The 57,671-nt window shown below is 40.6% G+C and carries 54 protein-coding genes (1 of these 54 only partly in view); 48 read left to right on the forward strand and 6 right to left on the reverse strand.

The genetic code is table 11. The features are described 5' to 3' along the window. On the forward strand, positions 1–381 hold the 3' portion of the coding sequence (pyrE, locus tag ACW0TQ_RS16320; RefSeq protein ID WP_455725836.1) for an orotate phosphoribosyltransferase. It extends 228 nt beyond the left edge of the window; the window shows 381 of its 609 coding nt (coding positions 229–609); its start codon lies beyond the left edge, outside the window; its stop codon occupies positions 379–381. A 52-nt stretch (positions 382–433) separates the two neighbouring features. Here pyrE and ACW0TQ_RS16325 read toward each other — a convergent pair whose 3' ends face one another. Continuing rightward, positions 434–1,195, reverse strand: coding sequence for a class I SAM-dependent methyltransferase (locus tag ACW0TQ_RS16325; protein WP_341173088.1), 762 nt, complete (start codon positions 1,193–1,195; stop codon positions 434–436). Positions 1,196–1,354: 159 nt separating this feature from the next. Here ACW0TQ_RS16325 and ACW0TQ_RS16330 point away from each other — a divergent pair, with 159 nt between their 5' ends. Further along, positions 1,355–2,221, forward strand: coding sequence for a LysR family transcriptional regulator (locus ACW0TQ_RS16330; RefSeq protein ID WP_455725837.1), 867 nt, complete (start codon positions 1,355–1,357; stop codon positions 2,219–2,221). 273 nt (positions 2,222–2,494) lie between these two features. Continuing rightward, on the forward strand, positions 2,495–2,917 hold the full coding sequence (locus tag ACW0TQ_RS16335; RefSeq protein WP_042535135.1) for an organic hydroperoxide resistance protein: 423 nt from the start codon (positions 2,495–2,497) through the stop codon (positions 2,915–2,917). A 56-nt stretch (positions 2,918–2,973) separates the two neighbouring features. Here the strand turns inward: ACW0TQ_RS16335 and ACW0TQ_RS16340 are convergent, their stop codons facing one another. After that, entirely contained in the window at positions 2,974–3,516 is a 543-nt protein-coding gene (locus ACW0TQ_RS16340; RefSeq protein WP_193063344.1) for an NADPH-dependent FMN reductase, read from the reverse strand. A 167-nt stretch (positions 3,517–3,683) separates the two neighbouring features. After that, positions 3,684–5,387: an Rqc2 family fibronectin-binding protein gene (locus tag ACW0TQ_RS16345; RefSeq protein ID WP_256704857.1), complete on the reverse strand. Its 1,704-nt coding sequence runs from the start codon at positions 5,385–5,387 to the stop codon at positions 3,684–3,686. 100 nt (positions 5,388–5,487) lie between these two features. On the opposite strand from ACW0TQ_RS16345, the gene ACW0TQ_RS16350 reads away from it, so the two are divergent. From ACW0TQ_RS16350 to spoVM, 14 genes are all read left to right on the forward strand, one after another. Continuing rightward, positions 5,488–8,142 carry a calcium-translocating P-type ATPase, SERCA-type gene (locus tag ACW0TQ_RS16350; RefSeq protein WP_455725838.1) on the forward strand — a complete coding sequence of 885 codons (2,655 nt, stop codon included), beginning with the start codon at positions 5,488–5,490 and terminating at the stop codon, positions 8,140–8,142. A 253-nt stretch (positions 8,143–8,395) separates the two neighbouring features. Continuing rightward, positions 8,396–8,656, forward strand: a complete 261-nt coding sequence (gene remA / locus ACW0TQ_RS16355) for an extracellular matrix/biofilm regulator RemA (RefSeq protein ID WP_042535126.1) — start codon at positions 8,396–8,398, stop codon at positions 8,654–8,656. Between the two features lie 27 nt (positions 8,657–8,683). Next, complete coding sequence (gmk, locus tag ACW0TQ_RS16360; protein ID WP_042535124.1) at positions 8,684–9,304, forward strand: guanylate kinase; 621 nt, start codon at positions 8,684–8,686, stop codon at positions 9,302–9,304. Then, positions 9,301–9,495, forward strand: a complete 195-nt coding sequence (gene rpoZ, locus ACW0TQ_RS16365) for a DNA-directed RNA polymerase subunit omega (protein ID WP_084613001.1) — start codon at positions 9,301–9,303, stop codon at positions 9,493–9,495. Before gmk ends, rpoZ begins: the two co-directional genes overlap by 4 nt. Before the next feature lie 268 nt (positions 9,496–9,763). Continuing rightward, entirely contained in the window at positions 9,764–10,972 is a 1,209-nt protein-coding gene (gene coaBC / locus ACW0TQ_RS16370) for a bifunctional phosphopantothenoylcysteine decarboxylase/phosphopantothenate--cysteine ligase CoaBC (protein ID WP_042535122.1), read from the forward strand. Continuing rightward, the gene (gene priA, locus ACW0TQ_RS16375; RefSeq protein WP_193063351.1) at positions 10,969–13,377 is read left to right on the forward strand and encodes a primosomal protein N'; all 2,409 of its coding nucleotides are present in this window, start codon (positions 10,969–10,971) and stop codon (positions 13,375–13,377) included. Before coaBC ends, priA begins: the two co-directional genes overlap by 4 nt. 509 nt (positions 13,378–13,886) lie before the next feature. Then, positions 13,887–14,828, forward strand: a complete 942-nt coding sequence (gene fmt, locus ACW0TQ_RS16380; protein ID WP_455725839.1) for a methionyl-tRNA formyltransferase — start codon at positions 13,887–13,889, stop codon at positions 14,826–14,828. Positions 14,829–14,835: 7 nt separating this feature from the next. Continuing rightward, positions 14,836–16,182 carry a 16S rRNA (cytosine(967)-C(5))-methyltransferase RsmB gene (rsmB, locus tag ACW0TQ_RS16385; protein WP_455725840.1) on the forward strand — a complete coding sequence of 449 codons (1,347 nt, stop codon included), beginning with the start codon at positions 14,836–14,838 and terminating at the stop codon, positions 16,180–16,182. A gap of 400 nt (positions 16,183–16,582) precedes the next feature. Then, the gene (locus ACW0TQ_RS16390) at positions 16,583–17,344 is read left to right on the forward strand and encodes a Stp1/IreP family PP2C-type Ser/Thr phosphatase (RefSeq protein ID WP_042535116.1); all 762 of its coding nucleotides are present in this window, start codon (positions 16,583–16,585) and stop codon (positions 17,342–17,344) included. Further along, complete coding sequence (gene pknB / locus ACW0TQ_RS16395) at positions 17,341–19,554, forward strand: Stk1 family PASTA domain-containing Ser/Thr kinase (RefSeq protein WP_455725841.1); 2,214 nt, start codon at positions 17,341–17,343, stop codon at positions 19,552–19,554. Before ACW0TQ_RS16390 ends, pknB begins: the two co-directional genes overlap by 4 nt. Then, on the forward strand, positions 19,555–20,436 hold the full coding sequence (rsgA, locus tag ACW0TQ_RS16400) for a ribosome small subunit-dependent GTPase A (protein WP_042535112.1): 882 nt from the start codon (positions 19,555–19,557) through the stop codon (positions 20,434–20,436). Positions 20,437–20,438: 2 nt separating this feature from the next. Continuing rightward, positions 20,439–21,095 carry a ribulose-phosphate 3-epimerase gene (gene rpe, locus ACW0TQ_RS16405; protein WP_193063355.1) on the forward strand — a complete coding sequence of 219 codons (657 nt, stop codon included), beginning with the start codon at positions 20,439–20,441 and terminating at the stop codon, positions 21,093–21,095. Continuing rightward, the gene (locus ACW0TQ_RS16410) at positions 21,092–21,739 is read left to right on the forward strand and encodes a thiamine diphosphokinase (protein WP_042535108.1); all 648 of its coding nucleotides are present in this window, start codon (positions 21,092–21,094) and stop codon (positions 21,737–21,739) included. Before rpe ends, ACW0TQ_RS16410 begins: the two co-directional genes overlap by 4 nt. A gap of 123 nt (positions 21,740–21,862) precedes the next feature. After that, on the forward strand, positions 21,863–21,946 hold the full coding sequence (gene spoVM / locus ACW0TQ_RS16415) for a stage V sporulation protein SpoVM (RefSeq protein ID WP_042535106.1): 84 nt from the start codon (positions 21,863–21,865) through the stop codon (positions 21,944–21,946). A gap of 252 nt (positions 21,947–22,198) precedes the next feature. Here spoVM and rpmB read toward each other — a convergent pair whose 3' ends face one another. After that, positions 22,199–22,387 (reverse strand): 50S ribosomal protein L28, encoded by a 189-nt coding sequence (gene rpmB / locus ACW0TQ_RS16420; protein WP_010649390.1) that lies wholly within the window; start codon positions 22,385–22,387, stop codon positions 22,199–22,201. A 388-nt stretch (positions 22,388–22,775) separates the two neighbouring features. Between rpmB and ACW0TQ_RS16425 the strand changes: the two genes are divergently transcribed. Both ACW0TQ_RS16425 and ACW0TQ_RS16430 read left to right on the forward strand, forming a co-directional pair. Continuing rightward, positions 22,776–23,138, forward strand: a complete 363-nt coding sequence (locus ACW0TQ_RS16425; protein ID WP_042535103.1) for an Asp23/Gls24 family envelope stress response protein — start codon at positions 22,776–22,778, stop codon at positions 23,136–23,138. Positions 23,139–23,157: 19 nt separating this feature from the next. Further along, complete coding sequence (locus ACW0TQ_RS16430) at positions 23,158–24,816, forward strand: DAK2 domain-containing protein (protein WP_042535101.1); 1,659 nt, start codon at positions 23,158–23,160, stop codon at positions 24,814–24,816. Positions 24,817–24,872: 56 nt separating this feature from the next. Here ACW0TQ_RS16430 and ACW0TQ_RS16435 read toward each other — a convergent pair whose 3' ends face one another. After that, on the reverse strand, positions 24,873–26,129 hold the full coding sequence (locus ACW0TQ_RS16435) for an NCS2 family permease (RefSeq protein ID WP_042535099.1): 1,257 nt from the start codon (positions 26,127–26,129) through the stop codon (positions 24,873–24,875). A 236-nt stretch (positions 26,130–26,365) separates the two neighbouring features. Between ACW0TQ_RS16435 and sdaAB the strand changes: the two genes are divergently transcribed. The 9 genes from sdaAB to rnc all read left to right on the forward strand — a co-directional run bounded on the left by sdaAB (position 26,366) and on the right by rnc (position 35,240). Beyond that, the gene (sdaAB, locus tag ACW0TQ_RS16440) at positions 26,366–27,028 is read left to right on the forward strand and encodes an L-serine ammonia-lyase, iron-sulfur-dependent subunit beta (RefSeq protein WP_042535097.1); all 663 of its coding nucleotides are present in this window, start codon (positions 26,366–26,368) and stop codon (positions 27,026–27,028) included. A gap of 15 nt (positions 27,029–27,043) precedes the next feature. Then, complete coding sequence (gene sdaAA, locus ACW0TQ_RS16445; protein ID WP_042535096.1) at positions 27,044–27,919, forward strand: L-serine ammonia-lyase, iron-sulfur-dependent, subunit alpha; 876 nt, start codon at positions 27,044–27,046, stop codon at positions 27,917–27,919. 427 nt (positions 27,920–28,346) lie between these two features. Further along, complete coding sequence (recG, locus tag ACW0TQ_RS16450) at positions 28,347–30,374, forward strand: ATP-dependent DNA helicase RecG (RefSeq protein WP_256704852.1); 2,028 nt, start codon at positions 28,347–28,349, stop codon at positions 30,372–30,374. 237 nt (positions 30,375–30,611) lie between these two features. Next, complete coding sequence (gene fapR, locus ACW0TQ_RS16455; protein WP_193063358.1) at positions 30,612–31,184, forward strand: transcription factor FapR; 573 nt, start codon at positions 30,612–30,614, stop codon at positions 31,182–31,184. A 4-nt stretch (positions 31,185–31,188) separates the two neighbouring features. After that, positions 31,189–32,190, forward strand: a complete 1,002-nt coding sequence (gene plsX, locus ACW0TQ_RS16460; protein ID WP_193063360.1) for a phosphate acyltransferase PlsX — start codon at positions 31,189–31,191, stop codon at positions 32,188–32,190. Continuing rightward, positions 32,191–33,129: an ACP S-malonyltransferase gene (fabD, locus tag ACW0TQ_RS16465; RefSeq protein ID WP_042535088.1), complete on the forward strand. Its 939-nt coding sequence runs from the start codon at positions 32,191–32,193 to the stop codon at positions 33,127–33,129. It abuts the gene before it with no gap. Continuing rightward, positions 33,129–33,869: a 3-oxoacyl-[acyl-carrier-protein] reductase gene (gene fabG, locus ACW0TQ_RS16470; protein WP_042535087.1), complete on the forward strand. Its 741-nt coding sequence runs from the start codon at positions 33,129–33,131 to the stop codon at positions 33,867–33,869. Before fabD ends, fabG begins: the two co-directional genes overlap by 1 nt. A gap of 195 nt (positions 33,870–34,064) precedes the next feature. Then, positions 34,065–34,298: an acyl carrier protein gene (gene acpP, locus ACW0TQ_RS16475; protein WP_042535086.1), complete on the forward strand. Its 234-nt coding sequence runs from the start codon at positions 34,065–34,067 to the stop codon at positions 34,296–34,298. A 234-nt stretch (positions 34,299–34,532) separates the two neighbouring features. Next, on the forward strand, positions 34,533–35,240 hold the full coding sequence (rnc, locus tag ACW0TQ_RS16480; RefSeq protein ID WP_374705731.1) for a ribonuclease III: 708 nt from the start codon (positions 34,533–34,535) through the stop codon (positions 35,238–35,240). Positions 35,241–35,390: 150 nt separating this feature from the next. Here the strand turns inward: rnc and ACW0TQ_RS16485 are convergent, their stop codons facing one another. Continuing rightward, positions 35,391–35,612: a DUF1128 domain-containing protein gene (locus ACW0TQ_RS16485; RefSeq protein ID WP_042535084.1), complete on the reverse strand. Its 222-nt coding sequence runs from the start codon at positions 35,610–35,612 to the stop codon at positions 35,391–35,393. A gap of 916 nt (positions 35,613–36,528) precedes the next feature. Between ACW0TQ_RS16485 and smc the strand changes: the two genes are divergently transcribed. From smc to xerC, 20 genes are all read left to right on the forward strand, one after another. Continuing rightward, a complete protein-coding gene (smc, locus tag ACW0TQ_RS16490) occupies positions 36,529–40,098 on the forward strand; it encodes a chromosome segregation protein SMC (protein ID WP_042535082.1) in 3,570 nt (1,189 codons plus the stop codon). Positions 40,099–40,110: 12 nt separating this feature from the next. After that, on the forward strand, positions 40,111–41,121 hold the full coding sequence (gene ftsY, locus ACW0TQ_RS16495; RefSeq protein ID WP_042535080.1) for a signal recognition particle-docking protein FtsY: 1,011 nt from the start codon (positions 40,111–40,113) through the stop codon (positions 41,119–41,121). Positions 41,122–41,208: 87 nt separating this feature from the next. After that, positions 41,209–41,526 carry a putative DNA-binding protein gene (locus ACW0TQ_RS16500; RefSeq protein WP_042535078.1) on the forward strand — a complete coding sequence of 106 codons (318 nt, stop codon included), beginning with the start codon at positions 41,209–41,211 and terminating at the stop codon, positions 41,524–41,526. 13 nt (positions 41,527–41,539) lie between these two features. Further along, positions 41,540–42,889 carry a signal recognition particle protein gene (gene ffh, locus ACW0TQ_RS16505; RefSeq protein ID WP_042535076.1) on the forward strand — a complete coding sequence of 450 codons (1,350 nt, stop codon included), beginning with the start codon at positions 41,540–41,542 and terminating at the stop codon, positions 42,887–42,889. A gap of 119 nt (positions 42,890–43,008) precedes the next feature. Further along, entirely contained in the window at positions 43,009–43,281 is a 273-nt protein-coding gene (rpsP, locus tag ACW0TQ_RS16510; protein WP_042535073.1) for a 30S ribosomal protein S16, read from the forward strand. A 13-nt stretch (positions 43,282–43,294) separates the two neighbouring features. Continuing rightward, positions 43,295–43,522 (forward strand): KH domain-containing protein, encoded by a 228-nt coding sequence (locus ACW0TQ_RS16515; RefSeq protein WP_042535071.1) that lies wholly within the window; start codon positions 43,295–43,297, stop codon positions 43,520–43,522. 130 nt (positions 43,523–43,652) lie between these two features. Next, complete coding sequence (locus ACW0TQ_RS16520; RefSeq protein ID WP_042535069.1) at positions 43,653–44,042, forward strand: YlqD family protein; 390 nt, start codon at positions 43,653–43,655, stop codon at positions 44,040–44,042. Positions 44,043–44,057: 15 nt separating this feature from the next. Further along, positions 44,058–44,570 (forward strand): ribosome maturation factor RimM, encoded by a 513-nt coding sequence (rimM, locus tag ACW0TQ_RS16525; protein ID WP_042535068.1) that lies wholly within the window; start codon positions 44,058–44,060, stop codon positions 44,568–44,570. Beyond that, positions 44,571–45,308 carry a tRNA (guanosine(37)-N1)-methyltransferase TrmD gene (trmD, locus tag ACW0TQ_RS16530; RefSeq protein ID WP_042535066.1) on the forward strand — a complete coding sequence of 246 codons (738 nt, stop codon included), beginning with the start codon at positions 44,571–44,573 and terminating at the stop codon, positions 45,306–45,308. Positions 45,309–45,430: 122 nt separating this feature from the next. Next, entirely contained in the window at positions 45,431–45,775 is a 345-nt protein-coding gene (rplS, locus tag ACW0TQ_RS16535; RefSeq protein WP_042535064.1) for a 50S ribosomal protein L19, read from the forward strand. 298 nt (positions 45,776–46,073) lie between these two features. Beyond that, positions 46,074–46,622, forward strand: coding sequence for a signal peptidase I (lepB, locus tag ACW0TQ_RS16540; protein WP_042535062.1), 549 nt, complete (start codon positions 46,074–46,076; stop codon positions 46,620–46,622). A gap of 15 nt (positions 46,623–46,637) precedes the next feature. Continuing rightward, the gene (ylqF, locus tag ACW0TQ_RS16545) at positions 46,638–47,477 is read left to right on the forward strand and encodes a ribosome biogenesis GTPase YlqF (protein WP_042535061.1); all 840 of its coding nucleotides are present in this window, start codon (positions 46,638–46,640) and stop codon (positions 47,475–47,477) included. A gap of 123 nt (positions 47,478–47,600) precedes the next feature. Next, the gene (locus ACW0TQ_RS16550; protein WP_042535059.1) at positions 47,601–48,371 is read left to right on the forward strand and encodes a ribonuclease HII; all 771 of its coding nucleotides are present in this window, start codon (positions 47,601–47,603) and stop codon (positions 48,369–48,371) included. Positions 48,372–48,392: 21 nt separating this feature from the next. Then, positions 48,393–50,570, forward strand: a complete 2,178-nt coding sequence (locus ACW0TQ_RS16555; protein ID WP_455725842.1) for a hypothetical protein — start codon at positions 48,393–48,395, stop codon at positions 50,568–50,570. Next, positions 50,567–50,845 carry an EscU/YscU/HrcU family type III secretion system export apparatus switch protein gene (locus ACW0TQ_RS16560; protein WP_042535056.1) on the forward strand — a complete coding sequence of 93 codons (279 nt, stop codon included), beginning with the start codon at positions 50,567–50,569 and terminating at the stop codon, positions 50,843–50,845. Before ACW0TQ_RS16555 ends, ACW0TQ_RS16560 begins: the two co-directional genes overlap by 4 nt. Before the next feature lie 161 nt (positions 50,846–51,006). Beyond that, positions 51,007–52,167 carry an ADP-forming succinate--CoA ligase subunit beta gene (gene sucC, locus ACW0TQ_RS16565; RefSeq protein ID WP_042535054.1) on the forward strand — a complete coding sequence of 387 codons (1,161 nt, stop codon included), beginning with the start codon at positions 51,007–51,009 and terminating at the stop codon, positions 52,165–52,167. A 62-nt stretch (positions 52,168–52,229) separates the two neighbouring features. Continuing rightward, on the forward strand, positions 52,230–53,132 hold the full coding sequence (gene sucD / locus ACW0TQ_RS16570) for a succinate--CoA ligase subunit alpha (protein WP_042535052.1): 903 nt from the start codon (positions 52,230–52,232) through the stop codon (positions 53,130–53,132). A gap of 121 nt (positions 53,133–53,253) precedes the next feature. Beyond that, positions 53,254–54,153: a DNA-processing protein DprA gene (gene dprA / locus ACW0TQ_RS16575; RefSeq protein WP_042535050.1), complete on the forward strand. Its 900-nt coding sequence runs from the start codon at positions 53,254–53,256 to the stop codon at positions 54,151–54,153. An 84-nt stretch (positions 54,154–54,237) separates the two neighbouring features. Beyond that, positions 54,238–56,316, forward strand: coding sequence for a type I DNA topoisomerase (topA, locus tag ACW0TQ_RS16580; protein WP_193064960.1), 2,079 nt, complete (start codon positions 54,238–54,240; stop codon positions 56,314–56,316). 449 nt (positions 56,317–56,765) lie between these two features. Further along, a complete protein-coding gene (gene xerC, locus ACW0TQ_RS16585) occupies positions 56,766–57,659 on the forward strand; it encodes a tyrosine recombinase XerC (RefSeq protein ID WP_193064983.1) in 894 nt (297 codons plus the stop codon). The last annotated feature ends 12 nt before the right edge of the window (positions 57,660–57,671 follow it).

The raw sequence follows: 57,671 nt of genomic DNA on the forward strand, positions 1-57,671 counted from the left end.
CCGCATGCAGCCTGGCTGGCAGAAGAGCTTGATTTACCAATGGTATATGTACGTTCGAAGCCAAAAGGACATGGAAAAGGCAACCAGATTGAAGGGGCATCGGTAGAAGGGAAAAAGGTACTTGTGATTGAAGACCTGATCTCCACTGGCGGGTCATCCATTCAATCTGCCGAGGCGTTAAAACAAGATGGCGCTGAAATTACAGCAGTATATTCCATTTTCACATATGGACTTCCAAGAGCGCAAAAAGCGTTTGGAGAAGCAGGCTTCTCTTATGAATCGATAACCGGTTTTGATCAGCTGTTAGAATTACTTATTGAAGAAAATAAGCTTTCAGAGAAAGAAAAAGAGACAGTACTTGCTTGGAGAAGCGAGTTATAAGAATAAGAAAGAAGGATGTGACTCGTAAAAGAGGGCACATCCTTTCTTATTTTTATTTTTCCCACATACTTATCCATTCATCAATGGAAAAGGAGAGAATGGTATTTTCATCTTTTTGTAAACGTATCGCTTCTTGCAGCTTTTCATCGGCTGTTTCGATAAAACGAGTAACCTGCTGGCGTACTTCCTCCGAATCTACAGTACGGTCAAGCCAGTCTTGGAAAGGAAGCTCTTTTATCCGTATATCCTCCTGCAGTAACGTAAATGGATGTTTAGAAAATAGTTTTTTCCATTCGGAGATTTTTTTGGCATGTTCATGACTGGGATCACGCATGGCTTCCAGCTGATTTAAAAATTGATCAGCTGCATCCTCCTCTGGAGCTACATTATCAACAAATAAACATTTTCCGCCAGGCTTCAACACACGATATACTTCTTGAATAAACTTCTCAGGTCGTGGAAAATGATGGGCCGCGATACGGCAGGTGATGATATCCATAGAGTCATCCAGAAAGGGAAGTTCCTCTGCATCAGCAATAATCAGCAGGATGTTATCGTTTTCATTTATGCTATTTCTCACACCTGTCAGCATGGATGGAGTTAAATCGGTTGCGATAACTTGTTTGGCGAAGGGAGCTAACGTTTTTGCGACCTGACCTCCTCCTGTTGCTATATCTAAAATGATTTGGTCAGTGGATGGCTTTAACCATTCCGTGATTTTTTGTAAAGCGGCGGGGTTGCTATGTGTACGGCTGTTGACATAAGCATCCTTCCTTTTTGTGAATAATTCTTTGTTCTGCAATTTTTTATCCATTTAACACCGTTCCTTTCTTAATTTTCAGTAGAAAGTAAATTTCATGAGCAATTCATGCTGGAAAGTCTTCTTAAACTGATGTTATATGATATACTTGGATAAGTAAAATACTATATTATAATCAAAAATGATAACCTGTACTTATCGGAGGTTTTTGCTATGCGGATGGATGATTATGAAATCCTTTTAAAACTCTATGAAATTGGCACGATAAGGGGAACGGCAAAAGCGATTCTCATTTCCCAGCCAGCGGTTACCCAGCGTTTGAAATACATGGAGAACTATTTTGGAGAAGAGATATTTATACGAACATCAAAACGTTTATTACCCACGCCTGCTGGAGAACAAATTATTCAGCATGCCAAAGAAACGGTGGAGAAGGAGCGGCAATTTAAAAATTGTTTAGCAGAGACGGGCGAAGCGATACAAGGTACGCTGTCGATTGCCTGTTCTTCGTTGATCAGCCAGCGTTACTTGCCGGACATTTTAGGGGAATACACTGCTGCTTACCCCAAGGTAACGATTGATTTAGTAACAGGCATTAGTGAAAATATCAAACAAAATCATAAGCAATATCATGTATGCATTATTCGCGGGGAAAAATTAAAAGAAACGACCTCGGTCCATTTGTTTGATGATCCGCTCTATATTTTTGATACAGAACCATTTCCGGAGCAAGCTTTAAAAGAAAGACCTATTATTTCCTTTAAGAGTGATGACAGCATGCATGAGCTTGTCGACAGCTGGTTGTTTGAACAGCAGAATTACATTAAACCGCAAAAAAAGATGACCGTGGATCAAATCGAAACGTGTAAACAGTTTATGAAGCAGGGAATTGGCATGGCCGTGTTGCCCGGCAGTGTCTCAAATCATCTGAAGGAGCACTATCCGTATATTCCTTTATTTTTAGAGAAAAAGGCAGTAACCCGAGATACATGGGTCTGCTTCCAGGAAGGGATCCGCCAGCTCCCGCAGGTCGATCATTTTCTTCGGCTGCTGGAAAATTATGATTTTGTCGCAGTGTAACTGGCTGGGCCTGCGATTACTCGTCCCATCGAAAGGCTTTTGTAAGACTCCCGCTTCAAGAATAGGGAGAAACCGAACATTCTAAGTAGGAGATCTAACAGCCAACGGCCCGATTGGTTCAACTAACATTCAGTGGGGTAGAAAAGGCCTCCCACTGAATGAAGTTTCACTTTATCGCAGATTAAAATAAAGTATCTTTAGAAAAAAGGTTTAAAGAAAATGAATAAAGGAAATAGTACCATTAGATTAAATGATAAAGGAGCAGTGATTTCAATGAGTAATATTATTTTCAGTTCAAAAGCAACCGCACAAAACGGCAGAGACGGACATGTGAAATCAGATGATGGGATTATCGATGTTAACTTAGTTAATCCAGCCGGAAATAAATCAGATGAAAAAGGCTCCAACCCGGAACAGCTCTTTGCTGCTGGTTACGCAGCTTGCTATGATGGGGCACTTAATTTAATGGCATCCAATCAGGGAAAAAATATTACGTCAGAAACAACAGCAGAAGTTCATTTTATGAAAGACCCTGCTGACGACGGCTTTAAAATCGGCGCAACTCTGCATATCAAAATAGAAGGCGTTGATCAGAAAGAAGCGGAAGAACTGGCAGAAGCTGCGCATCAATTTTGCCCTTATTCGAAAGCAACGAGAGGTAATATTGATGTTGAACTGAAACCGACCGCAGTTTAAAAATCTATGTATAAAAAAATTCCAGCCGATAAAGGCTGGATTTTTTTATACATAGATTACTGATTTTTCATCCCCTGCTGCAAGGAAACCATTTCCTCTCCAAGCGCTTGAAGTCTTTCCAAAACACGTTCATCAATAATTTCATCACTGTCCATATTAAAAGCACTATTATGGACAAACACATTCCCGGTTGGAACTAAGCCTTTAAAATAAGACAGAATCGATCTTAGATGATATTCCATGACAAGAAAATGCCGGTCTGACCATCCAGTAGCAACCATTCCCGTTACTTTATGTTTAAAAGTGTATTCCGGTAAGTGGTCAAACAGATTTTTTAACGCTCCAGAAATCGATGCTTGATAAATTGGAGTCCCAAACACAAGGAAATCAGCGGAAGCAATTTTTTGAACTACATCCCAGGTATCTTCATTATAGTCTGCCAAGGGAGCACCGTTAAAAAAGTCGATTTCATAATCCCTTAAGTCCACTAATTCCGTTTTTATGGATGAATCGAAACGGCGAGCGTGGACTAGAATCTGATTAACAACAATCGATGTTTTATCTCCTGCAAGTGCACCTGATATTCCAACAAGTTTCATATATTTTAACCTCTTTTCCAGATGATTTTAATTAATAATTATAGTATGAGTTTATCATTTAGAAGGAGAAGGCTCTAATTTAATGATTGGTTTAGGCGATAAATCCGGATGATATTTTATTCATAAAAATTTGGTGTATCACGTCAGAGAAATGATACACCAGATTTTTATTTTACTTTCAGTTGATCCACCATCTCTTTTTTCGGCGTCACAAACAATGTTTTTTGATTATCATACGTCACGTACCCGGGTTTCGAGCCATTCGGTTTTTTTACGTGGCGAATCAACGTGTAGTCTACCGGTACAGAAGAAGATTGCTGGGATTTACTGTAATAAGCAGCTAAAACAGCAGCCTCCTCTAATGTCTTTTCACTTGGCTCTCTGTGCCGGATGATTACGTGTGAACCGGGAATGTCCTTCGTATGGAGCCAGATATCATCGCGGTGTGCCAGCCGCATCGTGGCGTATTCATTCTGTTTGTTATTCTTCCCGACTAAAATCGTTGTGCCATCAGAAGACTGGTAGATTTCAGGTTTTGGCTTCTGCGGTTTTTTCGTCTTTTTCGAAGCACGCTGTTTTCGCAAATATCCTTCTTCCCGGAGTTCCTCGCGAATTTCTTCAATATCATCGGTACTTGCTACATCCAACTGCTGCAATAACTGATCGAAATAAACGATTTCTTCGTTCGTCCGTTTGATTTCTGTTTCCATCATCTTACGGGAATTCTTCAGCTTCTGATAGGTTTTGAAATAATTCTGTGCATTGCCGCTTGGTGATTTATTCGGGTTTAACGGAATAGTGATTTCTTTTTGATCCGGATCATAATAATCTACAACGGAGATTTCTTTTTGGTTCGGCTTGACTAAATGCATATGCGCCGTTAAAAGCTCCCCCATTTTTTGATAATGATCTGCCCGTTCAGATTTTTCTACCGTCTGCCGATGTTTTTTCAGCTTGCGGACGTTTTTATCCTGTTCATTTTTAATAAAGCGATAGAGGTCTTTTGCCTGCTGCTTGACCCGGTCCCGCTCGGCTTTGCCGGAGTAAAAGGCATCGAGCATTGTATTGACCTCTTCAAAAACCGTGTCTGCTGGTTCATCTGGAAAAGACAGTACATGAAAATCTTCTTTTGGTTCCTGATAGATAGCAGGCAGATAATCATTTTCCTGTAATTGCTTCTGAACAAGGGAAAGCATATTCTCAAAATCCTGATTCGTGCCAAGGTGGACACGCTCGATCATTTTTTTCGTCACAAATGGGGAAAAGCCTTCTAATAACCCAAGCAGCTGTTTATCCATTTTGCCAGCATTGAAATCTAATTTTTTCACAATGGAATCACTGTCGGTATCTAAAATGGAAAGCTTATGCTGGTCAGGCGGCAGCTGATACTGCTGACCCGGCAAAATCATCCGGTGCCGGTTTTGGGACAGAGAAACATGCTTCAGGCTGTCAATAATATGCCCCTTTTCCTGGTCGACTAAAATAAAGTTACTATGCTTGCCCATGAGTTCGATAATTAATTGTTTATAACTGATATCTCCTATTTCATTACGAGTCCGGATAGTAAATGTAACGATTCGCTCCATTCCTTTTTGTTCGATCTGTTCAATTACACTTCCGGTCAGATGCTTCCGCAGCACCATACAAAACATAGGAGGTTCTTTCGGATTGGTATAGGAATCGTTCGTAATATGAAAACGGGCATAGGTGGGATGGACAGAAAAAAGCAGGCTGTGGTTTACAGACTGGCTGCGGACTGTCATCACAATCTCTGTTTCCGATGGCTGATAGATTTTATTGATTTTTCCTCTTTCTAATTTCGTTCTTAATTCTTCTGTAACCGCTCTTGTTACAATACCGTCGAATGGCATAAGTAATCACCTCATCGGCAATTATAGCATCTTTTTAGATGTTGAGGCATAGAAATGGATTAAGTGCTTGTACAATTTATGTCTGCCGGAGGAATGTATAATGAAATGGTATCAGCTTACAACCGAAAAATTAGAAGAGACATTACAAGTAAAATCGAATGTCGGGTTAGGAGAGAAGCAGGTTGCGAAAAGACGTCAGCAATATGGCGAGAATGTTCTAGCAGCGAAGAAAAAAATACCTGGATGGATTTTGTTTTTAAAGCAATTTCAGGATTTTATGGTATTAGTTTTATTAGCTGCCACGTTGATAGCCGGATTATTAGGGGAGTATATTGATGCGATTGCGATCATGGTGATTGTATTAATTAATGGAATCATTGGTTATTTTCAAGAGCAGAAAGCAGAAAATTCACTAGAAAAACTGAAAGAATTATCTGCGCCGATAGCCAGTGTCAGACGAGATGGACAGTGGGTCAAGATTCCATCCAAAGACATTGTGGTAGGAGATATTGTCCGGTTTACAAGCGGGGACAGAGTTCCAGCAGATGTAAGAGTGATTAAAACAACCAGCCTGGAAACCGAGGAGTCTGCTTTGACAGGAGAATCCCTTCCTGTTGCGAAACATACCAAAGAAATTAGAATGGACGGATTAGAAGCCCAGGATCAAGTGAATATGGCTTTTATGGGGACATTAGTTACACGGGGATCAGGTGAAGGAATTGTTGTCGGTACAGGAATGAAAACAGTCATGGGACAGATTGCCACGTTGTTGGATAATACCAAGAAGACCATTACACCGCTTGAAATGAAATTGGCCGAGCTGGGGAAAATCCTGATTGTTGTCGCCTTATTCTTAACGATACTCGTGGTCGGGGCAGGGATATTCCAAGGGCACCCAATGTATGAAATGTTTTTAGCAGGAGTTTCCTTAGCGGTAGCTGCTATTCCTGAAGGACTGCCGGCGATTGTTACGGTTGCTTTATCACTTGGTGTCCAGCGGATGATTAAAAAGAAAGCCATTGTAAGAAAGCTTTCGGCGGTAGAGACATTGGGATGTGCTTCCGTCATTTGTTCGGATAAGACAGGCACCATGACAGAAAACCAAATGACGGTAAAGGAAGTATATATAAATGGAAAAACATTATATGTTACCGGGGACGGATACCAGACACAGGGAGATTTTTTATATAATCAGAAGAAGGTAGAGGATTCTCATTCTAATTTAAAATCGATGCTGCTATATGGCATGCTGTGTAATCATGCCTCCATTTCTACAAAAAAAGGAAAGAATGTAGTGGATGGCGATCCGACAGATGGTGCGTTACTTGTTGCAGCATATAAATTTGGTTTTCATGAAAATGATAAACAGCCTTTTCGGATTATCAAAGAAATACCATTCGATTCCGATCGGAAGCGGATGAGTGTCGTAATAGAAGATGATAATGGCATGCGTTTATTGATTACAAAAGGTGCACCGGACATGCTGCTGCCGAGGTCATCCCATATTCAAACAAAGGATGGAAAGACTATTTTAACAAAGGAACAGAGTAAACAGACAGAACAAGCAATGGTAGGGATGGCGGAAAAAGCACTCCGAACGATTGCGATAGGTTTTCGGGTATTATCCCCTTCCGATTCATTAGATACAGCATTGCTGGAAGAGGATTTGACCTTGATTGGCCTGTATGGGCTGATGGATCCTCCTAGAAAAGAAGTAAAAGCAGCCGTTCGCGAATGTAAAGAAGCCGGAATCAAAACGGTGATGATAACAGGGGACCATGCGCATACGGCAAGAGCAATTGCAAACCATTTAGAAATTCTTCCAGAGAGCGGGAAAGTATTGGAAGGAAAAGAATTAACACAGATGTCAGACGCTGAATTAGTGGATACGATTGAAGATACGTATGTTTTTGCACGTGTCACGCCAGAGCATAAACTTCGAATCGTCAACGCCTTTCAAGAAAAAGGACATATTGTTGCAATGACAGGAGATGGTGTCAACGATGCACCAGCGATGAAAGCAAGTGATATAGGCATTGCGATGGGAATAAGTGGAACAGATGTCACAAAAGAAGCATCATCGCTCGTGTTAATGGATGATAACTTTGCAACCATTAAATCGGCTATTCAGGAAGGCAGAAATATTTATGAAAATATTCGTAAGTTTATCCGCTATCTGCTGGCTTCCAATGTAGGAGAAATTTTAGTGATGCTCTTTGCTATGCTGCTTGGACTGCCGCTGCCGCTTGTGCCTGTGCAAATACTATGGGTGAACTTAGTGACAGATGGACTGCCGGCCATGGCATTAGGTGTGGATCAGGCGGAAGGAGACGTCATGAAGCGGGGACCCCGGAATCCACGTGAAGGCATTTTCTCCCGAGGGCTCGGTTACAAGATTATCAGCAGGGGAATTTTGATTGGGGTTGTCACCTTAATTGCATTTATTGTTGCTTACCAGAATGACCCAAGCAATTTAGTCTATGCGCAGACTATTGCTTTCTCAACTCTGGTGGTAGCACAATTAATTCATGTATTTGACTGCCGCAGCGAAAAATCTATTTTTGCAAGAAATTTGTTTGAAAACAGATACCTGATTTTAGCTGTACTGTCGTCCATGCTGCTGCTCTTAGTTGTTATTTACTTCCCGCCGATTCAGCCGATTTTCCATACCGTCAGCTTGTCTGTGGTTGACTGGTGCCTGATTGTCGGACTGGGAGCATTACCGACCGTATTATTTGGATTTACTAAAAGATAAGACAGGAAACAGCTATCCCATTTATTATGATAAGGCGGATAGCTGTTTTCATTATTTAAAATGTGTATTACAATATTTGCAGGCACTTATATAAAACGGATAAACCAAGCAATTCAAAGCCTGTAAATCTCACTCTATTTTCCTATTTCTTGGTTTTGCTCTTGTAACAAAAAAGTTTATAGTATAAAATTCAATAAAGATACAGTATAATGGTACTATTATAGATAGAAAAGAAATGGCAGGGGGAAAAATTTTGAATCTAAGTTTAATAAATATTGGCTTTGGTAATGTTGTTTCCGCAAACCGCATTATTTCTATCGTGTCTCCGGAATCAGCACCAGTAAAACGAATTATTACGGTCGCCAGAGATAATAATAAGTTAGTGGACGCTACCTATGGCAGACGTACCAGAGCTGTTATCATTACGGATAGCGATCATGTTGTATTATCTGCAGTGCAGCCTGAAACAGTAGGACAACGGCTTGTGACAAACGATGAAATTGCAGACGAATAACGAAGCTGGAAATTAGGAGGAAATGGTTTGATTAAAGAGAAAGGCATTTTATTTATTTTATCTGGTCCATCAGGAGTAGGAAAAGGTACAGTTCGTAAAAAATTATTTGAGGAAGAGTTAGATCTTCAATATTCTATTTCCATGACAACCAGAGACAGAAGAACCGGGGAAGTCGATGGTGTCGATTATTTTTATAAATCCCGTGAAGAATTTGAAAAGCTGGTGAAAGAAGGCGAGCTTTTAGAATATGCCCAGTATGTAAATAATTATTATGGGACTCCGAGAAAATATGTAGAGGAAACAATTGAAAAAGGACTTGATGTTTTTCTTGAGATAGAAGTGCAGGGAGCAATGCAAGTGAAGAAAAATTTCCCTCAAGGTGTATTTATCTTCCTATTCCCTCCTAGTTTAGAAGAGTTGAAAAATCGTATCGTTAATCGTGGTACAGAATCACAGGAACTTGTTTTAAACCGTTTGAAGGAAGCTCGCAATGAAATAGAAATGATGGATGCCTATGATTATGTTGTCGTCAATGATCAGGTAGAAACAGCAGTTGATAAAGTAAAAGCAATTATCAAAAGTGAGCATTTAAAGCGGGAAAGAATCGCAAAACAATATAAGCAAATTTTGGAGGATGAGTTATCATGATGTTAGAACCTTCTATTGATTCACTGCAAACGAGAATTAAATCAAAATACAGTTTAGTCACTTTATCGGCCAGAAGAGCGAGAGAACTGAGCGAAACAAATGAAGTTTTAGTAGACCGTCCCAAATCGCATAAATTTGTTGGGAAAGCATTAGAAGAAATTGAGGCTGGAAAGCTTTATATTAAAAAATAAGTGTAAATTACAGAACAATAAAGACCTTTGCACAGCGAATAATTCTTCATACAAGAATTGTTCGGGGTGCAGAGGTTTTTCTATTTGCAGCGGAGTTGTTTTAAATTTTGCCCGGCCTCTTTTCCAAGCCTTCATTCGGCAGAGAAAGCCTATTATATGTTATAACTATGTATAGAGAAGATAAAAAAATGTTGAAATATGTTTTTAAATGTAAATGCTTATTTAGCATACGAATACGTGAAGAAAAATCATAGAGAGGATGTTTTCCATGCTCCATCAGAAAAAAATACTTTTAGGTGTTTCAGGCGGTATTGCTGTCTATAAGGTAAGTGCGCTTGCAAGTAAGCTGACACAGCTTGGTGCGGAAGTGAAGGTTATCATGACAGAAAGTGCGACGGAATTTGTTACACCGTTAACCTTCCAGGCATTAACAAGAAATCCAGTGTATACAGATACCTTTGATGAAAAAAATCCAAAGAAAATAGCGCATATTGATTTGGCGGACTGGGCGGATATCGCCATTATTGCTCCGGCAACAGCGAATATTATTGCAAAGATGGCCCATGGGCAGGCAGATGATATGCTCTCCACCACCATGCTGGCAACGCAGGCCGAGGTATATATTGCTCCGGCAATGAATGTGCATATGTATGATCATCCGGCTGTTATCCAAAACATGAAACAGCTTGAAAAGTGGGGGTACCATTTTATCGAGCCGGGTGATGGTTATTTAGCCTGCGGTTATGTCGGAAAAGGCCGTCTGGAAGAACCCCAGGAAATTATTTCTGTGTTGGAACGTCATCAGCAGAGAACACTCGATATGCAGGGGAAAAAGGTGCTTGTCTCTGCCGGACCGACAAAGGAAATGATTGATCCGGTACGTTTCTTCACCAACCGTTCCTCCGGAAAAATGGGTTTTGCTTTAGCTGAAGCAGCTGCAGAACGGGGCGCAGATGTTACGTTAGTTGCGGGACCTGTGTCGATAGAGGCGCAGCATCCATCGATAAAACGAATCGATGTTGTTTCTGCCAAGGAAATGTATGATGCGATGAACGAGCAGTTTGCTGATAAAGATATTGTCATCAAATCAGCTGCGGTAGCCGATTACCGTCCCAAAGAGGTACAAACATCTAAGATGAAGAAAAAAGAAGGCGATGATGTAATAACTCTGGAACGGACAGAGGATATACTAAAAAAACTTGGAGAAAGAAAAGAAAATCAATTTTTAGTCGGATTTGCTGCAGAAACAGACACCCCTATTGAATATGGACTGGGAAAACGGAAGAAGAAAAATTTAGATGCTATTGTTGTCAATGATGTCAGCCGTGAGGGAGCAGGATTTGAAGGAGATACAAATATTGTTTCCTACATTAATAAGGCGGAATCGGTCATTGAATTGAAGCAGGCCACCAAAAAACAGATAGCAGTCCAGCTCTTAGATTGTATTTTACAAGATATGAAGGATGATTCCATTTGAAAATTGCCAGTGTCATCGTTGATGTGCCGACAAGTGCAACGAATCAAACATACGACTATTTAGTTCCAGAAAAATATCATGAAATCATTACTCCCGGTATGCGCGTCACTGTGCCATTTGGACCGCGGAAGATTATGGGGTTTGTTGTCCAATTAAAGAAGGAAACACATTTATCAAAAGTAAAAGAACTGCATGAGGTGTTAGATATAACACCTGTTTTAACAGAGGAACTGCTCCAGCTGGGGAAATCAGTCGCCAAAAAAACACTTAGCTTATATATTACCGTATTTCAAACGATGCTGCCCCAGGTATTAAAATCCCAGTACACGAAGGATTTGGTACGGGAGACAGACGAATTTCTCAGCCCGGAATTAGAGGATTTGTTTGCAGGCAGAGAATCCATTTCATTTGAAGAATTCACAGCTTCTTCTATCAGCTATTATCAATTACAAAAACAAATAGAAGCTGGAAATATTACGATTTACTATCATGTGAAGTCAAGAATTACGAAAAAACAGCTGACCATGGTGCAATTGGATGTATCAGAAATGCGTGCCATGGAGGCGTTAGAGGATTTATCCAAGCAGGCAAAAAAACAAAAAGAGCTGATTCAATTCTTTATTGAGTATCCGGAGCCGATCGAACAGGCGAAATTAATTCAAACTTTAGGCACCTCTGCTCAGACTGTGAAAACGTTGGTATCCAAAGGGATTGTAAAGACATTTCAGCAGGAAGTATTCCGTGATCCTTATAAGAATCAGCCAATTGAACAGACAGAAGCATTCGAACTTACGGAAGAACAGGCGGAGGCCATCAAACCGGTGATGGCCTCTATTGAGAATCAAGAGGATAATATATTTCTATTACATGGTGTTACCGGAAGCGGTAAAACAGAAATTTATCTGCAATCAATCCAGCATGTGATTTCAAAAGGACAGGAGGCGATTGTTCTTGTTCCGGAAATTTCGTTAACGCCGCAGATGGTCCGCCGCTTTAAAGGCCGATTCGGATCCAGTGTAGCAGTTATGCATAGCGGTCTTTCTGCCGGAGAAAAGTATGACGAGTGGAGAAAAATTCAGCAAAAGCAGGTGCAAGTGGTTGTCGGTGCCCGCTCTGCGATATTTGCTCCTTTTTCAAATATTGGTATTATTATTATTGATGAAGAGCATGAAACAACCTACAAACAGGAAGACCAGCCAAGGTATCACGCCCGGGACGTTGCGATAGAAAGAGCGGTCAGTCATCGCTGTCCGGTTGTGCTTGGCAGTGCAACGCCTTCGTTAGAAAGCTATGCCAGAGCTAAAAAAGGTGTCTACAAACTGTTAACACTTGCCAGCCGTACGAATCAGCAGCAAATGCCAAGTGTTGAGATTGTCGATATGCGCAAAGAACTGCATGCCGGCAACCGGACCATGTTTTCTACGTCGCTGATGGAAAATATGAAGGCTTGTATGGAGCGTGGAGAACAGATTGTACTGCTCTTAAATCGCAGAGGATATTCGACGTTTGTGATGTGCCGTGATTGCGGCCATGTATCCGAATGTCCACATTGTGATATTGCATTAACTTATCATAAGAACTCACATCGGCTTAAATGTCATTATTGTTCCTACGAACAGGCGGTTCCAGCACATTGTCCATCCTGTGAAAGTGATTCTATCCGCTACTTTGGAACAGGTACCCAGCGGGTGGAAGAGTCCCTGGCGAAGCTTCTGCCGGAAGCTCGCGTGATTCGGATGGACGTGGACACAACGAGACGCAAGGGTTCTCATGAAAAATTATTAAAACAGTTTTCAGAGAAGAAAGCAGATATTTTACTAGGGACACAGATGATTGCCAAAGGCTTGGATTTTAAAGATGTGACATTGGTCGGAGTGTTATCAGCAGACTCGATGCTGCATCTTCCTGATTTCCGTGCCTCCGAGCGTACTTTTCAATTATTGACGCAAGTAAGCGGTAGAGCAGGCAGACATGAGCTCACGGGTAATGTAATTGTGCAGACCTATACGCCGGAGCATTATAGTGTGACATATGCTGCCGGCCACAATTTTTTAGATTTTTATCAGCATGAAATGGCTGTCCGAAAAGCATTTCAATATCCGCCGTTTGTTTTCCTTGTATTAGTCACCGTATCGCATGAAAATCATGCCCGGGCCGTACAGGTTACGGGGGAGATTGTAAAGCAGCTGAGTGAGATTGTGTCACCTGGAACAACTATTTTAGGCCCGACACCTTCCACTATTGCACGGATAAAAGATAGATATCGGTATCAGTGCATGATAAAATACAAGCATGAACCTGACTTAATAAACTATTTAGAACAAATTCAATCGGCATATGCTGATGAGATACGGAAGCAGACGCTGCAGTTGTTCATCGATATGCAGCCGTATTATATGATGTGAGGAGGTTCAAAAAGTCCAATAAAAATGACATGGAAAAAAAGGAACTTCTACTAAGAACGTCCACGTCCTGTGGACAACGCAGAAGTCACCATATCCTGTGAAAGCTCGTTAGCTTGCATTTCCGTTGGGGCTGCGATTACTCGTCCCATTAAAAGAGTTGCTCACGTATTTATAAGCATACGTTCCGCTACTCAATGCTGCGCTGCCTCGATCTTCTCGGTCCTTTTTATCGAACTTTTTGAACATAATTTAATCTATATAAATTGAAGTAAGAAATTACACTTTATTTTTCTTATAAAAATGACGAAATAATGATTGAAAACAGTAACTAGCGGAAGAAAAACACGTAGACTCCTGTGGGAAAGCGCGGAGGGAAGACCCCGCAGAAAAAAAGCGAACTTCTTTTTTTCGAGGAGGCTGAGCTCAAGCCCACGGAAAGCGTAGTGTTTTTCTGTAGCGGTAGCTATTAATTTCAATTTATATAACTGGAAGGAAATGAGGGAATAAATTTGAAACGAATCGTTTTTATGGGGACACCAGACTTTGCTGTCCCTGTTTTACAAAAAATTATCGAAAATAACTATGAAGTTGTGCTTGTTGTAACCCAGCCGGACCGGCCGAAAGGAAGAAAAAAAGTTATTACCCCGACTCCGGTCAAAGAAGAAGCCTTAAAACATGGCATAGAGGTATTTCAGCCTGAAAAGCTAAAGAATGACTTTCAAGCGCTGGCAGATGCAAAGCCGGACCTGATTATAACGGCAGCCTACGGGCAAATCCTGCCTAAGGAGGTGCTGGATATAGCACCATTTGGAGCAATAAACGTACATGCTTCCCTGCTTCCGGAACTGCGCGGCGGTGCGCCGATTCATTATTCCATTATACAAGGGAAGCAGAAGTCAGGAGTAACCATCATGTATATGGCGGAAAAACTGGACGCGGGAGATATCCTGACGCAGGTAGAAGTAGAGATAGAAAACACCGATCATGTCGGAACATTGCATGATAAGCTGGCAGAAGCTGGCTCAGACTTGCTTATTCAAACCCTGCCTGATTTATTTGCTTCTAAAATAACACCTCAGAAGCAGGACGAAGCATTAGCAACCTTCGCATCAAACATTAAACGGGAACAAGAAAAGATTGACTGGAATAAACCCGCCGCAGAGATTTATAATCAAATAAGAGGGCTCCACCCTTGGCCTGTTGCATTTACTACCTATCAAGGCAAGGTAATGAAAATCTGGTGGGGAGAAGAAGCAGCAGAAAGCTCATCGTCCAAACCGGCGGGGGAAATTATCTCGAAGGACAGTTCCTCTTTTACAGTGCAGTGCGGACAGCAAACAAGTATAAAGATAACGGAGATTCAACCTGCCGGAAAGAAGCGCATGAACGTAAAAGATTATTTGCAGGCTTCTCAGGACAGGATTCAAATCGGCGTCATACTAGGAGAATAAAATAATTATGAAATATCAACTGAGACAAACCATGCTTGATGTTCTTATTCGGATTGAAAAAGATAAAGGATACAGCAATCTGCTGTTAAATCAGGAATTAAAGCAAAAAGGTTTAATTGAAAAAGATAAAAGATTACTTACAGAAGTAGTCTATGGCACTATACAAAATCAAATAACCATTGACTATTATCTAGCACCATTTATCAAAAATAAGAAAAAAATAGATGTATGGGTGAAACAGCTGTTAAGAATGTCTGTATACCAGATGGTGTATTTAGAAAAAATTCCGGATCATGCTGTGCTTCACGAATCCGTTGAAATTGCTAAGATACGCGGTCATAAGGGGATTGCTTCTTTCGTGAACGGAATATTGCGCAGTATGCAGCGGGACGGTCTGCCGGACCTATCCTTGATAAAGGATCCTGTGGAACGAATCTCAGTGGAGACAAGCCATCCGCTCTGGCTTGTTGAAAGATGGATAGAAATGTATGGCAAAGAACGAACCGAAGCAATGTGCCATGAAAATTTAAAGCATTTCCCTATGTCTATCCGGATTCAGCCTATGAAAACAAATCGTGAAACGGTTATAGAGCAGCTTGAAAGAGAAGGATTCATGGTATCAGCATCCCAATTTTCACCACAGGGTATTTTGATTGAAAAAGGAAATATCTTTAAAACAAATCTTTTGCAGGGGGGGTTCGTAACTATACAGGACCAAAGCTCCATGCTTGCGGCGGAGTCATTAAAATTAGAGCCAGGTATGAAAGTGTTGGATACATGCAGTGCGCCGGGGGGAAAGGTAACGCATATTGCAGAGAAAATGACAGATCAAGGAGATATTCACGCCTATGATCTGCATCAGAAAAAAGTGAAATTAATCGAAGAAAAAGCAGCTGTATTGAATTTACATTCGATATCTGCCCATCAAGGGGATGCCAGAAAACTGAATGAAAAGTATGAAGAAGCAAGCTTTGACCGGATTCTTATCGACGCTCCCTGTTCCGGCTTAGGCGTTATTAACGGCAAGCCTGAAATAAAATATGAAAAACAGGTGCAAGATATTGAACGTCTTGCAGCCATTCAGCTGGATATTGTCCAGGCTGCAGCAAAACTTTTAAAACCAGATGGGCTGCTTATTTACAGCACATGTACAGTTGACAAAGAAGAAAATAACCAAGTAATCCAGAAATTTTTAGAAAAAAATGATGGATTTAGTGTGGACCTCTCCTTTAGAGAGGACCTTTCCGAACAATTAAAACAAGCGCCAGGCTGGTCATCAGAAGGATTACAACTATTCCCCCAAGATTTTCAGACAGATGGATTTTTCCTGACAAGAATCAAACGGAATAGGTAAAGGATGTTTACTAGAGGAAAAAGTTTCATTTAACTTATAGAATGCATAGTTTTAATCTACGGAAGAATGTGCCATAATTATAAAGAAGTCTATACGGATATTTAAATAATGAAAAACGCATATTCCGGTTTTATCAAGGTGTTATTGACTGGGACTGCGATTACTCGTCCCACTGAAGGACTTTTGTAAGATTCCCGATTCGAGAAGAGAGAATCGAAAATTCTAAGCGGGACTTCAGCAGTAAGTAACAGTCTGATTAGTTTAATTATCATTTCGTGGAGGAGAAAAGCCCCGCGAAATGAAGTTTCACTTTATCTTATTTGTGGACATTCATTTACGAAAAGTAATCAGTATTATTTGAGAAGGATATATATTTGGATTTGTAAAGGGGGAGTAGCTCTTGAAAGGACTTTTCTTAACGCATTGCGGACAAGTTCGCAATCATAATGAAGATGCAGGCGGTGTTTTTGAAAATAAAAGCAAGCAGCCAATTGCCATTATTGCTGATGGCATGGGAGGTCATCAAGCAGGTGATGTAGCAAGTATGCTGGCTGTTGATAATATTAAAAACAGATGGGAAGAAACCGAACAAGTTGAAAACACAGATGAGATTGAACAGTGGTTTCAACAAACAATTAAAGAAACAAATGAACAAATTTTTCAGAAATCGCAAGAAAACAAGCAGCTGGAAGGGATGGGGACAACCCTTGTAGCCGTAGTGATAATAGGAGATTCCCTTACGATTGCCCACATTGGGGACAGCCGCTTGTATATTGCCAGAGGCAGTCAGGTTGAACAGCTGACAGAGGATCATTCCTTTGTAAATGAGCTTGTAAAAAGAGGCGAGATTACAGAGGGGGATGCTGAGGTCCATCCTTATAAAAATTACATTATTCGTGCGCTGGGGACAGACGCCAAAGTTGATACAGATGTAAAGACGCTGACATGGCAGGCGGGAGACCGGCTGCTGCTATGTTCAGATGGTCTGTCAGATAAACTCAGTCAAACGGAATTAGCACAACATATTACGGCAGATAACGAGATGGATGAGATAGGTCGCCAACTTGTTGATTTAGCGAATCAGCGCGGTGGAGAAGATAATATATCGCTTATCTTGATAACACATGACGGTTCAGGCTCGGAGGCAGGTGAACCTGCATGAACACGGGACACTTACTAAATGACCGTTATCGAATCGAGAGAAAAATAGGCGGCGGCGGAATGGCTAATGTCTTTCTCGCCAGAGATACCATTCTTGAGCGTGATGTAGCTGTTAAAGCATTGCGTACCGACTATGTACACGACCAGGAGTTTATTGCCCGTTTTGACCGTGAAGCGCAATCTGCAAGCTCTCTCTCTCATCCGAATATTGTCAATATCTTCGACGTCGGTGAAGACGATCAGGTATTGTATATGATTATGGAATATGTAGAGGGGATGACTTTAAAGGAGTATATTCAGCAGTTTGGGCCAATAGAGGTTCCCCTAGCGCTGGATATCATGAAACAGATCGCTTCTGCTATTGCGCTGGCACATGAAAATGATATTATTCATCGTGATATCAAGCCTCAAAATATATTAATTGACCGTTTTGGCCAGGCGAAAGTGACAGATTTCGGGATTGCGATGGCTCTCAGCGCAACCGCATTGACGCAAACCAATTCTATCCTGGGTTCTGTTCATTACCTGTCACCAGAGCAGGCGCGCGGCGGAATGGCAACAAAAAAATCAGATATTTATTCATTAGGTATTGTATTGTTTGAATTATTGACTGGGAAATTGCCTTTTTCTGGGCAATCCCCAGTATCTATTGCATTAAAGCATTTGCAAAGCGATACACCGTCTGTGAAAGAAATCAACCCGGATATCCCGCAGAGTGTAGAGAATATTGTTTTGCAGGCAACAGCTAAAAATTCATTTTATCGTTATGAAGATGTCTATCAGTTTGAGGCAGCTCTTGAAACTGCATTGTCACCGGAAAAATTACATGAGGATCCTTTTACGATTCCGGATGAAGAAGGCGACGAGACAAAAGCGATTCCAATTATTACAGACGATGATTTTTCCGAGGATGATACAGAAGCAGGACGGACGATAGTTCATCAAGCGGATACAGAGCCGACAAAAAGCTACCCGGATGATGACAATAAAAAGAAAAAAGAAAAGAAGAAAAAGAAACCTGCCAGTAAAAAGAAAAAAATTATCTGGATATCGGTTCTATTATTATTACTTATCGGTATCGGAACTGCTGCGGTTGTGTATGCGATGCAGCCTCAAGATGTCACGATAGCCGATTATGTAAATGAACCGGCAGATGAAGCAAGAGAGGCACTGGAAAGTCAAAATCTTCTAGTTGAAATAGAAGAGGTTAATTCGGAGGAAATTGAGGCCGGATATGTGGAGAGAACCAATCCTGTTGCTGGAAGAACAATTAAAGAAGGGGCAGCAATCACTCTGTTTGTCAGTCAAGGGCCAGAACAAGTGGAATTTGGTGATTTTGTCGGAGAAGATTTTGAAGAGGTGGAAGCACAATTGAACCAAGAAGGTTTTGAAGATATTACACCTTTTGAAAGAAACTCTGACCAGCCTGTCGGCGAGATAATTTCGCAGGTGCAGCCGGATCCGGAATCATCTGTCGTTCCAGCAGATACGAAGGTTATTTTTGAAGTCAGTGCTGGACCAGAGATGGTGAGCCTTAATAACCTGACAGGAATGAGTGAAGAAGAAGCACAAGCTTATGTTGATCGTAATGAATTGGTTATGAATAAGCATGAAGAGCATTCAGATGATGTCGAAGAAAGGCTTGTTGTCAGACAATCTCCAGAATCAGGAACAGATATTGAAAAAGGTTCTACCGTTGATGTTTATTTCTCTTTAGGGCCGGAAGAGGAACCGCCGCGGTCTCATTCTGTTTCGTATATGGTTCCATATACGCTTAATAATGAAGAGGAATCAGCTGAAGAAGGCGGAGAAGAGAACGAAGGAAATCAAGAGGAAGACAACGAAGAACAATCATCTGGTGACGGGAATAATGACGAAGAGCAAAACAGCGAATCAGATGAAGAGAATGCAGAGAACGAGGACACAAATAATGAAGATTCGAATAACGAAGATTCCAATAATGAAGAAGCAAATGCAGAGAATGAAGAAGAAACAGAACCGGCAGAACCAGAGGAGCAAACGGTGCGAATCTATATAGGTGACAGTAATAACGATATTTCAGATGTATATCGGGAAGAGACAATAACAGAAGATACCGAAGTGACGTTCACATTAACGATTGCGCCAGGAACGGATGCCGAGTATCGAATCACCAGAGATGACGAGGAAATTACGGAAAGGACTGTATCCTATGATGGAGAGGAAGAGTAGATGGCAGTAGGAAGAATTATTAAAGCATTAAGCGGCTTCTACTATGTACAGTCAAATGAAGGAGTTTATGCTTGCAGGGGCAGAGGGGTATTCCGAAATAAAAAAATCACCCCTCTAGTTGGCGATTTTGTGGAATTTGAAGTTCGTAATGAAGTGGAAGGCTACATTATGAAAGTAAGAGACAGGTCGAATGAGCTTATTCGGCCTCCTATTGCGAATATTGATCAAGTAGGAATTGTCAGTGCCGCAACTTCTCCGGACTTCAATCCGCTATTGCTGGACCGTTTTCTTGTCCTTGTAGAATCAAAGCATATTCAGCCTTTGATTCTTATTACAAAAATGGATTTAATAGCGCAAGCAGAAATCGATAGAATTAAGGAATATCAAACAGCCTATCAGGAGATCGGCTATGAAGTGAAGCTGTTATCATCCAAAGAGCCGGAATGGATTTCCGAAGTAATGCCCTATTTTAAAGATAAGGTGACCGTTTTTGCGGGGCAGTCCGGCGTCGGCAAATCATCGTTATTAAACACACTGGATCCAAATCTGTATTTGGAAACAGCTGAGATTTCAAAAAGTCTTGGAAGGGGAAAGCATACCACAAGGCATGTAGAGCTCCTGGCAATTGGAGAAGGGCTTGTGGCGGACACGCCTGGATTTAGTGCGTTAGAGTTTTCCGATTTAGAGCCGGAAGATTTGGGACCGTGTTTTCCTGAAATCAGACTTCATATGCCGGATTGTAAATTTCGGGGCTGTTTGCATGATAAAGAACCCAAATGTGCAGTGAAAGCAGCTGTTTCGGATGGAGCTATAGCTGACTTCAGATACGATCATTATTTACGTTTCCTAGAAGAAATTAAAACGAGAAAGCCGAGGTATTAATTATGACAAAAATAGCACCTTCTATTTTATCAGCTGATTTTGCCAAGCTTGGAGAAGAAATCAAAGAAGTGGAACAAGCCGGGGCAGATTATATTCATGTTGATGTCATGGATGGACATTTTGTTCCTAACATTACCATTGGTCCTTTAATCGCAGATGCGATTAAACCAATTACAAATTTGCCGTTAGATGTTCATTTAATGATAGAAAATCCAGATGCATATATACCGCAATTTGCTAAAAGTGCATCTATCATTACCGTCCATCAAGAAGCCTGTGTGCATCTGCACCGTACATTACAATTGATTCGCTCCCATGGTGTAAAGCCTGGCGTCGTTATTAACCCGGGCACTTCAGCCGAAGCCATTAAGCCGGTTTTAACGGAAGTGGATCTTGTTTTATTGATGACTGTGAATCCAGGCTTTGGGGGGCAGTCTTTCATTAAAGAAGTTGTCCCTAAGGTTGCCCAGATAGCCTCCTGGCGTGAAGAAATGGGCTTAAGCTTTGAAATAGAAATCGATGGCGGAGTAAATGAGGAAACTGCGCCTGTATGTACGGAAAATGGTGCAGATGTATTAGTCGCAGGAAGTGCTATTTTTAATCAGCGTGACCGAAAAGCAGCCATTGACGTGATTCGCAAGAGTGCAGAGAAACAATGACGCGTGTCGGCATTGTAGGTAATGGTCCGAAAGAACAGTTACCCAATCTGTTAACCTATCAAGAGGAAGTGGATTTTTGGATTGGCGCTGATCGCGGGGCACTTTATTTAGCAGAGCAGGGAATAACGATAGACATTGCACTTGGAGATTTTGATTCTGTCACTGAAAGCGAATATGCTATTATTGAAAAACATGCGGAGCTTTTTGATAAGCACCCGGTGATGAAGAATCAGACGGATTTAGAGATTGCTATCGAGACGGGAAAAAAGAAGGAAGCAAGTGAATTTTACTTGTTTGGAGCAACTGGGGGCAGGCTGGATCATGCATTAATGAATCTGCAGCTGCTTTACCCATTATTACAGCAAGGAAAGCGTGCGGTTATACTTGATAAGGGGAACCGTATTGAAATGCTGAAGCCGGGCAGCTATTCAGTGGAGGAGGAAGGATATTCTTATATTTCTTTTTTAGCATTTACACCTGTGGCTGCCGGATTAACATTGACCGGATTTGTATACCCATTAGAAAATAAAACGATACATTGGGGATCATCTTTATGCATATCTAATGAGCTTAGTCAAAAAAAAGGTACTTTTTCTTTCTCTAAAGGCATACTAATACTAGTAAAGAGTTATGATGCAGTTTAACTAATGATAAGTGTTCAACATTACGATAAAGGGGATTAAGAAGTTCGATACGTCATTTTTAGCGGACTTTTTGAACATCCTTTAGGAGCAAATAGGATAGTTAAACAGGGAGGGCCTTTATAAATGAAATTTTATACGATTAAGCTTCCTAAGTTTGTAGGCGGATTTGTAAAAGTGATTATTGGTGTATTTAAAAAAGAAAAGTAATAGTAAACGAGCTTTTGTCATTAACGGCAAAAGCTTATTTTTTAGAGGAATTTAGAGAAATTCGTTTAGTTGAAAGAGATAATTTAAGAAAAAAAGTAAAGCTGAAAATAATTTCTTTGTGGAGAAAAACCTGAAACTGATAACCATGATATGTATTTATTACTTCTCCAATGATAGTAAAATTTTTTTAGACACAAAAAAACACCATGTGAAACATGGTGTTTTTAAGGCATATGCACATATTTTCGTATATTATACACGTTCTACTTTGCCTGATTTTAATGCACGAGCAGATACATATACTTTCTTCGGTTTTCCATCTACCATAATACGTACTTTTTGTACATTTGCTTTCCAATTACGCTTGTTGGAATTCATAGCGTGAGAACGTTGGTTACCACTACGTGTTTGGCGTCCAGTTACAACACATTTTCTAGCCATGTCATTCCCTCCTTACATTCCAAAATCAGTATACCACTAACTTAATTTATCATAACTTCCCCGATATTGCAATTGAATCTTTTTTATTCGTTAAAGTCTGTGTGCTTTTTGAACATCCTGTGAAAGAAAAATTGCTTGACAGATGAATGAAAATCATCCATTGTAATAATGGAGTTTTTCTTCTGCATAGAATAGAAGGCAATGGTTGAGTGGACAGGTTTTCGAATTCTCGCAGGCTCTCTTTTAAAATGGCAGAGCGTATAGTATAATTTTAACCATATATGGTGGAAAAACGAATGATTAAATGGAAGTGGGCAACGATAACTCGTCCCCTTCAGTTTGTTTGGACAGCGATTAAACATATTTTGTAATAAAAGGAGCTGTAGTTATGTCAATAGAGTTGCATACAAACGATGGACTCGTTACGATAACAACAGATGTTATTGCAACAATAGCTGGTGGAACAGCTGTTGAATGCTATGGAATTGTAGGAATGGCATCGAAAAGCCAAATTAAAGATAATATTTCAGAAATACTGCGCAAAGAGAATTATTCAAAAGGAATTGTCGTGCGTCAAGAAGACGGGAAGCTACATATTGACTTGTATATTATTGTAAGTTATGGTACAAAAATTTCTGAAGTGGCACATAATGTGCAATCACAGGTAAAATATACACTTAGTCAATCCTTAGGTTTAGAAATTGATTCGGTAAATATATTTATTCAAGGTGTCCGAGTAGAAAAGGAATAGAGCAGAAGGAGGAGAAGATGTGGCAGTTGAGAAAATAGATGCAGCGTTATTATCACAGATGGTGCTGACCGGAGCTTACCATCTTTCAAATAATGCACAAAAAATTGACGCATTAAACGTTTTCCCTGTTCCTGACGGGGATACTGGAACAAATATGAACTTAACAATCACTTCTGGAGCAAATGAAGTGAAGAAACTGGAAACAGACAAGGTTTATGAAGTTACAAGTGCCTTTTCGAAGGGATTATTAATGGGAGCCAGAGGGAATTCTGGTGTGATTTTATCCCAGATCTTCCGCGGCTTTGCGAAAGCATGTGAAGGAAAAAAAGAGCTTTATGTAAAAGATTTTGCTGAAGCCTTTGAAGGGGCTGTCCATGCAGCGTATAAGGCGGTTATGAAGCCTGTAGAGGGAACTATTCTTACCGTAGCAAAAGATACCGGAAATAAAGCAATGGAAATTTCCGATAATAATTTGGACATCATTGCATTCATGGAAGAAATTTTAAAAGAAGCAAAAGCATCGTTAAAACGTACTCCTGATCTATTGCCTGTTTTAAAGGAAGTAGGGGTCGTGGACTCGGGCGGTCAAGGTCTGGTGACAATTTATGAAGGCTTTCTTGCTGCGCTAAAGGGTGAAGAACTGCCGGAAGAATCTGATGCTGCTGGTAAAATGGACGAAATGATCAATGCCGAACATCATAAAGTAACTCAGGATTTCATGAATACTGAGGATATTGTATATGGATATTGTACAGAGTTTATGGTGAAATTAGAAGATGAAAAATTAAAAGATCATCCTTTTGATGAAACGACTTTCCGCAATGAATTAAGTGAATGGGGAGATTCCCTCCTTGTTGTTGCGGATGATGAAATTGTAAAAGTGCACGTACATGCTGAAGCTCCAGGCACGTGCTTAAATCTGGCCCAGCAGTATGGCAGCTTGATTAATCTGAAAATCGAAAACATGCGGGAACAGCACACAGCAATTGTCGGAGATAAAAAAGAAGCGCCAAAAGAAAAATCCGCTTATGGCATTGTGACTGTAGCAATGGGAAATGGATTAAAGGAACTGTTTGAAAACTTAGGGGCTGCCGTAGTCATTGAAGGCGGACAGACAATGAACCCGAGCACGAAGGATATTACCGATGCAATTGAAAAAGCAAATGCAAAGAAAATCATTATCCTTCCTAATAATAAAAATATCCAAATGGCAGCGGAGCAGGCGGCAGAATTAGCCGGCGACCATGTTAGAGTGGTTCCGACTAAAACGATACCACAAGGCATCAGTGCTATGCTGTCATTCCATCCCGAATCATCTTTGGATGAAAATAAATCTGTGATGGAAGAGGCAGGAAAGCAAGTACGGAGCGGGCAAATCACTTATGCAGTAAGGGATACCCAAATTGATGGCATCGATATTGCTAAAGGGCATTTTATGGGGATTGATGAAGGAAAGATTGTAACAACACATAAGGAAAAACAAGAAACGGCTCAAGATCTGATTGATAAAATGATTTCGGAGGACAGTGAAATCTTAACGATTCTTTCAGGAGAAGATGTATCTGAAGAAGAAGTCGAAGCATTAGAAGCTTATGTGGAAGAAAAGTATGATGAAATCGAAGTTGAAGTTCATCGCGGAGAACAGCCTATCTATTCTTATATTTTCTCGGTTGAGTAAAAAAAATAAAGAAGCGTCCACTCTGATATTGTAATCAGGCTGGACGCTTCTTTTATTTATATACCAACGATCTTTAAAACAAACTCGATAAAAAACAAAGTGGATATGAGCAGCAGCGGCTTAGATATTTCATTTCTCTTTCCGAGAGCCAGTTGCACTATAGGATAGGCAATAAAACCAAATGCCATTCCATCACCAATACTATAGGTGAATGGAATCATCACTATAATGAGCAGTGCCGGGATACATTCGGAAAATTGATTCCATGGCAAATATTTCATGTTTTGAACCATTAAGAATCCAACAATAATTAGAATCGGGCTCATTGCTGTTGCAGGAATAATGGAAATCCATGGAATAAATACCACCGTAGCCAAAAATAAGAAACCAGCAGTTATCGCTGCTCTGCCAGTCTTTCCTCCTGATGCTATCACAGCTGCATTTTCAGCGCTTGAGATTGTAGGCGATGTCCCAAATATACCAGAAAGAAACGAAGATGTTGCGGTAATCCGATAAGATTTCTGAAAAGATTCAGGTGATTTCAGCATATCTAATTGGCTGGATAGTGTACCCATGTTTTCAAAAATCAAAATTAAAGTCAATGTAAATACAGATAGCCAAAAAGAGATGTCGCCAATTGCTGTAAATGAAGGAATAAATAGTAATTCATCCAAGTTAAAGCTTACAGATGAAACGCCATTTGTCGGAACATTGAATGCCATAGCAATGAAAGTACCAACAATCATGGTGATTAAAAAATTAGCTGGAACCCCTTTTACAAACAGGTAGATAGCAACAAATAATGTAATCAGTCCTGCAATCACAGTTGGCGAAGTAAAATCACCGATTGTAATGACAGTTTGTTCTCCGCTTGTAACAATTCCGCTATTTTCAACACCAATCAGAATTAAGAAAAACCCTAATCCGATTGTTATCCCGTGCTGCAGGGAGTCCGGTATAGCCTCTTTTAAGATGGTGCTGAGCTTCGTAAAGGCGGTAACCATAAATAATAGTCCTGCTAAACAGACAACAGCTAAACCTTCATGGAAACTAAATCCATTATTTCCAATAATTGAAAATGCAAATAACGCATTAATCCCCATACCAGGAATTAAGATGAGAGGAAGTTTTCCGAAAAACCCCATCATGACAGTGCCGGCAAAACTCGCTAAAATGGTTGCTATCATCCCGTTTTCTAATGAAAGCCCTGCTTCACTTAGGATGCTCCCATTTACAACGACGATATATACCGTTGTCAGATAACCGATAACACCAGCAACAATGTCTTTTCTTAACGTATTTTTTTGTTGCATAGGAAACCTCAATATATTATTATCCCTCTCCCGCCCAATAAAGAATGAAATCTTTATCCACAATTGAATATTATAAGAAGATGTTCAGAAAGTCAATATTCCCAGGATTTAGCCTAGATCACTGTAAGAGATTCGAACGCATGGTTGCTTTTTCATGAATAAATTGTGAATGAAACTCGTATTTTTGTTATAATAGTAGTGGAAAGCTAAAACAATTACAGGGCGGTGTTATTTTTATGAAATATAATTCCGTATTCGATATTATCGGTCCGGTTATGGTAGGACCCTCCAGTTCACATACGGCAGGAGCAGCACGTATTGGAAAAGCGGCCCGGAACCTATTTGGAAGACAGCCCGCCTGGGCAAAAATACATCTTTATGAATCATTCGCTAAAACCTATCGGGGACACGGAACAGATTTTGCGCTTGTCGGCGGCCTTTTAGGTATGGAAACCAATGACCCGCAAATTAGTAAATCTTTGCAGCTGGCGAAAGAACAAGGATTAGAGATTGAGTTTATTGAGGATAGTGCAGCAGTAGACCATCCGAATACAGTCCGTATGATTATCGGCGATGACAAAGAACAGCAAGAGCTGATGGGAATATCTATTGGCGGAGGGAAAGTGGAGATTACAGAATTGAACGGCTTTGAGCTCCGTTTATCCGGGAATCATCCCGCTATTCTAATTATGCATAATGACCGTTTTGGCGCGATTGCATCGGTAACGAGAATTCTGGCAAAATATGAATTGAATATTGGACATATGGAAGTAAATCGAAAAGACGTTGGCAAAGAGGCGCTGATGGTTATTGAGGTGGATCAGAATATAGAAGATTCTATATTACAGGAGCTGCAGGCTGCTGACCACATTATCTCTATTGCAAAGATTGTAAGTTAAAAAGGGGGAATTGCGATGTTTCGAACGGTTGCAGAGTTAGTGGAAATGGCAAAAACAGAAAACATCCCCATATCAGAAGTAATGATACGACAAGAAATGGATGTAAAAGAAAAAACGAGAGATGAAGTTTTTGCAGAGATGGAAAAAAATCTTGTCGTTATGGAAAATGCGATCGAGGATGCACTGAAAGGGGTCCAATCCGTAACAGGACTTACTGGCGGAGATGCTGTGAAAGTGCAAAAATATATGAAAGAAAAAACCCCGCTGTCCGGTAATTTAATGATGGACGCGGTCAGTAAAGCAATGGGAACAAATGAAGTAAATGCAGCCATGGGAATCATTTGTGCCACCCCGACTGCCGGGAGCGCTGGTTGTGTGCCCGGCACATTATTTGCGGTGAAAGAACAATTGAATCCGACGAGAGAAGAAATGGTGCGGTATTTATTCACTTCCGGAGCATTCGGCTTCGTGGTGGCAAACAATGCGTTTATTTCTGGTGCAGCAGGCGGGTGTCAAGCGGAAGTCGGGTCGGCAGGAGCAATGGCCTCTGCCGCTATCGTTGAAATGGCCGGAGGTACACCAGAGCAGTCCGCTCATGCTTTTGCAATGACATTAAAAAACATGCTTGGCTTGGTATGTGATCCGGTAGCTGGTTTAGTAGAAGTTCCATGTGTGAAGAGAAATGCCGGAGGATCCTCTCTTGCTATTGTATCTGCAGACTTAGCTTTAGCGGGTGTAGAAAGCCGTATTCCATGTGATGAAGTCATTGGAGCAATGTATCGAATCGGAAAACAAATGCCTTCTTCTTTACGTGAAACAGGGGAAGGCGGCTTGGCTGATACACCAACGGGGCGATTCCTAAAAGAAAAAATCTTTGGGGTATCTGTCTAACAGAAGAAAAGATAAGAAATAGCAATAGCTCCTGCATTTTTTAGTATAGTATAATTTTTAGTATGGATTTAATAGTATTCAGGAATAGCCGCGGCCAGCTCCGAGCGCCAAAAACTAGGAGATTTCACGTCACGCCCTATGATAAAGAAGACATAGCGACTGGCAAGCCGTCAGGCGCAGACAGAGCCATAGTCGAACTTATGCCCTGCGGGTGAAAGTCAACATCGGTTCGTTACCTCACCGTGATTCCTTTATCTCTTTAAATAAAGGAAGTTCGACCAAGGTCGAACCACCCCCAAAGACCGGGGGCGCAATCTCTACGTTTTTCGACGCACACGACGTGCTAGTGCAGGCGTTGCGACATGGACGTCGCGTTCTTAGCCTGCAAGGGCGCTCTGCGCTTTTGGTTTAGAAAAGGATGTTGGAAATGAATGAATCAATCTTAGAAGTGAAAGGTATTGGCGAAAAAGTAGCAGAACAGCTTGCCTTCATGCATATTTACGAGACGAATGATATATTACAATATTTCCCGTATCGATATGATATCTATGAAGAAAAACCTCTGCAAGAACTGGTTCATGATGAGAAGGTTACGATTAAAGGGAAGGTCCTTTACAATCCTTCTCTTACTTTTTTTGGAAAGAAAAAGTCACGGTTAAGCTTCACTGTAGAAGTGGAAGGGATTGCTGTAAAAGCGATTATGTTTAACCGGGCATTCGCAAAGAAACAGATTCAGCAGGGACAAGATATTACCTTAACAGGAAAATGGGACGCGCACCGCCTGCAAATTACAGTCAGTAAATATAAAACAGGAAAAATGGAAGAAAATGATTCCATTACCCCTGTATATTCATTGAAAGGCGATTTAACTTCTTATAAATTCCAAAAGCTTATCAAGCAGGTGCTTGACTCACATGTGGACGATATCACAGAGATTCTTCCTGCTTCTTATTTGGAAAATTATAAGCTTCCGGAAAGGAAAGCTGCAGTAAGGACGATGCATTTTCCGGAGAGCAGGGTTGCTTTAAAGCATGCACGGAGGCGGTTTATCTATGAAGAATTTCTGCTGTTTCAGCTGAAGATGCAATTGATTCGAAAAATAAATCGTGAATCCACCAAGGGGAATGAACAGGATTATCAGGTGAATAAAGTTGAAAGTTTTATTACATCATTGCCGTTTACATTAACCGATGCGCAGCAAAAAGCATTAACTGAAATTTTAAAGGATATGAAAAGTGCTTATCGAATGAACCGGCTGCTTCAAGGCGACGTTGGCTCCGGGAAAACCGCTGTTGCGGCAATTTGTCTATACGCTGCTGTTACAGCTGGTAAGCAGGGAGCTTTAATGGTTCCTACTGAAATTTTAGCGGAACAGCATTTCCAATCCTTTCAAACGATGCTGGAAGGCAGAGCGGACGTTGCTTTGTTAACAGGATCTGTGAAGGGGAAAAAACGAAAAGAGCTGACCCGGCAAATTGAAAATCAAGAAATTGATATTGTGATTGGAACGCATGCACTTATTCAGGAGGATGTCTTATTTAAGGCTTTAGGCTTAGCAATTGTGGATGAGCAGCATCGCTTCGGAGTTGCGCAGCGCAGGACATTGCGAGATAAAGGACTGGATCCGGATGTTTTATTTATGACAGCAACCCCGATTCCCAGAACGCTTGCGATTACAACATTTGGCGATATGGATGTATCCATTATCAATCAGCTTCCTTCCGGGAGAAAAGAGATTGAAACATTATGGGTGAAGGAAAATATGTTTGAACGGATTCTTGATTTTATTCAAGAGCGGGTTAAGCAGGGCGAGCAGGCATATATTATCAGTCCGCTTATTGAGGAATCGGATAAATTAGATATTCAAAACGCTGTTGACCTGTACCATCAGCTGACAGCTTACTACGATAATGAAATGGAAATTGGCTTAATGCATGGCCGCCTATCTTCCGCGGAGAAGGATGAAGTAATGCGCGATTTTGCAGATAACAGGGTAAAGGTGTTAGTTTCAACAACCGTTGTCGAAGTCGGAGTGAACGTTCCGAATGCTACCGTAATGGTAATTTACGATGCAGAACGTTTTGGCTTGTCGCAGCTGCATCAGCTCCGGGGGCGAGTCGGCAGAGGAAGTAAGCAGAGTTACTGTATTCTGATTGCAGAACCCAAAGGGGAAGTAGGCAAAGAGCGGATGCGCATCATGTCAGAAACAAGTGATGGATTTGAACTGTCCGAACAGGACTTGCAATTGCGCGGACCGGGCGATTTTTTTGGCAGAAAACAAAGCGGTATGCCCGAATTTAAAGTAGCTGACATGGTACACGATTACCGCGCGCTGGAAACCGCGCGCCAGGATGCACAGCATATTGTTGAAAATAATTTATTACAATTCGAAGACTACAAGTATTTAAAGGAAATATTATCAGAAGAAGAGGGGCTGCTTGAAAAATTGGATTAGCAGAGACAGCAGTTAAATCAATAGATTACTTGCATAAAAAAGCATGCTATTATATATTACTATTAGTACCAAGTCTTAAAACGAAACTTCACCATCGGCAGTATTCAATAAGCGCTCTTTTTCCCGGATCGGGACAAGAGCCGGGACGGCGATTACATGCCCTTCCGAAGCTATTGTAATATGGCATAAAAAGAATCGGCACCTCTGAAAATATTAGATGAAAGTTTGATGATAGAAATGAGACGATCAAAAGCAGAACGGCAATCGTTATTAAGAGAAAAAATCGAAGGCTCTCCATTTGTAACGGATGAACAGCTTGCGAAGGATTTTCAAGTGAGTATTCAAACGATTCGGCTGGACCGTATGGAGCTGTCTATTCCTGAACTTCGTGAACGGATAAAACATGTTGCTACAAAGCAATGGAATGAAACGGTCAAAGCTTTGCCAGTGGAAGAAGTAATCGGGGATATTATTGATTTGGAGTTGGATGAGCGTGCTATCTCTATGCTCGATATTACATCAGAGTTTGTTTTTTCCAGAAATAAAATTGCCAGAGGGCATCATCTGTTTGCCCAGGCAAATTCATTAGCTGTGGCCGTCATTAATGATGAACTTGCATTAACTGCAAAGTCCACTCTGCGTTTTAAAAGACAGGTTAAGGAAGGCGAAAGAGTGATTGCCAAAGCAGCTGTTAAAGGAAGGGACAAGCGGGGGTATACCATCGTGGAAGTAAACAGCTTTGTTAATAATGAGCCTGTGCTTACAGGTGAATTTTTCATGTTTCATTCCAGTGAAAGCAAAGGAGAATAAATCAATGCGATTAGCGATAGATGCAATGGGAGGCGACCATGCACCAAAGGAAATTGTGTTAGGTGCGATGGAAGCTGTAAAAGAAAATAAAGATTTACAAATTACCCTTTATGGGGATGAAAATCAAATTAAACCAATTTTAACGGACAGCAAGCAAATTAATATCATACATACAGATGAAAAAATAACATCAGAGGATGAACCTGTAAAAGCGGTACGGCGCAAAAAGAATGCTTCGCTTGTTTTAATGGCTAAAGCTGTCAAAGACGGAGAGGCAGATGCCTGTATTTCTGCAGGGAATACGGGTGCATTAATGAGTGCCGGCTTGTTTGTCGTTGGACGTATTCCAGGAATCGACCGTCCTGCATTAAGTCCTACTTTTCCGACAGTGGACGGGCAAGGATTCTTAATGCTGGATGTCGGGGCAAATGTAGATGCAAAACCAGAGCATTTGCTTCAATACGCTATTATGGGCTCTATTTATGTGGAGAGAGTAAGAAATATCAAAAAACCTCGTGTCGGCTTATTAAATGTAGGCACAGAAGATGGTAAAGGGAATGACTTGACGAAAAAAGCTTTTCAGCTTTTAGAAAATGCTCCTATCCACTTTGTGGGAAATGTAGAAGCAAGAGATATATTAAATGGTGTGGCAGATGTTGTAGTGACAGATGGCTTTAGCGGGAATGTAGCACTGAAAACCATGGAAGGTGTTGCAGAAACAATCTTTTCTCTTTTAAAAGGTGCTTTTATGTCTTCCACAAAAACCAAAATTGCTGCGGCGCTTGTTAAAAATGACTTGAAAGGTATAAAAGACCGGTTAGATTACTCAGAGTATGGCGGTGCGGGGTTATTTGGACTTTCTGCACCAGTAATTAAAGCGCACGGATCTTCCAAAAGCCGGGCAATCACCAATGCTGTGAAGCAGGCAGTTTATATGGTTGAGAACAATGTGACCGCAACGATTCAGAATACCATTGAAACGATCAATGAAGAGGAGGAGAAATAAATGAAACGTATTGCATTTATGTTCCCGGGACAAGGGTCGCAGGCTGTTGGCATGGGGAAAGATTTATATGACGCTTATCCGCAGGTGCAGGCTCTGTATCAAGAAGCAAACGAAGTGCTGGATATGGATATCCAGACACTTATGTTTGAAGGACCGAAAGAAACTTTGACGGAAACAGAGAATACACAGCCGGCACTATTATTATCCAGTGTTGCCGTATCCAAGCTCTTAGAAGAAAACGGCATTCAGCCTTCGATGGTTGTTGGACATAGCTTGGGGGAGTACAGTGCATTAGTTGCTGCTGGTGCAATCAAATGGCAGGACGCAATTCAGCTTGTTAAAGTAAGAGGACGTTTAATGGAACAGGCATTTCCAAAAGGGCAGGGAACCATGGCTGCTGTGTTAGGTCTTGGTCAGGACAAGGTTCAGGAAGCACTTGAGCAAGTGAAAGACGAAATTGTAGATATTGCCAATTTAAATTGTCCGGGGCAGATTGTTATTTCCGGTTCTGTTGCAGGCGTGGAACAAGCAGCTGCATTATTAAAAGAAGCAGGAGCAAAACGGGTATTGCCGCTAAATGTAAGCGGACCGTTCCATTCCGGGTTGATGAAGCAGGCTAACGAGGATTTTGCAGCACATTTAAATGAAACAGCTCTAGGAGATGCAAAAACACCTGTTTATGCAAATGTTTCAGCTGATGCAGTAACGGAAAAAGAAACCATGAAAGAATTATTAGTACAGCAGCTCTACTCGCCGGTACGTTTTGAAGAATCGATTCAAAAGATGCTGGAAGAAGATGTGGATGCATTTGTTGAAGTAGGTACAGGTAAAGTACTTTGTGGATTATTGAAAAAAATCGATCGGAAAACAAAAACATTTGCTGTACAGGATCAGGAATCACTCGACGCGTTTATTCGCTGGTACAAGGAGGAAGAATAATGTTACAAGGTCAAACAGCAGTAGTAACGGGAGCTTCCAGAGGGATTGGCAGAGCAATTGCTTTGGAACTGGCAAAAAATGGAGCAAATGTCATTGTAAACTATTCAGGTAGTGAAGCAAAAGCAGAAGAGGTTGTTGGAGAAATTCAGGAGCTCGGAGTAAAAGCAGTTAAAGTACAGGCAAATATTTCTGAGGAAGAATCTGTTAAACAACTCATGAAGCAGGCTGTGGAAGAATTTGGATCGATCGATATATTGGTGAACAATGCCGGTATTACGAAGGATAATTTATTGATGCGAATGAAAGAAGATGAATTCGATCAGGTGATTCAAACCAACCTGAAAGGCACGTTCTTATGTACGAAAGCAGTCACCCGTCAAATGATGAAGCAAAAATCAGGACGTATTATTAATGTAGCTTCCATCGTCGGAGTAAGCGGAAATCCCGGACAGGCTAATTATGTTGCAGCCAAAGCGGGAGTAATTGGTTTAACCAAAACAACCGCAAAAGAGCTTGCTTCACGAAATATCTTAGTGAATGCTGTTGCACCAGGGTTTATTTCTACAGATATGACGGATTTATTAAGTGAAGAACAACAGGAATCTTTATTGCAATTAGTGCCGTTAGCGCGCTTAGGCAAACCGGAAGACGTCGCACGGGTTGTCCGCTTTTTAGCAAGTGAAGATGCAAATTATATTACAGGGCAGACCATTCATATTGACGGTGGAATGGTGATGTAATACAATTGCAGAACAATAAAGAAAAATTGGTATTTGCGAAGCCTTTAGGCAAACACCTCAGTTACACTTTCATTGACTAAAAATGGCCGCATCATGTGACCAGCGTCAATAATAGGACATCATGTCCGTTCTGCTTTTTAATTTTTAAAGTGAAACAAAAAATAATGATATATTTTGAAAGGAGGTGAACGGGTAATGGCAGATGTGTTTGAACAAGTAAAGTCTATTATTTCTGATCGTCTGGATGTAGACGAAGAAAAAGTAGTTTTAGAAGCTTCATTTAAAGATGACCTTGAAGCAGATTCACTAGATGTTGTTGAGCTTGTTATGGAATTAGAAGACGAGTTTGATATTGAAATTGCTGATGAAGATGCTGAAAAGATTAATACAGTAGGTGATGCTGTAGATTACATAAACAGCAAAGCTTAATGAATAAAAACAACCTATGGGAAAGCTTCTTTTTAGAGGCTTTCCCATAGCTATTTAACGTAGTGGTTACCTGTCTTATTGAAAGGTGGTGCTGGTGGCCGTGCTTAATCATGAAATAAATAATTTATTAAAGTATGTGGTAAAATAAAGGTTATATAAGTCAGTATCTGTATGTATTAAAGAATTCCGGCAACGTTTATTTGTTTCTTTAGAAAGTGTGAAATCATTTATTTTATGGGGGTGAAGGAGATTAATTTGGAATTAAGCCAGCTGGAGAATGAATTAGGAATAACTTTTCAACAAAAAGATTTATTAAAGGAAGCATTTACACATTCTTCTTATGTCAATGAATATAAAAAAAGCAAGCTGAATGATAACGAGCGGCTGGAATTTTTAGGAGATGCCGTACTGGAATTAGCTGTTTCACAATATTTATATAGGAATAATCAGGAAATGCCTGAGGGAGAGATGACCAAATTACGTGCAGCTATTGTCTGTGAGGCGTCTTTAACGGTATTTGCAAAACAATTTGACTTTGGGAAATACATCCTTTTAGGTAAAGGAGAAGATAAGACTGGCGGACGTCAAAGACCTGCCATTCTAGCGGATGCATTTGAGGCCTTTTTAGGAGCACTTTATTTAGATCAAGGCTTTGATGCGGTGCTTCGTTTTCTAAATATGCATATTTTCCCTGCATTAACAGTAGATACGTCAACAAGTGTGATGGATTATAAAAGTCATCTTCAGGAAATCGTTCAGCAGCAAAAAGATAGAAAAATTGAGTATGAGATTATTGAAGAGCGCGGACCTTCTCATTATAAAGAGTTTATCGCTCAGGTTGTAATTCAGGGAGAACCCGCTGGAAAAGGAAACGGAAGAACAAAAAAAGAAGCTGAGCAAAAGGCAGCCAGAGCAGCGCTTGAGAAAAAACTTCCAGAATAAAAAAACGTTACGCAAGGATAATTTAGCTGCTTGTTCTTGCGTAACGTTTTTCTTATATTGCATGGCTGAAAAGGTACTGTGGCAACTTTTTCACTGGGATGAGTAATCGAAGCCCCAGTTCCTAAGCGTTGCAGCCTTAGGCTTTCTGTGTCATTTGCGAATGGCTGCTAATTCATTTATAAAGGCCTGTGTTTCTGACGCGCTTAAACGGCCTTTACTGATAACCATATCATACATCCATTTTAAGTCCTCATATTTTTCAAGGTTATAATCCTCTGCGTCCATAATTGAACGATTTACTACCTGTAGCTTTTCAGCTAACTCTTGAAGCATATACTCCATATTTTCCTTGCTTGGCTGCTCTAACTGCATCGTATCCTCCTCTTATTTATCCTCTTCAGGAATTTTATCCGTACATAGAAAAAGTACAAAATAGGAATGAATGGTATTTCAAATGGGCTATGTACGAATAAATAAAATTAATCTTATAACAAGTGTTAATTATAGCATAATTTTTATCCTTCGTTAAAGCATTCCTTTCTGAATTAATAGCATGTCGCGCATAGGCTAAAGTGTCATAATGTGATAAAATATATTAGCTAAACAATTCAAGCAGCGGAAGAAAGAAATAAGTTTCATTTTATTGAAATGTTCACTTTGCCACAGCTTTGGAAATCATAAAGCTGCGTATGAAATGATGAGAGAGGCTGCTGTCAGCCACTTTTTAAAGAATAAGAAAGTATAAAAAAATGCTGAATATAGCCGCTCCAACGGGTTTCATGGGGTGAGTAATCTTAGGCCCAGAAATACACTCCGCTTTCCGTGGACCCCAGGCTCATCTCCTTTAAAGAAGACTTAGCGATTGGCAAGCCGACAGGCGCAGACAGAGCTAAAGTCGCACTTATGCCCTGTGGGTAGAAAAAAAGAAGGTCACTTTTTTTCTGCGGGGTCTTCACACTGGGACTGGGACTGCGATTACTCGTCCCATCAAAAAGCGTCGCTAGAATTAGCTTCATTTCTTTGTAAGAAAGCAAATAAAACATATTTCTTCAAAGATGGGAGCGGATGTTGTCTACTCCTGCGGGAAAAGCAACAGATAGACCTGAGCAGGAAGCGGTTTTCTTACCGTGTGGCTGAACGTTGCCCGCGGAAAGCGACTTCCCGGAGCGGACATCTCTTTGGCAAGAACATCGATATTTTAAAGACCAAGTGGTATTCTTGGTTTTTCTTACGATAACGATAAATAGATACGATAAAATAGAAAGATTAGATTTTTAGGAGAATGATTATGCATTTAAAGCGATTAGAAAGTGTTGGATTTAAATCCTTTGCAGAGCGAATTAACGTAGATTTTGTACCTGGAGTAACAGCGGTAGTAGGTCCGAATGGAAGCGGGAAAAGTAATATTACTGACGCAATCCGCTGGGTGCTGGGTGAACAATCTATGAAATCACTTCGCGGATCCAAAATGGAAGATATTATATTCCAGGGGAGTGACTCGAGATCTCCTTTAAATATCGCTGAAGTTACCCTTGTATTAGACAATAAAGATCAGCGCGTACCGCTGGATTACGAAGAAGTCAGTGTGACAAGAAGGGTTTATCGATCTGGGGAAAGCGAATTTTATATCAATAAACAGGTTTGCCGACTGAAGGATATTGTTGATCTGTTTATTGATTCCGGTCTGGGCAGAGAAGCTTTTTCTATTATCAGTCAGGGAAGAGTGGAGGAGATTCTCAGCTCGAAAGCAGAGGAACGCCGTGTGATTTTTGAGGAAGCAGCAGGCGTTTTAAAATATAAGCAGCGTAAGAAAAAAGCGGAATATAAGCTTGCTGAAACGCAGGAGAACCTGAATCGTGTCGAGGATATTGTTTATGAAATTGAACAGCAGCTGGATCCGTTAGAGGAGCAATCAAAAAAAGCAAAAGAATATCAGACCTTGCAGGCTGAACTTCAAGAAACAGAGATTTCTGTGCTGATTACGGAAATGGAACAAATTCATCAGGAATGGCAGCAGGTATTAGAAAACTTAGCTGTAAACGAAAAAAAACAGAAAGAACAATCCGAAGCCATTCGTCTGATCGAAACGGACGTAGCAAAAGAAAAAAAACATATACAGCAATATGAAACAGAAATAGAGCAGCTGCAGACGGATTTATTAGATATAACAGAACGACTGGAGAAATTTGAAGGAAAGAAGCAACTGTTTGATGAACGCTCCAAGCACGCAGATGAGAATAAAGAAAAGCTTGTACAGCAGTTAGATCGGGTTACTTCAAATGTTCGTGTGCTGGAAAAACAAAAAATAAATGAACAGGAGAAGCTGGCGCAGTTAGAGGCTGAGAAGACTGATACTTTGGCCAGGAAAAAAGAATTAGAAAAGAAATTAGCAATGCGGCCGGAAGATGTAGCTAACCGAATTGAGGATTTAAAAGCGGAGTATATCGAGTTGTTGAACCAGCAGGCTGCTTATCGAAATGAAAAACAATCTGTTGATCGGCAGCAAGAGCAAATTGAAGCAAAAAATAATTCTCAATCCATGAAATTTAAAGATATGCTCACGGAGAGAAATGAGCTGCAAGATAAACAGACAGCTGCGGAAGAGGTCTTGCAGACTTACCAGAACCAGCTGGAAAAGAAGGCGCAGCAATTAAAAACGTTAAAGGCTGAATTGCAATCAGAACGCACACAATATGAGGAAGCGCAATCCAAGCTTTATCAAGGCTATCAATACATTGAAAAAGTAAAGTCAAAAAAAGAAATGCTCGAAGAAATGAAGGAAGACTTTCAGGGCTTCTTTCAGGGCGTCCGTCAGGTGTTACGGGCAAGAGAAGAAGGCAAGCTGAAGGATATAGAAGGGGCGGTTATCGAGTTAATGGATGTCCCTAAAGACTATATTACGGCAGTGGAGACCGTATTAGGCGGACAAGCACAGAATATTGTTGTGGAAACAGACCAGGCGGCAAGAGAAGCGATTAATTGGTTGAAAAAGACCAATAGCGGGCGGGCAACTTTTCTCCCGCTTAAATCGATTCAGCCCCGTTTTTTATCCAGTGAAGGAAAACAGGAAGTAAGGGAGCACCCGGGATTTGTAGGTGTTGCTTCTGATTTAGTGCAGCCGAAAGCTAAAAAATATGAGAAAGCAGTGCAGCATTTAATGGGTAATGTGGTTATTGCTAAAACCTTGCGGGATGCAAATGACATTGCAATAAAACTGCATCGCAGATACCGGATTGTCACGCTGGACGGAGACATGGTCCACCCTGGAGGCTCTATGTCAGGAGGAGCGCAGAAAAAACAAAATCAATCGCTGTTTACCCGCGAAAAAGATCTGCAGGAGCTGCATGCGCGCTTGGCAGAATACAAACAGAAAACAGAGCAATTTGAGCAAGGTGTACAGAAGAAAAAAGATTATTTGCGAGAGCTGGATGAAAAAATCAGCGATACCGAGCAAGAAGTGCAGAAAATGCAAAAAGAGGTGCAGGAAAGTCAAGCTGATTTTCAAACCTTTCAGGCGAAGCTGACATCCATCAATGACAATTTGTCCATCTATGATATGGATAAAAAACAGAATGAACAGAGCCGCACAGAATTAGCGGATCGAAATAAAGTCCTGACAAAAGAATTAGAAGAAATCAATATTAAGCTTCAAACAGTGCAAAAAGAAGTGGATGATTTAACAGAGGAAGAAGCGAAATTAAAAGAGACGCAAGGAAAATTACAGGATGCGTTTTACGAGATCAAAGTAACACTGGCTGAGCAGGAAGAACGCTTTAAAAATCAAAAAGCGAATACAAAAGCTTTGGAGACGCAGCTTGAACGGGCAATTGAGGAAAAAAAACAGGTGGACGAAGAGCTGGAGACAATAACGGCAATAAAAAATCAGGAAGAAACAGAAGAAGAAATGGAAGAGAAAATTGTCAATGCCAGAACTTCCAAACAGAGATTAACGGAAAGCATAGAGAAGCTGCGCACTAAAAGAAAAGAAAGCTTAGACAAACAGCAGTCCCTGGAAGCGAAATTGAAAGAAGCGCAGGAACAATACAGCGTGACGAATGAGCACTATCAAAAACAGGAGGTCAAATCAAACCGCCTGGATGTGGAGCTTGATAACCACCTGCAGCAGCTTGAAAAAGAATACTTGATGACATATGAATTGGCAAAACGTGATTATGCAAAGGTTGAAAATATGGATGAGGCAAAAGCAGTCGTCAGCCGTTTAAAGGATAAAATCAACCAGCTGGGTACGATTAATTTAGGTGCTATTGATGAATATGAGCGTATTTCTGAAAGGTACCAGTTCTTAAAAGAACAAAGAGATGACCTTGTGGAAGGAAAGCGAACGCTATATACTGTTATTGAAGAGATGGACACAGAAATGAAGGAGCGGTTTTCAGCCACTTTTTCAAAAATAAAAGAAGAATTCTCTCAGGTGTTTATGCACTTGTTTGGCGGCGGACATGCTGAATTAAAATTAACAAACCCGGATAATTTATTAGAAACAGGCGTAGATATTATTGCGCAGCCGCCGGGGAAAAAATTGCAGCATTTAAGCCTTTTATCAGGAGGAGAACGAGCATTAACAGCAATCGCCCTTCTCTTTTCCATTTTGCGTGTCCGTCCAGTTCCGTTTTGTATACTGGATGAGGTCGAAGCGGCTTTAGATGAAGCGAATGTAGTCCGCTTTGCCAGGTATGTGAAGCAATTCAGCAAGGATACACAGTTTATCGTCATTACACATCGAAAAGGAACCATGGAGGAAGCAGATGTTCTTTATGGTGTGACGATGCAGGAATCAGGGGTGTCGAGACTGGTTTCTGTCCGATTAGAGGATACAAAAGAATTGATTCAATCGTAGGGGGATATCAATATGGGATTTATGGATAAATTGAAAGCGCGTTTTAAGCAAAACGAGGAAACCAAGGAGGTTTCCGAAAAATATCAGGAAGGTATGAAAAAGACAAGAGATACCTTTTCAGGGAAATTAAATGATTTGATTGCACGTTATCGTAAAGTAGATGAGGATTTCTTTGAAGAATTAGAAGAGGTATTAATTACAGCAGATGTCGGTGTTTCCACTGTGATGGATCTTGTCGAAGAACTTAAAATGGAAGTAAAGCGTCAAAAAATCAAGGATTCCTCTGAAATAAAGGATGTTATTTCAGAAAAGCTTGTAGATATTTATTATGGCGATGAAGATTCGTCCATCCAGCATTTGCAGCTGGATGAAGACGGATTACAGGTTATTCTTGTTGTTGGTGTAAATGGCGTGGGGAAAACAACAAGTATTGGCAAGCTTGCACATCAATTAAAAGCAGATGGAAAAAATGTCATCTTAGCAGCAGGGGATACTTTCCGTGCTGGAGCAATCGACCAACTAGAAATCTGGGGAGAGCGTGCCGACGTTCCTGTAATAAAGCACAGCGAAGGCAGTGACCCTGCTGCGGTTATTTATGATGGAATCAGAGCTGCAAAGTCTCGTGAAGCAGATGTTCTCATTTGTGATACTGCAGGAAGACTTCAGAATAAGGTGAATCTGATGAACGAGCTTGCTAAAGTGAAACGCGTCATTGAACGTGAAATTCCAGGTGCTCCCCATGAAGTTTTGCTGGTTTTGGACGCTACTACCGGTCAAAATGCATTGACACAGGCACGTACCTTTTCAGAGGCAACAGATGTGTCCGGAATTGTCTTGACTAAACTGGATGGTACAGCAAAAGGCGGGATTGTGCTGGCTATTCGTAACGAATTGCAAATTCCGGTGAAGTATGTCGGATTAGGTGAAGGGATCAATGACCTGCAGCAATTTGACGCAGATGCCTTTGTATTTGGATTATTTTCTGATTTAGGAATGAGTGAGGAGAGCGAGAAAACGGAATAGGCGAAACCCGCTTGACTACTTGACAATTTCCGATTGAGTTGGATATGATAAATGTAAAGGAAAATCACTTAACAAGAGGTGTGCCCGTTGCTGGAAAAGACAAATCGGATAAATTATTTATATGATTTTTATCAAGCACTGCTGACTCCAAAACAGCGCAGTTATATGGAAATGTATTATCTGGAAGACTACTCATTAGGTGAGATATCGGAGCTCTTTGAAGTTTCCAGACAAGCTGTATATGATAATATAAAAAGAACAGAAAAAATGTTAGAGTCTTATGAGGATAAGCTTCATCTTTTTTCTAGATTTGAAAAACGTAAGCAAATCATTGTGAAGCTTTCGGAAACGGTAAAAGATCCGGAGGCAAAAAAGTATGTTCAACAATTACTAGATTTAGATTAGGGGGATACCTTCTATGGCATTTGAAGGATTAGCGGACCGTCTCCAAGGTACGATAAAGAAAATTACCGGTAAGGGTAAGGTCTCTGAGCAAGATGTAAAAGAGATGACAAGAGAAGTTCGCCTGGCGCTTTTAGAAGCCGATGTAAACTTCAAAGTTGTAAAACAATTAATTGCCCGGATAAAAGAAAGAGCGGTCGGGCAGGAAGTAATGGAAAGCTTAACACCAGGGCAACAGGTTATTAAAGTTGTAAAAGATGAATTAACGAATTTAATGGGTGGAGAGCAAAGTAAAATTGCTGTCGCCGACCGTTCGCCGACCGTTATTATGATGGTTGGTTTACAAGGTGCAGGTAAAACGACCACCACGGGAAAGCTTGCGAACCATTTACGTAAAAAGCATAACCGTAATCCGTTATTAGTTGCATGTGACGTCTATCGTCCGGCAGCCATTCAACAATTGGAAACGCTCGGTACACAGCTGGATATGCCTGTTTTTTCATTAGGAACAGAAGCAAATCCGGTTGATATTGCCAATCAGGCGATTGCTCAGGCAAAAGAGAATCACAATGATTATGTCATTATTGATACGGCCGGCCGTTTGCATGTAGATGAAAACCTGATGGAAGAATTACAGAAAATCAAAACAGATGTAAAACCAGATGAAATCTTTTTAGTGGTTGATTCCATGACTGGGCAGGATGCTGTTAATGTAGCAGAAAGCTTTAATGAACAGCTTGATATTACAGGAGTTGTTCTGACAAAGTTAGACGGGGATACCCGCGGCGGTGCGGCGCTTTCTATCAAAGCGGTAACGGACAAGCCGATTAAATTTGCCGGGATGGGAGAAAAACTGGATCAGCTGGAAGCCTTCCACCCAGAACGTATGGCATCCAGGATTCTCGGTATGGGGGATGTGCTTTCTTTAATTGAAAAAGCTCAGACCAACGTGGATGAAAAACAGGCAAAAGAATTAGAAGAAAAAATGCGTACGATGTCCTTTACATTTGACGATTTCCTGGAACAAATGGGTCAGGTCCGTGAAATGGGGCCGTTAGATGACTTAATGGCTATGATTCCAGGCTCAAACAAGATGAAAGGCTTGAAGAATGCCCAATTAGATGAAAGCCAATTGACCGAAGTTGAGGCAATTATCCAATCCATGACGAAAAAAGAGCGTCAGGAGCCGAGTATTATCAATGGAAGCAGGAGAAAACGGATTGCAAAAGGTTCGGGAACTTCTGTTGCAGCGGTCAACCGCTTAATAAAGCAATTTTCGGAAATGAAAAAAATGATGAAGCAAATGACCAATATGCAAAAAGGGAAAAAAGGAAAAGGCGGCGGATTTAAATTTCCTTTCATGTAGAGTTGATTTTCATGCTTTTTTGTAATAAAATAAGCTTGTAATGGAAAAATACTTTACAGACTAAAAACTATCTGTTAAAATCAATTCTTGTGATAAGATAATTATTGGAGGTGCAAAGCATGGCAGTAAAAATTCGTTTAAAACGTATGGGTTCTAAAAGAAATCCATTCTATCGTATTGTTGTAGCAGACTCTCGTTCTCCACGTGATGGTCGCTTTATCGAACAAATTGGTACGTACAATCCTGTAGTAAATCCAGTTGAGGTTAAAATAGATGAAGAAAAAGCACTTGATTGGATGACAAAAGGTGCAAAACCAAGCGATACAGTACGTAATCTATTCTCTAACGAAGGCATCATGAAGAATTTTCACGAACAAAAAAATTCTAAATAAGTAGTGTGATATCATGAAAGCCCTGATTAAATCGATTGTTACCTCATTAGTAGATTATCCGGATGATATTGTGATAAAAGAAACGGAAGAAGATTCTAAAGTTACGTATCATTTAACTGTTCATCCGGACGATGTCGGAAAAGTCATTGGCAAAAACGGCCGGATTGCAAAAGCAATACGAACTGTTGTATACGCAGCAAACACTGGTGGTAATAAACGTATTTTTTTGGATATTATGTAAGGTTCGTATTCAGAAAGAATACATTCTTTCTGAATAACTTGGTAAAGGGAAAGCTGACCCTGCTTTTAGGGCTCAACTTTCCCTTTTTACACATTTAAACCCGAATCTATCAGGCAGGAGCTGAATTGAAATGAAATTAATTAAAAAAGTTCCCATTAAGGTAGTCGTGACAGAGGACAGCAAAGAAAAAATCCGCCAAAATTTCACAAATCATAAATTACGTCTTGAACAAGAGTGTCAACAACTCCAATTTGAAATGAGAAAATTAAAGAACAAAAATGCAAATGTTCGTTCAGATATGGAAACTCGGTTTAACCAGGAAATTAAAAATCGCCAGGAAAAAATGAAGCTGTTAGATTTTAAGATAGAACAGTTAGATGAATTAAAAATGGGTAGCGAAATCGTTGAAAAAGAGGTTGAAGCTCTTGTTGAGGTCGAAGTAGGCTCCGATTGGCACCATCTTATGAAGGAGCAGGCTATCGTAATTAAAGATGATAAGGTTATCCGAATCGACGAATGAAATAGGTGAAAAAAGATGCATACAGAGAAATTAAAAATTGGTAAAATCGTGAATACACATGGAATTAAAGGCGAGGTAAAGGTTTTGCGCATTACCGATTTCGAAGAACGTTTTACGCCTGGAAATGAAGTGATTATTTCATCAGACCAGCGTGATATCACATTGGAAATTGGATCACATCGCATTCATAAAGGGTTTGATTTGATTACATTTAAAGGATATGCCAATCTGAATGATGTAGAACAATGGAAAGGCATGAATTTGTATATCGATAAAAATCAAACAGCAGAATTGGAAGAGAACGCGTTTTACTATCATGAAATTATCGGCTGTCAAGTTCAGACAGCGGAGGGAGATACATTAGGGAAAGTGAAAGAAATCCTCTCTCCCGGCGCTAATGATGTCTGGGTAGTACAAAGGCCTGGCAAGAAGGATTTGTTAATACCCTATATTGAAGATGTAGTCAAAAAGGTAGACATTCAGACTGGAGTTATTTCAGTGGAGTTAATGGAAGGGATGTTAGATTAGATGCATATTGATATTCTGACACTTTTCCCGGAAATGTTTTATGGTGTGATGGAAAGTTCTATCCTGAAAAAAGCGGCTGATAAAGATCAGTTTTCTTATCAGCTTGTTGATTTTCGTCATTATTCCACGCAAAAACATAAAAAAGTAGATGATTATCCTTATGGGGGCGGAGCAGGTATGGTACTGACGCCACAGCCTGTATTTGATGCTGTTGAAGCGGTGAAAAAAGAGAGAACTTCCCGTCCGCGTGTTGTTTTGATGTGCCCTCAGGGAGAGCCTTACACACAGAAAAAAGCAGAGGAGCTGGCTCAGGAGGAGCATCTGATTTTTATTTGCGGTCATTACGAAGGATATGATGAGCGAATTCGTGAGCATCTTGTAACGGATGAAATTTCTATAGGAGACTATGTCTTAACTGGTGGAGAATTAGGGGCAATGGTTGTTGTTGACAGTGTTGTTCGTTTATTGCCAGAGGCTCTTGGAAACGAAGCCTCCGCAAAGCAGGATTCTTTTTCGACTGGATTATTGGAACACCCCCATTACACTCGCCCTGCGGATTTTCGCGGGATGAAGGCTCCAGAAGTCCTTTTATCCGGAAACCATGCGAATATTGAAGCCTGGAGAAGGAAAGAATCCTTGAGGCGAACTGCTGAAAGACGCCCTGATTTATTAGAAAATCAACCGTTAGATACAACAGATAAAGAAATACTTCAAGAATTAAAAAATGACGAAAAATAGTTGTGCTTTACGCCATAATATGCTATATTATTAATTGTGCTTATGTGCGTGTAAGCATGTAAAACGATGTTCCGCTGTTCAGATAAAAGGGCATGAGCATTAGTTTGGAAGGAGTGAAAATCATGCAACAAATTATTGCAGACGTAACCAAAGATCAATTACGTACAGACCATCCTGATTTTCGACCTGGTGACACTTTAAAGGTGCACGTGAAGGTTGTAGAGGGAAGTCGTGAGCGTATTCAGGTATTTGAAGGTGTTGTAATTAAACGTCAAAACGGCGGAATCAGCGAAACATTCACAGTAAGAAAAATTTCTTACGGTGTTGGTGTGGAGCGTACTTTCCCATTACATTCACCAAGAGTTGATAAAATTGAAGTTTCTCGTCGCGGTATTGTACGTCGTGCGAAGCTTTACTACCTGCGTAACCTGCGCGGAAAAGCTGCTCGTATTAAAGAACGTCGCTAATCAGCCGGCAGAGGATATGAAACGAATACAAAAGGGCTACGTCAATCATGGCAGTAGCTCTTTTTCATTCTTAAAGAGAACGTTCAAAAAGTCCAATAAAAAGGAATAAAAATAACACGGTGATTAGACGAACTTTTACTAAAATCGCAGTCTCAGGACGTCGCGTTCTTAGCTGACTGGTCCTATTTATCGAACTTTTGAACAGGCACTTTAATAAAAATAATACTACTTAGAATTTGTTTATCTAACACTTACTAGCTACAATATAAGGTAGACTGAAGTTATCGGAGGAAATCAGATGACAGAGAAAGAGCAAAAAAAGAAAAAGAATGAGTGGTTGGAGTGGATAAAAGCTATCCTTCTTGCTGTAGGTTTTGTGTTCTTAGTGCGGATGTTCTTATTTGCGCCTATCGTTGTAGAAGGACCATCGATGCTGCCAACCTTGCATGACCGTGATCAAATGATTGTTAATAAAATTAATTATACGCTTGGAGAACCAGATCGTTTTGACATTGTTGTGTTCCATGCTCCTGAGCAAAATGATTTTATTAAGCGTGTTATTGGACTGCCTGGAGAGCATGTAGCAGTGAGAGATAATGTACTGTATATCGATGGGGAACCGGTAGATGAGCCGTTCTTAAATGATCAGGTCTTTACAAATGATTTCGAACTGGAAGAATTGGAAGAAGGCTATGAAGTGGTTCCTGAGGATTCCGTATTCGTACTAGGCGATAATCGGAGCAACTCAACAGACAGCCGAATTATCGGAGTAGTACCGATGGATGAGGTAGTCGGAGAGGCAAGTCTGGTCTACTGGCCATTGAATCGTATACACTTTAGTGAATAAGGAAGGTGAAAAAATATGCCTATACAGTGGTTTCCCGGTCATATGGCGAAGGCGCGCAGAGAAGTACAGGAGCAATTAAAGCTTGTTGACTTTGTCATTGAACTGGTTGATGCAAGAGCACCGTACTCCTCGCAAAACCCGATGCTGCAAGAGGTTTTAGGGCAAAAACCTAAGCTTGTCTTACTGATGAAAAAAGATTTAGCTGACCCTGCGAAAACAGCTGAATGGATAGCAGGTTATCAGGAGCAGGGGATACAGGCTGCAGCGGTCGATGTGAATCAAAAAGGAGATATACAGCAGGTTGTTCAGCTGGCCAAAGCAATGGGACAAGAAAAGATGGACAAGCTGAAGGCGAAAGGAATTAAGCCGAGACCAGCCAGAGCAATGATCGTTGGTATCCCGAATGTGGGGAAATCTACTTTGATTAACCGGCTTGCCAATAAAAAAATTGCGAAGACGGGAGATCGTCCCGGAATTACTAAACAGCAATTATGGATTAAAATAAAGAAAGACTTCGAATTACTGGATACACCAGGTATTTTATGGCCGAAATTTGAAGAAGAGGCTGTAGGATACCGGCTGGCGGCAATCGGAACAATAAAAGACCAGCTGCTTCCTCTTCAGGATATTACAGCCTTTGTTATTCGCTTCTTATTTGAAGAATATCCGAATTACCTGAAGGAACGCTATGCTGTAGAAGATAGTACGGACATGGTAGAACTATTTGAGGGTATCGGCAGAAAAAGAGGCGCATTAGAAAGCGGCGGTCATGTGAATTTTGATAAAGTATCCGATATCGTTCTTCAAGATTTAAGAACAGGAAAATTAGGCAAGTTCACTTTGGAACAGCCATAAAATATATTTAACAGCCTGCAAGGGATTTTCTTTGTAGGCTATTTTCATATTTATAGAAGATGTTTAAAAAGATAGCTTAACAAGTTTGATAAAATGACGATAATAAAAGAAAGCAGGATAGGTATGAAAAAGCAATCAATCGCAGAAATTAAAGGGTTACTTAAAGAAGGTACCCTGACAGCAGAAGAATGGGAAGTAATTCTTCAAGACGAAAGGAAAGGCGTTCAGACACTGGTACAATCCTATCAGCGTAAACAAGAGCGTGAAAAACGTTTAATTAAACAGTTTGCTGATATGCAGCGCTATGAGAACAATGCATATATGAATGGAATAGAAAATATAGCAGGTGTGGATGAAGTCGGCAGAGGTCCGCTTGCAGGTCCTGTTGTAGCAGCTGCTGTGATTCTTCCAAAAGATTTTCAATTAATCGGGTTAAATGACTCCAAGAAACTAAAAGAAAACGTAAGGGAAGAATACAGCACCTATATCAAAGAGCATGCTGTCAGCTATCATATTTCATTTATAGATAATCAGACTATAGATACGATTAATATTTATGAAGCAACCAAAAAAGCAATGTATGATGCGTTATCAGGGCTGACTCCATCTCCTGAGCATGTACTGGTTGATGCAGTTCATTTGCCCGGCTTAACCTGTTCTCAGGAAGCGATTATCAAGGGAGATGCGTCAAGCGTCAGTATTGCGGCTGCCAGTGTTTTGGCAAAGGTAGCCCGTGATCAGTATATGAAGGAATTACATAAGAAATATCCCGGCTATGATTTTGATAAAAATATGGGATACGGGACCAAAGCACATTTAGAAGGGCTGAATCAATTTGGGGTGACGCCTTACCATAGAACATCATTTGCACCAATAAAAACAATGGGAAAATGATAAAGAAAAAGAGGAGAGCCTATGCGGATTCAAGACAATGTAAAGGCGGCTAAATTACTGCATCCTTCCAAGGCGAATCTGCTTCATAATCTGAAGACAGGGGATATTTTACAAGGAACAGTAAAGCAGCTTTTTCCAAATCAACGAGCAGCCATTCAAATTCAGGGCAGCCAGCTAATTGCCCAGCTGGAGGCTTCTCTTTCTGTGGGCGGAAAATATTTTTTTCAAGTAACATCCCATGAAGGGAAGATGCCTGAATTAAAAGTAATGACTGGTGAGCAGCATAATGGGCAGCAGATGACTCGTCATCTTCTCCAGCAGCTTGGCATCAAAGAAAATAAATTATCGTTCCAGCTGGCCAGTGCGCTTGTCGGAGAACAAGTGCCCATGCAGAGAAGTGATTTGATGCAGGCAATGCAGTATATTCAGGATAACAAAATCTCACAGAAGCAAGCACAGCCTATTCTTATGGAGTTAATGAAAATGCGTATCCCGGTAACGCCAGCTTCATTCCAAGCAGTGCAGGCGTTTCAAAACGGCAATTTTAGTGAGAGCTTAGCGTCGCTGGAACGTTCCCTTCTTCCCGGCCAGCAGCCGATGTTGCGGGCTAGCCTGGAACACATACTTAAAGGTTTTCCTTCTGAACAAAGCGCTGTGCGTGCCATTTTGAGTGCCGATGCTCAAGCTGCAAAGCCTGTTTTATTTCCGCTGCTTCAAAGCCTCGGCTTCGTTTCTAAAGGACTGGACAGACAGGCATGGACAAATATTTTGCAGCAATGGAATTCACCTGTTACACAAACGCCGCCCAATCAAGCGGCGGCTTCAGCTCCATTTACAGCTGGTTTGGAAGAAATAAAGGGGAAGATTCAATCTATTTTAGCTACTCAGCAGCAGCTGACAGCAGAAGCGAAGCCTGTACTACAACAAGGCAATAACACGGCAGCACTGATGAAGCAGAGTATAGAAGCGCAGTTTCCGCAATCTTTTTCAGATAAAGGATTAGGAAATGAAGGAAATGTCCGTCAAATTATCGAGGCTTTATCTGATTCTAAAAATTTTCCAATGTTAGAACGGTTCTCGAATATTTTGGGAACTTCGAATGAAAGAGCGATGAGAATTGTACTGACAGCCGATGCACAAGCTGAGAAACCAGTACTGTTTCCTCTTTTGCAAAACTTAGGAATGGTTTCCAAAGCCCTGGATAAACAAAGCTGGATAAATGCATTAAAGCAATGGAACCCGCCTGTATCACAAAATCAAGGGCCAGTAACCGCGCCATTTACAAGCAGTTTCGAAGGAGTAAAGGAGCAGATTCAGTCTATTTTAGGCAATCAAAAGCAATTAATGACTGAAGCTAAAGCGTTACAAGGAGCACTGATGCAAGGAAACAATGCTGCAGTACAGCCCAAGTCAACTCTGGCTGCTGAGTTTCCGCAGTATTTCGCCAATCAATCACCGGTTACCCAGGAGAGCGGCACCGTGCGTTCATTACTGGAAGCTTTGGCCGAACCGAAAACCTATCAGGCACTGCAGCGGTTCATAAATATATGGATAGCTTCAAATGAAAATACCATCCATGATCCTAAAGAACAGTTCCTGCAGCAAATGCAGTGGGTTCTCCGCGATGCCGGACTGAATGCTGAAAATTCGTTGAAAACAGATGATGCAAACACGATGCAGTTCAAACACTTATTACTAGAAATGCTTCAGAGCAGCAGTGGTGGAATCAGCAGGGATAACGCACAGCAGGTGGTTCATTTTTTAAATGGCATGCAATTAAATAACATGAATGACAGCAGTTATTTTATTCAGGCTAATATACAGATACCTGGACAAAAATTGGGGGTATCCAAGGATATCGATTTGCATTTTGAGGGCAAGAAGACTGCTGACGGGAGGATTGATCCGGAGCATTGCCGTATTATTTTTGACCTGAATCTGCACGGAATGAAAGAAACCATTGTTGATCTGCATGTTCAAAAAAAATCACTGTCTATCACCATCTATAACGATCAGGCTACAACCCCGGTGCTGGTGGAAAAGCTTCGTCCTAATCTGCAGGAAGCATTAGAAAGCATGGATTATCACGTGGCATCAGTTACCTGCAAGCCCTATACGGAAGCAGAAAAACAACAGCGTCAGGCAATAAAAACTGCTGAGGAAAGGCCTGGTTCTGGAAAGGTGGATTTTCGAGTATGAATGAAAAACGAAAAAAAGCAGTTGCCTTAAGCTATGAGCAGAGTATGGACGATGCACCAAGAGTAATGGCTTCAGGAAAAGGCTTTGTTGCAGAAGAAATTATTGAGCGGGCAGAGGCGCATGATATACCAATTTTAGAAGACCCTTCCTTAGTCGAGGTACTGGCTGAATTAAATATCAATGAACAGATTCCAGAGGAGTTATTTCAGGTAGTGTCAGAAGTGTTTGCTTTTATCTATCGGGCAGATAAACAAACTGGAATAGAGAATAGGTGAATAAGAGTTTAGTCAGGAACCATTCATTTTCTATTTTACAACGGTGTCCATACTTTTGGCGGGTTAAGAAATAATATTGATTTTTATGTTCCCTATTTCTTGTTTATTTCCTATATTTTTAATACAATAGTAGTGCATTGATTTTGATAGGAGGATGGAAGATGAACATTCATGAGTACCAAGGTAAACAAGTTTTACGAGAATTTGGTGTAAACGTTCCGAACGGTCATGTTGCTTATTCTGTAGACGAAGCTGTAGAAGCTGCGGAAAAGCTTGGCTCGTCTGTAACCGTTGTCAAGGCGCAAATCCATGCAGGTGGACGCGGTAAAGCCGGCGGGGTAAAGGTAGCAAAGAGTCTGGAGGAAGTTCGTACATATGCGGATGAAATTTTAGGGAAAACGCTTGTAACACATCAGAACGGACCTGACGGCACAGAAGTAAAACGTTTACTTATTGAAGAAGGCTGTGATATTCAGAAAGAATATTACGTAGGGGTAGTTCTTGACCGTGCCACATCAAGAGTTGTTATGATGGCGTCTGAAGAAGGCGGTACAGAAATTGAAGAGGTGGCAGAAGCAACACCTGAAAAAATCTTTAAAGAAGTGATTGACCCTGTTGTTGGTTTATCACCTTATCAAGCTAGAAGACTAGCATTCAATATTAATATTCCGGATGAATTACTGGGTAAAGCAGTTAAATTTATGACTGCACTATATGATGCTTTTGTTGCAAAAGATTGCTCTATCGCAGAAATTAACCCGCTTGTAACTACAGGTGATAACGAAGTTCTTGCGTTGGATGCAAAATTAAACTTTGATGATAACGCACTCTATCGTCAACCAGAAATTGCAGAACTGCGTGACTTAGGCGAGGAAGACGAGAAAGAAATCCAAGCTTCTAAATATGACTTAAGCTATGTTTCATTAGACGGAAACATCGGGTGTATGGTAAACGGCGCCGGCTTAGCAATGTCTACAATGGATATTATTAAGCATTATGGCGGCGATCCGGCTAACTTCCTTGATGTAGGGGGCGGTGCTACAGCCGAAAAAGTAACCGAAGCATTTAAAATCATTCTTTCAGATAAAAATGTAAAAGGAATTTTTGTAAACATTTTTGGCGGAATTATGAAATGTGATGTTATTGCTGAAGGTGTTGTAGAAGCAACGAAGCAAATTGGCTTGACTATACCATTAGTTGTCCGCTTAGAAGGTACAAACGTAGAGCGGGGCAAAGAAATTTTAGATGAATCAGGTCTAAATATTACTTCTGCAACCTCTATGGCAGACGGCGCAGAGAAAATTGTTGCTGCAGTGAAGTAAAGCAGTTACCGTGTATTGACTTACAAATAGAGGACGTAAAAATAGGAAAGGGCGGACTTATAATGAGTGTTTATATTAATAAAGATACAAAAGTAATAGTCCAAGGAATTACAGGTGGAACTGCACGTTTCCATACAAAACAAATGCTGGAATATGGTACAAAAATTGTTGGCGGGGTAACACCGAAAAAAGCAGGTACAGAAGTAGAAGGAGTTCCTGTTTTTAACACAGTTGATGATGCTGTAAAAGCTACTGGAGCAACCGCATCTGTTATCTATGTACCGGCACCTTTTGCTGCAGATGCTATCATTGAAGCAACAGATGCAGAGCTTGATTTAGTTATCTGTATTACAGAACACATTCCGGTAATGGATATGGTGAAAGTGAAACGCTATATGGAAGGCAAGAAAACACGCCTTGTTGGGCCAAACTGCCCTGGTGTGATTACAGCAGATGAAACAAAAATTGGGATTATGCCAGGATATATCCATAAAAAAGGGCATATCGGCGTGGTATCCCGCTCTGGTACATTGACGTATGAAGCTGTTCATCAATTGTCCGAAGCTGGTTATGGACAGACAACTGCTGTCGGTATTGGCGGCGACCCGGTTAACGGGACAAACTTTATTGATGTACTAGAAGAGTTTAACAAAGACTCTGAAACAGAGGCTGTTATTATGATCGGTGAAATCGGCGGTACCGCGGAAGAAGAAGCTGCTGAGTGGGTGAAAGCGAATATGACAAAGCCCGTAGTCGGATTTATCGGCGGAGCAACAGCACCTCCAGGAAAACGTATGGGACATGCCGGTGCTATTATCTCCGGAGGAAAAGGAACAGCTGATGAAAAAATCCGTGTAATGGAATCCTGCGGAATTAAAGTAGCTGCAACTCCTTCTGTTATGGGAGAAACAATGATCGAAGCATTGAAAGAAAATGGTTTAGAGGAAAAATGTAAAACGCATTAAGCATGTTGAAGTACTTTAAGGTACCTGGGCAGAGGATTCTACTTCCTTCTATAATATAGAAGGAAGTAGAATTTTGTCCGGGTTTTTCAGCCTCAATTAAGTAGGAAGGGAAGGATATGGATTGAATTATCTTTTTGATCGGCTGGATTTTATTCATCTCAGCCGGTGCCGTTATGCTACACGTACTTTTATACGCAAGTGGGTACGAACAGATCCTGAACTAAAAAAGATTTATCAGCTGTCCCCGTACGAATTGTCACAAATTATTCGAATTCCTCATCAAAAAGCACAAACCCTCTTGAAAGACCTTCATAATCCGCAATTAAAAAAGAAGATATTGGAAGAATCTAGAGATTTTCATATCATCACAATAGTTGACGAATATTATCCCTCTATGTTAAATACAATTAAAGATGCACCCCTCGTTTTATATGGTTCAGGAAATCTGGATCTTTTAGCAAAGCAGCCGATGCTCAGCGTTATCGGTACAAGAAATCCGTCAAATGAGGCCTTTGGAAAGCTATTTATGGCGATTGCGCCTCTTATTGATGCGAAATGGGTGATTGTCAGTGGAATGGCAAGAGGTGTTGACAGTATGGCACATCGGCTGACACTGAAACGGCAGGGAAATACGATTGCTGTTTTAGGCGGCGGCTTTCGATCCATTTACCCAAGAGAGCATTTGCCGCTTTATCAAAAGATTGTAAAGCAAGGACTGGCTTTATCTGAATACCCGCCAGACGCACCGCCTCAAAAATATCATTTCCCGGAAAGAAATCGAATTATAAGTGGCTTGACAATGGGAACCTTAGTGATAGAAGCAATGAAGAAGAGCGGTACGATGATTACGGTGAATCAAGCCCTTGACCAAGGAAGAGATGTGTTCGCTGTACCGGGCAATCCGCTTTTGGAACAATGTGCCGGGTGTAATCGAATTATTCAGGATGGTGCAAAATTAATTCAATCTGCTGAAGATATTTACACAGAATGGAATTATAGTTTTCGATTATTCAATAAATAGTGTTTGACAAAAACGTATTCTATCTATAGTATTAGGAAAGATTTCTATTCGTAAATTGTCAACCTCATTATGGGAGGAACGTACATGTCAGATTATCTCGTTATCGTTGAGTCGCCAGCGAAAGCAAAGACGATTGAACGGTATTTAGGAAAAAAATATACAGTAAAAGCTTCCATGGGGCATCTTCGCGATTTGCCAAAAAGTCAAATGGGAGTAGACGTTGAGGAAAATTATAAATTAAAGTATATTACTATTCGCGGAAAAGGGGATATACTTAAAGATTTAAGAAAATCAGCAAAAAAAGCCAAAAAAATCTATCTCGCAGCCGATCCGGATCGCGAGGGAGAAGCAATTGCATGGCATTTAGCTCATGTTTTAAATGTGGATGAAAATTCAAAATGCCGGGTTGTTTTTAACGAAATTACTAAGGATGCCATTAAAGAATCCTTTAAGAATCCCCGGGCGATAGATTTAGACTTGGTTGATGCGCAACAGGCCCGCCGCGTTCTCGATCGTTTAGTAGGCTATAATATCAGTCCTATACTATGGAAGAAAGTGAAAAAAGGATTGAGTGCCGGACGAGTACAGTCTGTTGCTTTAAAAATGATTATTGATAGAGAAAAAGAAATTGAGAATTTCCAGCCGGAAGAATACTGGTCTATCGACGGATTATTTGCAAAAGGAAACGAAACATTTGAAGGCGCCTTTTATGGTGTCGATGGTAAAAAAACAAAGCTTAAAACAAAAGATGATGTGGAAGAGGTTAAAAAGAAGCTGGACGGAAAAGAGTTCACCATTCAAAGTGTGAAAAAAAGAGAAAGAAAACGAAATCCAGCACATCCATTTACTACTTCATCCCTTCAACAGGAAGCAGCAAGAAAACTTAACTTCCGTGCAAAGAAAACGATGATGATTGCCCAGCAATTATATGAAGGTATTGATTTAGGGCGTTCTTCAGGCGGGATTACTGGATTAATTACGTATATGCGTACAGATTCCACACGAATCTCAGATGGGGCGAAGGAAGAAGTAAAAGGCTACATCAAAGAGAACTATGGCGAAACGTATCTTGGCAAGCAAAGCCCTGTTAAAAATAAAAGCGGCGCGCAAGATGCCCATGAAGCCATTCGCCCGACTTCCACTTTACGGGACCCTAAGGCATTAAAAAATATTTTATCAAGAGATCAGCTGCGTTTGTACAAACTGATCTGGGAACGCTTTGTTGCCAGTCAAATGGCGCCTGCTGTAATGGATACGATGACTGTCCACCTGTTAAACAATGGGGTGGAGTTTCGTGCAACCGGTTCAAAGATAAAATTCAAAGGGTTTATGAAAGTTTATGTGGAAGGCAACGATGACAATAAAAAACAGGAAGATAAAATATTGCCGGAGCTGGAAGAGGGAATGAAAGTTGAATCGAAAGAAGTGAAGCCGAATCAACATTTCACCCAGCCGCCTCCACGGTATACTGATGCAAGACTGGTTAAAACAATGGAAGAAATGGGCATTGGCCGGCCGTCTACTTATGCACCAACGCTGGATACGATTCAGCGCAGAGGCTACGTATCCATGGATAATAAGCGGTTTGTGCCAACGGAGCTTGGAACCATCGTCTGCGAGCTTGTAGAAGAGTTTTTCCCTGAAGTCATTGATGCAGAATTCACTGCCAAAATGGAAACAGACTTAGACTCTGTTGAGGAAGGGAAAACAGCCTGGATACAAATTATTGACGATTTCTACCAGGACTTCAGCAAACGGCTTGAAAAAGCAGATGCTGAGATGGAAAAGGTAGAAATACGTGATGAGCCTGCCGGAATTACCTGTGAAGAATGCGGACACGAAATGGTATATAAAATGGGCCGCTATGGGAAGTTTCTAGCTTGCTCCAATTTCCCTGAATGCAGAAATACAAAACCGATTTTAAAGAAAATTGGTGTCACTTGTCCGAAATGTCAAGAGGGGGATGTTGTAGAAAGGAAATCAAAGAAAAAAAGAACTTTCTATGGCTGTGACCAATTTCCGGAATGTGATTTTGTATCATGGGATAAACCGATTGCCAGAACGTGTCCAAAATGTGACTCCATGCTGGTTGAAAAGAAAAGTAAAAAAGAAACGCAAGTTCAATGCTCTAATTGTGAATATAAGGAAGTTGCACAGAAGTAGCTGATATCATCAGCTGCTTCTGTTCTGCTGTGTGTGAAGAAATGTAAAATAAATAATAAAAAGAGATGCATCGTGTTAGTTAGAAACGTTGAATTAGACGTATAATAATCGTTAAAGTTGACTAAAATTATAATTGTTATTAAAATCTATTTGGTAAGGCATTTCCCTTTACAGAAGCTGTTCAACTATTTAGCAGGAAGACCCCAAGCTATTGGAGCAGTTATTTATCGTTTTGTGGATACACTTATAGAATGGAAATAAACAGGATCTTCAGATACTCCTAACCACCCTTTCGTTGTTTTTTCACTTCATCGAATATTCATAACTCTAAGCACCTTTCTGAATTTTATTACAATTTAGTTAAATTCATTGCAATCTCAGAAGGAGTGTGCTATGCTTTATCCGTTATACGATGATGAGGTGACTTCTTTGTGAATTTAAAAACATACATGGACCAGTTTATAGAGTATTTACAAATTGAAAAAAATGCTTCACCGTATACCATTCAATTTTATCGGACTGATTTAGAAACATTCGAAGCTTTTATGCAAAGAGAAGAAGTATATGATTTAAAAGATGTAACCTACCGGGAAGTCCGGATATTTCTTACAGAGTTATATAACAATGCGTTAAGCAAAAGGTCTGTCTCCAGAAAAATATCTTCACTGAGAAGCTTTTACCGTTTTTTGGAACGGGAGAAGCTGATTGTGGGGAATCCGTTTACGCAGCTTTCACTCCCTAAGTCAGAAAAACCTGTCCCAGGCTTTTTGTATGAAGAGGAGTTGGAGAAGCTTTTTTGTGTGAGTGATTTGACGACAAATTTAGGGCAGCGCAATCAAGCGCTGCTGGAGGTTCTGTATGGAACCGGAATCCGCGTCAGCGAGTGTCAGCAATTGCGCTTGCAGGATATTGATTTTTCGATTGGAACTATTTTTGTAAAAGGGAAAGGGCGGAAAGAACGTTATGTCCCCTTTGGCAGTTTCGCGGAAGCGGCTTTAGAAAAGTATCTGTTCCACGGAAGGAAAAAATTACTGAATAAATCAAATAACAAAACAGAGAATGTATTTCTAAATGCAAGAGGAAATCCGATAACCACAAGAGGCATTCGTACTGTGTTAAATAAAATAGTAGAAAAAGCTTCTATAAATATTCAAGTGCATCCTCATAAGCTCAGGCATACTTTTGCAACGCATATGTTGAATGAGGGAGCTGATTTAAGGTCTGTGCAGGAACTATTAGGACATGAAAGTTTATCCTCTACCCAAATATATACGCACGTTTCAAAAGAGCATTTGAAGAAGGCTTATATGAAAAGCCATCCGCGCGCAAATGATAAAAAATAAGTGAGGTGGATA

Source organism: Oceanobacillus sp. M60 (assembly GCF_053839645.1).

Bases quoted from the DNA above. Each gene is read 5' to 3' on its own strand.
- ACW0TQ_RS16325 (WP_341173088.1), bottom strand. From the start codon at position 1,195: ATGGATAAAAAATTGCAGAACAAAGAATTATTCACAAAAAGGAAGGAT.
- ACW0TQ_RS16330 (WP_455725837.1), top strand. From the start codon at position 1,355: ATGCGGATGGATGATTATGAAATCCTTTTAAAACTCTATGAAATTGGC.
- ACW0TQ_RS16335 (WP_042535135.1), top strand. From the start codon at position 2,495: ATGAGTAATATTATTTTCAGTTCAAAAGCAACCGCACAAAACGGCAGA.
- ACW0TQ_RS16340 (WP_193063344.1), bottom strand. From the start codon at position 3,516: ATGAAACTTGTTGGAATATCAGGTGCACTTGCAGGAGATAAAACATCG.
- ACW0TQ_RS16345 (WP_256704857.1), bottom strand. From the start codon at position 5,387: ATGCCATTCGACGGTATTGTAACAAGAGCGGTTACAGAAGAATTAAGA.
- ACW0TQ_RS16350 (WP_455725838.1), top strand. From the start codon at position 5,488: ATGAAATGGTATCAGCTTACAACCGAAAAATTAGAAGAGACATTACAA.
- rpoZ (WP_084613001.1), top strand. From the start codon at position 9,301: ATGATGTTAGAACCTTCTATTGATTCACTGCAAACGAGAATTAAATCA.
- coaBC (WP_042535122.1), top strand. From the start codon at position 9,764: ATGCTCCATCAGAAAAAAATACTTTTAGGTGTTTCAGGCGGTATTGCT.
- rsmB (WP_455725840.1), top strand. From the start codon at position 14,836: ATGAAATATCAACTGAGACAAACCATGCTTGATGTTCTTATTCGGATT.
- pknB (WP_455725841.1), top strand. From the start codon at position 17,341: ATGAACACGGGACACTTACTAAATGACCGTTATCGAATCGAGAGAAAA.
- rsgA (WP_042535112.1), top strand. From the start codon at position 19,555: ATGGCAGTAGGAAGAATTATTAAAGCATTAAGCGGCTTCTACTATGTA.
- rpe (WP_193063355.1), top strand. From the start codon at position 20,439: ATGACAAAAATAGCACCTTCTATTTTATCAGCTGATTTTGCCAAGCTT.
- ACW0TQ_RS16410 (WP_042535108.1), top strand. From the start codon at position 21,092: ATGACGCGTGTCGGCATTGTAGGTAATGGTCCGAAAGAACAGTTACCC.
- spoVM (WP_042535106.1), top strand. From the start codon at position 21,863: ATGAAATTTTATACGATTAAGCTTCCTAAGTTTGTAGGCGGATTTGTA.
- rpmB (WP_010649390.1), bottom strand. From the start codon at position 22,387: ATGGCTAGAAAATGTGTTGTAACTGGACGCCAAACACGTAGTGGTAAC.
- ACW0TQ_RS16425 (WP_042535103.1), top strand. From the start codon at position 22,776: ATGTCAATAGAGTTGCATACAAACGATGGACTCGTTACGATAACAACA.
- ACW0TQ_RS16435 (WP_042535099.1), bottom strand. From the start codon at position 26,129: ATGCAACAAAAAAATACGTTAAGAAAAGACATTGTTGCTGGTGTTATC.
- sdaAB (WP_042535097.1), top strand. From the start codon at position 26,366: ATGAAATATAATTCCGTATTCGATATTATCGGTCCGGTTATGGTAGGA.
- sdaAA (WP_042535096.1), top strand. From the start codon at position 27,044: ATGTTTCGAACGGTTGCAGAGTTAGTGGAAATGGCAAAAACAGAAAAC.
- recG (WP_256704852.1), top strand. From the start codon at position 28,347: ATGAATGAATCAATCTTAGAAGTGAAAGGTATTGGCGAAAAAGTAGCA.
- fapR (WP_193063358.1), top strand. From the start codon at position 30,612: ATGAGACGATCAAAAGCAGAACGGCAATCGTTATTAAGAGAAAAAATC.
- plsX (WP_193063360.1), top strand. From the start codon at position 31,189: ATGCGATTAGCGATAGATGCAATGGGAGGCGACCATGCACCAAAGGAA.
- fabD (WP_042535088.1), top strand. From the start codon at position 32,191: ATGAAACGTATTGCATTTATGTTCCCGGGACAAGGGTCGCAGGCTGTT.
- fabG (WP_042535087.1), top strand. From the start codon at position 33,129: ATGTTACAAGGTCAAACAGCAGTAGTAACGGGAGCTTCCAGAGGGATT.
- acpP (WP_042535086.1), top strand. From the start codon at position 34,065: ATGGCAGATGTGTTTGAACAAGTAAAGTCTATTATTTCTGATCGTCTG.
- rnc (WP_374705731.1), top strand. From the start codon at position 34,533: ATGGGGGTGAAGGAGATTAATTTGGAATTAAGCCAGCTGGAGAATGAA.
- ACW0TQ_RS16485 (WP_042535084.1), bottom strand. From the start codon at position 35,612: ATGCAGTTAGAGCAGCCAAGCAAGGAAAATATGGAGTATATGCTTCAA.
- smc (WP_042535082.1), top strand. From the start codon at position 36,529: ATGCATTTAAAGCGATTAGAAAGTGTTGGATTTAAATCCTTTGCAGAG.
- ftsY (WP_042535080.1), top strand. From the start codon at position 40,111: ATGGGATTTATGGATAAATTGAAAGCGCGTTTTAAGCAAAACGAGGAA.
- ffh (WP_042535076.1), top strand. From the start codon at position 41,540: ATGGCATTTGAAGGATTAGCGGACCGTCTCCAAGGTACGATAAAGAAA.
- rpsP (WP_042535073.1), top strand. From the start codon at position 43,009: ATGGCAGTAAAAATTCGTTTAAAACGTATGGGTTCTAAAAGAAATCCA.
- ACW0TQ_RS16515 (WP_042535071.1), top strand. From the start codon at position 43,295: ATGAAAGCCCTGATTAAATCGATTGTTACCTCATTAGTAGATTATCCG.
- ACW0TQ_RS16520 (WP_042535069.1), top strand. From the start codon at position 43,653: ATGAAATTAATTAAAAAAGTTCCCATTAAGGTAGTCGTGACAGAGGAC.
- rimM (WP_042535068.1), top strand. From the start codon at position 44,058: ATGCATACAGAGAAATTAAAAATTGGTAAAATCGTGAATACACATGGA.
- trmD (WP_042535066.1), top strand. From the start codon at position 44,571: ATGCATATTGATATTCTGACACTTTTCCCGGAAATGTTTTATGGTGTG.
- rplS (WP_042535064.1), top strand. From the start codon at position 45,431: ATGCAACAAATTATTGCAGACGTAACCAAAGATCAATTACGTACAGAC.
- lepB (WP_042535062.1), top strand. From the start codon at position 46,074: ATGACAGAGAAAGAGCAAAAAAAGAAAAAGAATGAGTGGTTGGAGTGG.
- ylqF (WP_042535061.1), top strand. From the start codon at position 46,638: ATGCCTATACAGTGGTTTCCCGGTCATATGGCGAAGGCGCGCAGAGAA.
- ACW0TQ_RS16550 (WP_042535059.1), top strand. From the start codon at position 47,601: ATGAAAAAGCAATCAATCGCAGAAATTAAAGGGTTACTTAAAGAAGGT.
- ACW0TQ_RS16555 (WP_455725842.1), top strand. From the start codon at position 48,393: ATGCGGATTCAAGACAATGTAAAGGCGGCTAAATTACTGCATCCTTCC.
- ACW0TQ_RS16560 (WP_042535056.1), top strand. From the start codon at position 50,567: ATGAATGAAAAACGAAAAAAAGCAGTTGCCTTAAGCTATGAGCAGAGT.
- sucC (WP_042535054.1), top strand. From the start codon at position 51,007: ATGAACATTCATGAGTACCAAGGTAAACAAGTTTTACGAGAATTTGGT.
- sucD (WP_042535052.1), top strand. From the start codon at position 52,230: ATGAGTGTTTATATTAATAAAGATACAAAAGTAATAGTCCAAGGAATT.
- topA (WP_193064960.1), top strand. From the start codon at position 54,238: ATGTCAGATTATCTCGTTATCGTTGAGTCGCCAGCGAAAGCAAAGACG.
- xerC (WP_193064983.1), top strand. From the start codon at position 56,766: ATGGACCAGTTTATAGAGTATTTACAAATTGAAAAAAATGCTTCACCG.